56 protein-coding genes and 2 tRNA genes (2 of these 58 running past the window's edge) are annotated in these 56247 nt (G+C 64.0%); 39 read left to right on the top strand and 19 right to left on the bottom strand.

Going from position 1 to position 56247, the window contains the following annotated elements; translation table 11 throughout:
* Both clpX and lon read left to right on the top strand, forming a co-directional pair.
* Positions 1-450, top strand: partial view of an ATP-dependent Clp protease ATP-binding subunit ClpX gene (gene clpX / locus Q0030_RS17330; protein ID WP_024583449.1) — the end only. It extends 825 nt beyond the left edge of the window; only the last 450 of its 1275 coding nucleotides appear in the window; its start codon lies beyond the left edge, outside the window; its stop codon occupies positions 448-450.
* A gap of 321 nt (positions 451-771) precedes the next feature.
* Positions 772-3201, top strand: coding sequence for an endopeptidase La (lon, locus tag Q0030_RS17335; protein WP_038385055.1), 2430 nt, complete (start codon positions 772-774; stop codon positions 3199-3201).
* A gap of 81 nt (positions 3202-3282) precedes the next feature.
* Here lon and Q0030_RS17340 read toward each other — a convergent pair whose 3' ends face one another.
* Both Q0030_RS17340 and Q0030_RS17345 read right to left on the bottom strand, forming a co-directional pair.
* Entirely contained in the window at positions 3283-4494 is a 1212-nt protein-coding gene (locus Q0030_RS17340; RefSeq protein WP_298369320.1) for an MFS transporter, read from the bottom strand.
* A 1-nt stretch (position 4495) separates the two neighbouring features.
* Positions 4496-5164 (bottom strand): GntR family transcriptional regulator, encoded by a 669-nt coding sequence (locus tag Q0030_RS17345; RefSeq protein WP_097673524.1) that lies wholly within the window; start codon positions 5162-5164, stop codon positions 4496-4498.
* 201 nt (positions 5165-5365) lie between these two features.
* On the opposite strand from Q0030_RS17345, the gene Q0030_RS17350 reads away from it, so the two are divergent.
* Positions 5366-5770 (top strand): GFA family protein, encoded by a 405-nt coding sequence (locus Q0030_RS17350; RefSeq protein ID WP_298369324.1) that lies wholly within the window; start codon positions 5366-5368, stop codon positions 5768-5770.
* Positions 5771-5862: 92 nt separating this feature from the next.
* Positions 5863-5939: transfer RNA gene (locus Q0030_RS17355), tRNA-Val, on the top strand.
* Positions 5940-6102: 163 nt separating this feature from the next.
* Here Q0030_RS17355 and Q0030_RS17360 read toward each other — a convergent pair.
* A complete protein-coding gene (locus tag Q0030_RS17360) occupies positions 6103-6351 on the bottom strand; it encodes a PRC-barrel domain containing protein (protein ID WP_298369326.1) in 249 nt (82 codons plus the stop codon).
* Positions 6352-6598: 247 nt separating this feature from the next.
* Between Q0030_RS17360 and Q0030_RS17365 the strand changes: the two genes are divergently transcribed.
* Genes Q0030_RS17365 through Q0030_RS17375 form a run of 3 tightly spaced genes read left to right on the top strand, consistent with a single transcriptional unit; the run spans position 6599 to position 8110 of the window.
* Positions 6599-6895 (top strand): hypothetical protein, encoded by a 297-nt coding sequence (locus Q0030_RS17365; RefSeq protein ID WP_298369329.1) that lies wholly within the window; start codon positions 6599-6601, stop codon positions 6893-6895.
* Between the two features lie 22 nt (positions 6896-6917).
* Positions 6918-7223 (top strand): YciI family protein, encoded by a 306-nt coding sequence (locus Q0030_RS17370; protein ID WP_298369331.1) that lies wholly within the window; start codon positions 6918-6920, stop codon positions 7221-7223.
* A 35-nt stretch (positions 7224-7258) separates the two neighbouring features.
* Complete coding sequence (locus Q0030_RS17375) at positions 7259-8110, top strand: class I SAM-dependent methyltransferase (RefSeq protein ID WP_298369334.1); 852 nt, start codon at positions 7259-7261, stop codon at positions 8108-8110.
* On the opposite strand, the gene pepT is transcribed toward Q0030_RS17375, so the two are convergent.
* Both pepT and Q0030_RS17385 read right to left on the bottom strand, forming a co-directional pair.
* Positions 8111-9367, bottom strand: a complete 1257-nt coding sequence (gene pepT, locus Q0030_RS17380) for a peptidase T (protein ID WP_298369336.1) — start codon at positions 9365-9367, stop codon at positions 8111-8113.
* 159 nt (positions 9368-9526) lie between these two features.
* Positions 9527-9850 carry an HU family DNA-binding protein gene (locus Q0030_RS17385; RefSeq protein ID WP_224924859.1) on the bottom strand — a complete coding sequence of 108 codons (324 nt, stop codon included), beginning with the start codon at positions 9848-9850 and terminating at the stop codon, positions 9527-9529.
* Between the two features lie 306 nt (positions 9851-10156).
* Here Q0030_RS17385 and Q0030_RS17390 point away from each other — a divergent pair.
* A tRNA-Asp gene (locus tag Q0030_RS17390) sits at positions 10157-10233 on the top strand.
* A gap of 132 nt (positions 10234-10365) precedes the next feature.
* Here Q0030_RS17390 and Q0030_RS17395 read toward each other — a convergent pair.
* Positions 10366-10551: a hypothetical protein gene (locus Q0030_RS17395; protein ID WP_298369339.1), complete on the bottom strand. Its 186-nt coding sequence runs from the start codon at positions 10549-10551 to the stop codon at positions 10366-10368.
* 362 nt (positions 10552-10913) lie between these two features.
* On the opposite strand from Q0030_RS17395, the gene Q0030_RS17400 reads away from it, so the two are divergent.
* Positions 10914-11792 (top strand): class I SAM-dependent methyltransferase, encoded by an 879-nt coding sequence (locus tag Q0030_RS17400; RefSeq protein WP_298369341.1) that lies wholly within the window; start codon positions 10914-10916, stop codon positions 11790-11792.
* Between the two features lie 50 nt (positions 11793-11842).
* Here the strand turns inward: Q0030_RS17400 and Q0030_RS17405 are convergent, their stop codons facing one another.
* The 5 genes from Q0030_RS17405 to Q0030_RS17425 all read right to left on the bottom strand — a co-directional run bounded on the left by Q0030_RS17405 (position 11843) and on the right by Q0030_RS17425 (position 14296).
* A complete protein-coding gene (locus Q0030_RS17405; RefSeq protein ID WP_298369344.1) occupies positions 11843-13144 on the bottom strand; it encodes a hypothetical protein in 1302 nt (433 codons plus the stop codon).
* A 164-nt stretch (positions 13145-13308) separates the two neighbouring features.
* On the bottom strand, positions 13309-13476 hold the full coding sequence (locus tag Q0030_RS17410) for a hypothetical protein (RefSeq protein WP_298369346.1): 168 nt from the start codon (positions 13474-13476) through the stop codon (positions 13309-13311).
* A gap of 38 nt (positions 13477-13514) precedes the next feature.
* Positions 13515-13715, bottom strand: a complete 201-nt coding sequence (locus Q0030_RS17415) for a hypothetical protein (protein ID WP_298369349.1) — start codon at positions 13713-13715, stop codon at positions 13515-13517.
* Between the two features lie 97 nt (positions 13716-13812).
* Entirely contained in the window at positions 13813-14004 is a 192-nt protein-coding gene (locus Q0030_RS17420) for a hypothetical protein (RefSeq protein WP_298369351.1), read from the bottom strand.
* An 88-nt stretch (positions 14005-14092) separates the two neighbouring features.
* Complete coding sequence (locus tag Q0030_RS17425) at positions 14093-14296, bottom strand: hypothetical protein (protein ID WP_021079164.1); 204 nt, start codon at positions 14294-14296, stop codon at positions 14093-14095.
* A 190-nt stretch (positions 14297-14486) separates the two neighbouring features.
* Here Q0030_RS17425 and Q0030_RS17430 point away from each other — a divergent pair, with 190 nt between their 5' ends.
* Entirely contained in the window at positions 14487-15509 is a 1023-nt protein-coding gene (locus Q0030_RS17430; RefSeq protein WP_298369353.1) for a TRAP transporter substrate-binding protein, read from the top strand.
* Between the two features lie 132 nt (positions 15510-15641).
* On the opposite strand, the gene Q0030_RS17435 is transcribed toward Q0030_RS17430, so the two are convergent.
* Complete coding sequence (locus tag Q0030_RS17435; RefSeq protein ID WP_298369356.1) at positions 15642-16508, bottom strand: BBE domain-containing protein; 867 nt, start codon at positions 16506-16508, stop codon at positions 15642-15644.
* Complete coding sequence (locus Q0030_RS17440) at positions 16432-17472, bottom strand: FAD-dependent oxidoreductase (protein ID WP_298369359.1); 1041 nt, start codon at positions 17470-17472, stop codon at positions 16432-16434. Before Q0030_RS17440 ends, Q0030_RS17435 begins: the two co-directional genes overlap by 77 nt.
* A gap of 188 nt (positions 17473-17660) precedes the next feature.
* On the opposite strand from Q0030_RS17440, the gene Q0030_RS17445 reads away from it, so the two are divergent.
* From Q0030_RS17445 to Q0030_RS17455, 3 genes are all read left to right on the top strand, one after another.
* Positions 17661-18641 carry a LytTR family DNA-binding domain-containing protein gene (locus Q0030_RS17445; protein ID WP_298369362.1) on the top strand — a complete coding sequence of 327 codons (981 nt, stop codon included), beginning with the start codon at positions 17661-17663 and terminating at the stop codon, positions 18639-18641.
* A 296-nt stretch (positions 18642-18937) separates the two neighbouring features.
* Entirely contained in the window at positions 18938-22858 is a 3921-nt protein-coding gene (locus Q0030_RS17450) for an autotransporter domain-containing protein (RefSeq protein WP_298369365.1), read from the top strand.
* Between the two features lie 139 nt (positions 22859-22997).
* Positions 22998-23816, top strand: coding sequence for an alpha/beta hydrolase (locus tag Q0030_RS17455; protein ID WP_298369368.1), 819 nt, complete (start codon positions 22998-23000; stop codon positions 23814-23816).
* On the opposite strand, the gene Q0030_RS17460 is transcribed toward Q0030_RS17455, so the two are convergent.
* Together Q0030_RS17460 and Q0030_RS17465 are read right to left on the bottom strand one after the other, a co-directional pair.
* Entirely contained in the window at positions 23813-25105 is a 1293-nt protein-coding gene (locus tag Q0030_RS17460) for an MFS transporter (protein WP_298369371.1), read from the bottom strand. The genes Q0030_RS17455 and Q0030_RS17460 overlap by 4 nt on opposite strands.
* Before the next feature lie 53 nt (positions 25106-25158).
* On the bottom strand, positions 25159-26349 hold the full coding sequence (locus tag Q0030_RS17465) for an aromatic ring-hydroxylating dioxygenase subunit alpha (RefSeq protein ID WP_298369373.1): 1191 nt from the start codon (positions 26347-26349) through the stop codon (positions 25159-25161).
* Positions 26350-26482: 133 nt separating this feature from the next.
* Between Q0030_RS17465 and Q0030_RS17470 the strand changes: the two genes are divergently transcribed.
* From Q0030_RS17470 to Q0030_RS17580, 23 genes are all read left to right on the top strand, one after another.
* Entirely contained in the window at positions 26483-26998 is a 516-nt protein-coding gene (locus tag Q0030_RS17470; protein ID WP_298369376.1) for a MarR family transcriptional regulator, read from the top strand.
* A gap of 214 nt (positions 26999-27212) precedes the next feature.
* Positions 27213-27578, top strand: a complete 366-nt coding sequence (locus Q0030_RS17475; protein WP_018271860.1) for an NADH-quinone oxidoreductase subunit A — start codon at positions 27213-27215, stop codon at positions 27576-27578.
* Positions 27575-28159: an NADH-quinone oxidoreductase subunit B gene (locus tag Q0030_RS17480; RefSeq protein ID WP_171948160.1), complete on the top strand. Its 585-nt coding sequence runs from the start codon at positions 27575-27577 to the stop codon at positions 28157-28159. The genes Q0030_RS17475 and Q0030_RS17480 overlap by 4 nt, the downstream gene beginning before the upstream one ends.
* 10 nt (positions 28160-28169) lie before the next feature.
* The gene (locus Q0030_RS17485) at positions 28170-28787 is read left to right on the top strand and encodes an NADH-quinone oxidoreductase subunit C (RefSeq protein ID WP_298369379.1); all 618 of its coding nucleotides are present in this window, start codon (positions 28170-28172) and stop codon (positions 28785-28787) included.
* Positions 28788-28789: 2 nt separating this feature from the next.
* Positions 28790-29980: an NADH-quinone oxidoreductase subunit D gene (locus tag Q0030_RS17490; RefSeq protein WP_298369382.1), complete on the top strand. Its 1191-nt coding sequence runs from the start codon at positions 28790-28792 to the stop codon at positions 29978-29980.
* Between the two features lie 41 nt (positions 29981-30021).
* Positions 30022-30633, top strand: coding sequence for an NADH-quinone oxidoreductase subunit NuoE (nuoE, locus tag Q0030_RS17495; protein WP_163153441.1), 612 nt, complete (start codon positions 30022-30024; stop codon positions 30631-30633).
* Positions 30633-30857, top strand: a complete 225-nt coding sequence (locus tag Q0030_RS17500; RefSeq protein ID WP_298369387.1) for a hypothetical protein — start codon at positions 30633-30635, stop codon at positions 30855-30857. Before nuoE ends, Q0030_RS17500 begins: the two co-directional genes overlap by 1 nt.
* Positions 30858-30876: 19 nt before the next feature.
* Complete coding sequence (gene nuoF / locus Q0030_RS17505; RefSeq protein ID WP_298369389.1) at positions 30877-32202, top strand: NADH-quinone oxidoreductase subunit NuoF; 1326 nt, start codon at positions 30877-30879, stop codon at positions 32200-32202.
* A 9-nt stretch (positions 32203-32211) separates the two neighbouring features.
* Positions 32212-34287 carry an NADH-quinone oxidoreductase subunit NuoG gene (gene nuoG, locus Q0030_RS17510; RefSeq protein WP_298369392.1) on the top strand — a complete coding sequence of 692 codons (2076 nt, stop codon included), beginning with the start codon at positions 32212-32214 and terminating at the stop codon, positions 34285-34287.
* A gap of 10 nt (positions 34288-34297) precedes the next feature.
* Positions 34298-35368, top strand: coding sequence for an NADH-quinone oxidoreductase subunit NuoH (gene nuoH / locus Q0030_RS17515; RefSeq protein WP_298369394.1), 1071 nt, complete (start codon positions 34298-34300; stop codon positions 35366-35368).
* A 7-nt stretch (positions 35369-35375) separates the two neighbouring features.
* Entirely contained in the window at positions 35376-35870 is a 495-nt protein-coding gene (gene nuoI, locus Q0030_RS17520) for an NADH-quinone oxidoreductase subunit NuoI (protein WP_097673576.1), read from the top strand.
* A gap of 9 nt (positions 35871-35879) precedes the next feature.
* Positions 35880-36518: an NADH-quinone oxidoreductase subunit J gene (locus Q0030_RS17525; RefSeq protein WP_298369396.1), complete on the top strand. Its 639-nt coding sequence runs from the start codon at positions 35880-35882 to the stop codon at positions 36516-36518.
* Positions 36515-36823, top strand: a complete 309-nt coding sequence (gene nuoK / locus Q0030_RS17530; RefSeq protein ID WP_027537255.1) for an NADH-quinone oxidoreductase subunit NuoK — start codon at positions 36515-36517, stop codon at positions 36821-36823. Before Q0030_RS17525 ends, nuoK begins: the two co-directional genes overlap by 4 nt.
* A 7-nt stretch (positions 36824-36830) precedes the next feature.
* A complete protein-coding gene (gene nuoL, locus Q0030_RS17535; protein ID WP_298369404.1) occupies positions 36831-38918 on the top strand; it encodes an NADH-quinone oxidoreductase subunit L in 2088 nt (695 codons plus the stop codon).
* Positions 38919-40433 (top strand): NADH-quinone oxidoreductase subunit M, encoded by a 1515-nt coding sequence (locus Q0030_RS17540; protein ID WP_298369406.1) that lies wholly within the window; start codon positions 38919-38921, stop codon positions 40431-40433.
* A gap of 10 nt (positions 40434-40443) precedes the next feature.
* Positions 40444-41880, top strand: coding sequence for an NADH-quinone oxidoreductase subunit NuoN (gene nuoN / locus Q0030_RS17545; RefSeq protein ID WP_298369409.1), 1437 nt, complete (start codon positions 40444-40446; stop codon positions 41878-41880).
* A gap of 61 nt (positions 41881-41941) precedes the next feature.
* Positions 41942-42748 carry a biotin--[acetyl-CoA-carboxylase] ligase gene (locus tag Q0030_RS17550; protein WP_298369412.1) on the top strand — a complete coding sequence of 269 codons (807 nt, stop codon included), beginning with the start codon at positions 41942-41944 and terminating at the stop codon, positions 42746-42748.
* Positions 42748-44418, top strand: a complete 1671-nt coding sequence (locus Q0030_RS17555) for a ribonuclease J (RefSeq protein WP_298369414.1) — start codon at positions 42748-42750, stop codon at positions 44416-44418. Before Q0030_RS17550 ends, Q0030_RS17555 begins: the two co-directional genes overlap by 1 nt.
* A gap of 42 nt (positions 44419-44460) precedes the next feature.
* Entirely contained in the window at positions 44461-44865 is a 405-nt protein-coding gene (mce, locus tag Q0030_RS17560; RefSeq protein WP_298369418.1) for a methylmalonyl-CoA epimerase, read from the top strand.
* Positions 44866-44871: 6 nt separating this feature from the next.
* Positions 44872-45147, top strand: a complete 276-nt coding sequence (locus Q0030_RS17565) for a DUF1467 family protein (RefSeq protein WP_229168531.1) — start codon at positions 44872-44874, stop codon at positions 45145-45147.
* A gap of 72 nt (positions 45148-45219) precedes the next feature.
* Positions 45220-46524, top strand: coding sequence for an S-methyl-5-thioribose kinase (mtnK, locus tag Q0030_RS17570; protein WP_298369422.1), 1305 nt, complete (start codon positions 45220-45222; stop codon positions 46522-46524).
* A gap of 767 nt (positions 46525-47291) precedes the next feature.
* The gene (locus Q0030_RS17575; RefSeq protein WP_298369425.1) at positions 47292-48653 is read left to right on the top strand and encodes a peptidase M15; all 1362 of its coding nucleotides are present in this window, start codon (positions 47292-47294) and stop codon (positions 48651-48653) included.
* Positions 48654-48692: 39 nt separating this feature from the next.
* Positions 48693-49886: an aspartate kinase gene (locus Q0030_RS17580; RefSeq protein ID WP_298369428.1), complete on the top strand. Its 1194-nt coding sequence runs from the start codon at positions 48693-48695 to the stop codon at positions 49884-49886.
* A gap of 352 nt (positions 49887-50238) precedes the next feature.
* Here Q0030_RS17580 and Q0030_RS17585 read toward each other — a convergent pair whose 3' ends face one another.
* The 4 genes from Q0030_RS17585 to Q0030_RS17600 form a co-directional block, all read right to left on the bottom strand.
* Complete coding sequence (locus Q0030_RS17585; protein ID WP_298369431.1) at positions 50239-51273, bottom strand: ABC transporter permease; 1035 nt, start codon at positions 51271-51273, stop codon at positions 50239-50241.
* 12 nt (positions 51274-51285) lie between these two features.
* Entirely contained in the window at positions 51286-52788 is a 1503-nt protein-coding gene (locus Q0030_RS17590) for a sugar ABC transporter ATP-binding protein (protein WP_298369434.1), read from the bottom strand.
* A gap of 9 nt (positions 52789-52797) precedes the next feature.
* Entirely contained in the window at positions 52798-53832 is a 1035-nt protein-coding gene (locus Q0030_RS17595; RefSeq protein WP_298369437.1) for a sugar ABC transporter substrate-binding protein, read from the bottom strand.
* Positions 53833-53920: 88 nt separating this feature from the next.
* Positions 53921-54346 carry a globin gene (locus tag Q0030_RS17600; RefSeq protein ID WP_298369440.1) on the bottom strand — a complete coding sequence of 142 codons (426 nt, stop codon included), beginning with the start codon at positions 54344-54346 and terminating at the stop codon, positions 53921-53923.
* A gap of 209 nt (positions 54347-54555) precedes the next feature.
* Between Q0030_RS17600 and Q0030_RS17605 the strand changes: the two genes are divergently transcribed.
* From Q0030_RS17605 to Q0030_RS17615, 3 genes are all read left to right on the top strand, one after another.
* Positions 54556-55176: a DUF2946 domain-containing protein gene (locus Q0030_RS17605; protein ID WP_298369442.1), complete on the top strand. Its 621-nt coding sequence runs from the start codon at positions 54556-54558 to the stop codon at positions 55174-55176.
* Positions 55177-55530: 354 nt separating this feature from the next.
* Positions 55531-56058 carry a copper chaperone PCu(A)C gene (locus Q0030_RS17610; RefSeq protein WP_298369445.1) on the top strand — a complete coding sequence of 176 codons (528 nt, stop codon included), beginning with the start codon at positions 55531-55533 and terminating at the stop codon, positions 56056-56058.
* A gap of 7 nt (positions 56059-56065) precedes the next feature.
* Positions 56066-56247, top strand: partial view of a YcnI family protein gene (locus Q0030_RS17615; RefSeq protein WP_298369448.1) — the 5' end (the start) only. It continues 346 nt past the right edge of the window; 182 of the gene's 528 nt are visible here — the first part of the coding sequence; its start codon is at positions 56066-56068; the stop codon falls past the right edge of the window.

Raw genomic sequence — 56247 nt, forward strand, 5'->3', positions numbered from 1 at the left:
GAGGATCGCCGTACCGGCGAGATCTTCCGTCACGTCGAGCCGGAAGATCTGCTGAAGTATGGCCTGATCCCGGAATTCGTCGGCCGTCTGCCCGTCGTGGCGACGCTGGAGGACCTCGACGAGGCCTCGCTGAAGAAGATCCTGACCGATCCGAAGAACGCGCTGGTGAAGCAGTACCAGCGGCTGTTCGAGATGGAGAACATCGAGCTCACCTTCGCCGACGAGGCGCTTGGCGCGGTCGCCCGCAAGGCGATCGAGCGCAAGACCGGCGCACGCGGCCTGCGGTCGATCCTGGAGAGCATCCTGCTCGAGACCATGTTCGACCTCCCGGGCCTCGAAGGTGTCGAGGAAGTCGTGATCTCGCGCGAGGTCGTCGAGGGTACGGCGCGTCCGCTCTACATCTACGCGGATCGTTCCGATCGGGCCGTCGAGAGCAGCGCGAGCGCCTAAGGCGCAACTTTCTGTCGTCGCAAATCACGCGGCTGCCTGGCGATCCGGCGGCCGTTGTGGCGCAGCAGCAGCGGCCCTTTTCGCGTCGCAGTAAATGCCTGTTTAGCCTATATTTCCCGGCACTTCTCAGACTTGACACCCCCCCGCCTGATAGCCACCTAATGCTATCGGTGAGGGATCTCATGTGTTGAGATTCGTCGCTTTACGATGCGGAATATGTGGCTGCTGACGGCAATCTAATTCCGGATCACCAAGGCACCTTGTGGCGGTTGCGCAAGCAGGCGGACTGCGTGCAAGGGGGCAAAACAAAAGGATAAGGCCATGACGACCTCAAAACCCCGGCCAACGATCGTCCACGGCGAAAGCCACTCCTATCCGGTGCTGCCGCTCCGCGACATCGTCGTATTCCCGCACATGATCGTGCCTCTGTTCGTCGGCCGCGAGAAATCGATCCGCGCGCTCGAAGAGGTGATGAAGAACGACGCGCTGATCATGCTCGCGACGCAGAAGAACGCGTCCGATGACGATCCGGCGCCCGATTCAATTTACGAGACCGGTACGCTCGCCAGCGTGCTGCAGCTCCTGAAACTGCCCGACGGCACCGTGAAGGTGCTGGTCGAGGGCCTCGAGCGCGCGCGTGTCGAGAAGTATTCCGACCGCAGCGAGTATTACGAGGCGACCGCGGTCGCGCTCGCCGACACTGACGCCAACTCGGTCGAAGCCGAGGCCTTGGCGCGTTCGGTCGTGTCCGACTTCGAAAGCTATGTGAAGCTGAACAAGAAGATCTCCGCCGAAGTCGTCGGCGTGGTTCAGGCGATCACCGATTTCGCCAAGCTCGGCGACACCGTTGCTTCGCACCTCGCGGTCAAGATTGCCGATCGGCAAGCGATCCTGGAGACGTTGTCCGTCACGCAGCGCCTGGAGAAGGTGCTGGGGCTGATGGAGAGCGAGATCTCGGTGTTGCAGGTCGAGAAGCGCATCCGCTCGCGCGTCAAGCGCCAGATGGAGAAGACCCAGCGCGAGTATTACCTGAACGAGCAGATGAAGGCGATCCAGAAGGAGCTCGGCGACGACGAAGGTCGCGACGAGTTGGCCGATCTGGAGGAGAAGATCTCCAAGACCAAGCTGTCCAAGGAAGCGCGCGAGAAGGCCCAGCACGAGCTGAAGAAGCTGCGCCAGATGTCGCCGATGTCCGCGGAAGCGACCGTCGTGCGCAACTATCTGGATTGGCTGCTGTCGATCCCGTGGGGCAAGAAGTCCAAGGTCAAGAAGGACCTCGAGGCCGCGCAGGCGGTGCTGGACTCCGATCACTACGGGCTCGAGAAGGTCAAAGACCGCATCGTCGAGTATCTCGCGGTGCAGTCGCGCGCCAACAAGCTGACCGGACCGATCCTGTGCCTGGTCGGGCCTCCCGGCGTCGGCAAGACCTCGCTCGGCAAGTCGATCGCGAAGGCGACTGGCCGCGAGTTCGTGCGCGTGTCGCTCGGCGGCGTGCGTGACGAAGCCGAGATCCGCGGTCACCGCCGCACCTATATCGGCTCGATGCCTGGCAAGATCATCCAGTCGATGCGGAAGGCGAAGACCTCGAACCCGCTGTTCCTGCTGGACGAGATCGACAAGATGGGCGCCGATTTCCGCGGCGATCCGTCGTCGGCGCTGCTTGAGGTGCTGGACCCCGAGCAGAACTCGACCTTCAACGACCATTACCTGGAGGTCGACTACGACCTGTCCAACGTGATGTTCATCACGACCGCGAATACGCTGAATATTCCGGGGCCGTTGATGGACCGCATGGAGATCATCCGGATCGCCGGCTACACCGAGAACGAGAAGGTCGAGATCGCGCGCAAGCATCTGATCCCGAGCGCGCTCTCCAAGCACGGTCTGGACTCCAAGGAATGGTCGATCGACGACGCGGCCTTGCTCTTGATGATCCGCCGCTACACCCGCGAAGCGGGCGTGCGTAATCTGGAGCGTGAGCTCTCCACACTCGCCCGCAAGGCGGTGAAGGAGCTGATGATCTCCAAGAAGAAGTCGGTGAAGGTCACCGAGGCGAACATCGAGGAGTTCCTCGGCGTTCCGAAGTATCGCTTCGGCGAGATCGACGACGAGGATCAGGTCGGTATCGTCACCGGTCTGGCGTGGACCGATGTCGGCGGCGAGCTGTTGACCATTGAAGGCGTCATGATGCCCGGCAAGGGCAAGATGACCGTCACGGGCAATCTGCGCGACGTGATGAAGGAGTCGATCTCGGCGGCGGCGTCCTACGTCCGCTCGCGCGCGATCGTCTACGGCATCGAACCGCCGATGTTCGACCGCCGCGACATCCACGTTCACGTGCCGGAGGGCGCAACCCCGAAGGACGGTCCGTCCGCTGGCGTGGCGATGGCCACCGCGATCATCTCGGTCATGACCGGCATCCCGGTCCGCCACGATGTCGCGATGACCGGCGAGATCACGCTGCGTGGTCGCGTGCTGCCGATCGGCGGTCTGAAGGAGAAGCTGCTGGCTGCCGCGCGCGGTGGCATCAAGACGGTGCTGATCCCGGAGGACAACGCCAAGGATCTCACGGAGATTTCCGATGCGATCAAGGGCGGCATGGAGATCATTCCGGTCTCGCGGCTGGATGAGGTCGTTGCCAAGGCGCTGACCCGCGTGCCGGCGCCGATCGTCTGGGAAGAGGAGACCAGCAAGGTCGACGTCAAGCCCGACGCTTCGGATGAGGCGTCCGGTGGCCTGACGGCGCACTGAGCGAAACTCCGATCTGAAAAATCAAACGGCGCCTTCGGGCGCCGTTTTTGTTTTGGTCATCACGAGGAGCCGGGCAGGCGGCTACTCTTTCTTCTCGACGACGAAATTGCCGATCGCCCCGAGTGCCATCAGCACGCTGGTGCCGAGGAACACCGCGCGCATGCCGATATGGCCGCCGATGAATCCGCCGGCGAGCGGGCCGATCACCTGGCCGGCGTATTGCGCCGAGATCGAATAGCCCAGCATGCTGCCGGTGACCGCGTCGGGCACGTTGTGCCGGATCACGCTGGCGATGCAGGGCAACAGGCCGCCGAGCGCGAGCCCCATCAGGAAGCGGAGCAGGATCAGCTGCCAGCCGCTGACCACGAAGGCCTGCGGGATCAGCAGCAGCGCCGAGGCGGCCAGGCAGATGGTGATGATCCGCCAATGGCCGACGCGATCGGCGAGCTTCCCGAGATGCGACGACGATAGCAGGCTGCCGAACGCCGCTGCCGACATCACGAGGCCGGCGACGAACGTCACCTGCGGTGTCTCGACCAGTTGCGCGACATAGACCGTGATGATCGGCTCGATCGACATGTTGGCGATCATCAGCAGCAGGCCGGTGCCCCACATCGCGATGACGGGACGCTTGTCCGGAACCAGCGACCAGCTGCCGCGCGCCTTGGCGCCTTTCGCCGTCTTCGGGCGCGCCTCCTCGCGGATCAGGAAGGTGGTGCCGAGGAAGGTGATGAAGATGACGCCGCCAATCAGGAAGAAGGTCGCGCGGATGCTGATCAGGCCCGGCAGCACGCCGCCGATCAAGGGACCGACCAGGCTGCCGGCCATGATGCCAGCCGACAGCACGCCGATCGCCCAGCCGGAGCGCGCTTTTGGCGTCTGCGCCGCGACCAGCACGGTCGAACCCGAGGCGTAGCCGCCGAGCAGGCCGGTCAACAGTCGCAGGCCTACCAGCTCATAGACGTTGTGCGCCATGCCGATCAGCGACATGGCAACCGCCATGCCGAGGCTGGCGCGGATCAGCATCAGCTTGCGGCCATAGCGGTCCGCGAGCCGTCCCCACAGCGGCGCCGTCAACGCCGCGCTGAAGAAGGTCGCGCCGTAGGCCACGCCTGACCATTGCACGATCGCGGCATGGTCGGTCACGCCAAGCTGCTCGACATAAAGCGGCAGGAACGGCAGCAGCAGCGTCATCCCCACGATGGTGGTGAAGGATCCGAACAGGCAGACAATGAGGTTGCGCTTCCAAGGGCCGGCGTCGAGGGTCGCTTCGCGATCGATCTCCATGTTCATGTCAGCGCAGCCCGATCACGGCGAAGCCGCGCGCCCGCAGGCCGCGACGGTCTTCGTTGAGCGAACGGAGCAGGCGATCGCGGGTGTCCGTAATGTGGTCCGCGGCCTCGCGCGCAGCCGAATCCGGATCGTTGGCCTTGATGAAGCCGAGAATGCGCCGGTGCTCGCGCCAGGCCTGCTCGCGCGAGGGTTCGGTCCATACTTCGAGCCAGCGCGCCCGCGACAGCCGCGTCATGGCGCCCGCGATCGCCTTGACGATGAAGGGGTTGCCGGAGAGGCGTGCGATCTCGACATGGAAATCGGTGCCGACACGGTGCCATTCCTCACGCGGTGCGCCGGACTGGCAGGCGTCCAGCATCTCCTCGACGCCGGCGATGTCGGCCGCACTTGCCCGCGCGCAGGCAAGACGGACGGCCGTCGTCTCCAGTGGGATCCTGAACTCCGCCAACGCCTCCAGCTCTCCGAGGTCGATCGGTGCGACGATCCAGTTGCGGCCGTCGCGGCGGACCAGCTCTTCGCCTTCGAGCCGCACCAGCGCGGCGCGGATGGGCGTGCGTGATCCCTCGAACCTGCTTTCGAGCCAGCGCTCCGTCAGCCGCTCGCCGGGGCCGAGGTCGAGCGAGAGGATCATCTCCCGGAGCTGGTCGTGGATCTGGAGCATCTGTGACATGGCGGTCCGCCGGCGTGGGAGTAGAGTTTGGAGACCCGGTCGACGTATCCCGAATTGGTATCCCAAACAATCCCGTTTTGGGATACCAGTACTGTCCCAACGGGCCACCCGACCGTGTTCCAGATGCCTTGCGGGCCGCATCCCCGGGAACGACCTCTTGGCTACCGCCTTTGTTGCACGACGCCGAATTGGGAGAACGCAATGCAGATCGACGGGCAATGCCACTGCAGGGCCGTGACCTATCAGGCGGAGATCGATCCCGAACGGGTGTCGATCTGCCATTGCACGGACTGCCAGTCGCTGACCGGCTCGCCGTATCGCGTCACTGTGATCTGCGCCGCCGAGCAGGTCCGGCTGACCGGAGGCGCGCCGAAGATCTACGGCAGGCGGGGCGATAACGGCCGGATCCGCTTCCAGCACTTTTGTGGCGATTGCGGTTCCCCGTTGTTCACCAGCGGCGAGGATGGTGGTCCGGATGATTGGGGCATCCGCTGGGGCAGCATTCGACAGCGCGGCGAATTGACCCCGCGACGCCAGGTCTGGTGCCGCTCCGCCGCGCCCTGGATCAATGATCTCAAGGAATTGCCGGCGCGACCCAAGGATTGAAGCACAAGGATTGAAGCCTATCGATTGAGGCTTTGCGGCCATGGCGACCTTGCGCCCGAGGGGCGGGCGAGGCTAAAGAGGCGCGCAGGTAAGGGCGGCTAGCTCAGCTGGTTAGAGCATCTCGTTTACACCGAGAGGGTCGGGAGTTCGAATCTCTCGCCGCCTACCAGCCTTCGCTCCTCACGGGCTACGGCTGGGCAAGCCAGCCTTTGCGGATCAACTTATCCGCTTGTTCGGTCCGCAGGGCGAAGGCAGTCTTGCCGAAGTTCGAAGAGCGAAGGCGGACCGGCTGCCTGGACGCGCGGGCGTGCTTCCCCCGATGGGATCCGGCGCTATGGTTGCAGCATTCTGATTGTCGAGATCGGCCACTTCCCGATGTGCCCTCTGATCGAGATGCGCAACCCATGCGACTCGTCCAGAGATACGCCCTCGACGGTCCCTGCCGTCCCATCGGTGAGAACCGCAGCCCTTCCGACAAGTTCGGCCTCCACTTGCACATGCTCGCGCAGGATGACGGTGGCGCGGTGTTTCACGAGCTGTAAAGCGGCCGCTGGTTGGTGGGCCCGACGTAGTGAGGCCATGGCTCGGCCCTCCGTGAGCGCGCGGAGAGGGCGCGATCCCGGCCGTGGGGTAGTCTATGGGGTGGCCGGGACCGCGCTTGCTCCGCGCTGGTGTGCCAAATGTCGTTCGATAGCCGAGGGTGCGAAAGGTGCCGAAAGTCACGCTTTGTTGCGGGCCGGGATCTGATCTTGTTGGCGGGATGCCGCTCAGGTTTGGCGCTGACGCCGCTGCGATGCTATTCTCTGCGTCTAACCGGGAACTTGATGCATGCGCAAACTCGCCGCGATTTTTCTTCTCACCATGATTGCCGGACCGGCATGGGCGCAGCAGGACCATGTCCAGCGCTACCGCGAAGAGATCGAGAAGTCGCCGGCCGATGTGGCCAACGAGGCGCGGCAGCAGCGCGCCTACCAGCGCGCACTCAGCGGTGTGCCGGACCAGAAGCCGACCGACCCGTGGGGCATTGCGCGCAGCAATGACGGACAGGCCGCCCCGAAGGGGACTGCCGCGAAGACGCCTGCGCCGAAGAAGCAGGCCAAGCCCACCAGCGCTGCCGCCAAATAATCCCCGAGTGCGGACCAGGTCGATGAAGTATTACCTCTGCAAACTGACCGGGCCGCGTCCGACCTTTCCGCAGGACATGACGCCACAGGAAGCCGCAATCATGCAGGCGCATGTCGCCTATTGCGGCGAATTGCTGCAAGCCGGCAAGGCGCTCATCTTCGGGCCGGTGTCCGATCCCGCCGGCGTCTGGGGACTGGGCGTGCTGCAACTGGCTGACGATGCCGATCCGCAGGAGATCGTCGCCAACGATCCCGTCAGCAAGGCCAATGCCGGATTCACCTATCAGGTGATGCCGATGCTGCGCGCTGCAACGCGCGAGACTTGCTAGAATCTCTGGAATCTTCTCAACAAGGTTTGGATCGCATGAACGCAGGCCATCCGCAAAACGCCGATCAGATTGCATATTGGAACGGGCCGGGCGGTCAGCGCTGGGCCTCCAGGCAGGCTGCGCAGGATATCGTGCTGCAGCCGGTGCTCGACCTCTTGATCGATCGCGCCGCGCCGAGGGCCGGTGAGCGCATCGTCGATGTCGGCTGCGGCAGCGGCGCCTCGACCTTCGCGCTGGCGGCAAAGGTTGCGCCTGATGGCTGCGTGCTTGGCGTCGACGTCTCGGAGCCGATGCTGACGCGGGCGCGGCAGAGCGCGCCGCAGGGATTGCCGGTCGAATTCACGCTTGCCGATGCGACCGTCCATCCGTTCGCCGGCGAGAGCTTTGATCTCCTGGCCTCACGCTTCGGCGTGATGTTCTTTGCCGATCCGGTGGCCTCGTTCACCAATTTGCACAGAGCGTTGCGGAAGAGCGGACGGCTCGCCTTCGCGTGCTGGCAGGAGCCGCGCGAGAATCCGTTTTTCATGGCGCCGTTGCAGGCCGTCTACAAGCACGTGCCGAAGTTGCCGCAGCTTGGTCCCGAAGACCCCGGTCCGTTCTCATTCGCGTCCGAAGCGCGCGTGAACCGGATCCTCGGCGAAGCGGGGTTTACCAGTATCGCGATGGAGTCCTGCCGGCTTGAGTTCGACGTCGCGATCGGGCGCGGAATCGACGCCGCTGTCCAGAGCGCGCTCGAGATCGGGCCCGCCAGCCGCGCACTGGAAGGACAACCGGATGACCTACGGGCCGCCGCCGTCACCTCGATCCGCGAGGCGTTGACGCCGTTCGCGAAGGGCAATTCCGTGCCGCTGCCGGGCGCGATCTGGATCGTGACGGCGCGGGCCTGATCAGGCTTTCTCTTCCCAGATCATCGCCAGGTGCACGATGGTCTGCACGGCCTTCTCCATGTCCTGGCGGCTCACCCATTCGAGTCGCGAATGGAAGGCGTGCTCGCCGGCGAAGATGTTCGGGCAGGGCAGTCCCATGAACGACAGCCGCGAGCCATCCGTGCCGCCGCGGATCGAGGTCTTCACCGGCGTGAGCCCGGCGCGCTCGATCGCCTCGATCGCATAGGCGACGATCTGGGGGTGGCGATCGATCACCTCTTTCATGTTGCGGTATTGCTGCTTGACCTCCATGCGGTAGGTCGAGCGCGGATATCCCTTCATGACGTCCTGCACGATCTTCTCGAGCAGCGATTCCTTCTGTTTCAGGCCGGCTTCAGTGAAATCGCGCACGATGAAGTCGATCCGCGCATTCTCCAGCGCGCCAGAGATCGCGACCGGATGCAGAAAGCCTTCCTTGCCTTCGGTGGTCTCGGGCGAACAGGTGTCCTTGGGCAGGCGATCGACGATGGCGGCCGCGATCTTGATCGCGTGCTCCATCTTGCCCTTGGCGAAGCCCGGATGGGTCGCGACGCCCTCGATGATGATGCTGGCGCCGTCGGCGGAGAAGGTCTCGTCCTCGATATGGCCCGCGGTCTCGCCGTCCATGGTGTAGCCGAAATCGGCCCCGAGCTTCTTGATGTCGACCTTGTCGACGCCGCGGCCGATCTCCTCGTCCGGCGTGAACAGGATCTTGATGGTGCCGTGCTTCACCTGCGGGTTGGTGACCAGGAAATGCGCGGCGTCCATGATCTCGGCGAGGCCGGCCTTGTTGTCGGCGCCGAGCAGGGTGGTGCCATCGGTTGTGATGACGTCGTTGCCGATCTGGTCGGCCAGCGCTTCGTGCTCGGCGGCGCGGATCACCTGCGAGGCATCGGCCGGGAGCACGATGTCGCCGCCGCGATAATTCTCCACGACCTGCGGCTTGACGTTCTTGCCGGTGCAGTCGGGTGAGGTGTCCATGTGCGAGCAGAAGCAGATCACCGGCACCGTCTTGTCGGTGTTGGCCGGGATCGTCGCATAGACATATCCGTGTGGATCAAGATGCGCATCCGATATGCCCATCGCCTGTAGCTCGGCGACCAGCAAGCGGCCGAGATTCTTCTGCTTCTCGGTGGAGGGGCAGGTCGGCGAATCCGGGTCGGACTGGGTGTCGATCACGACATAGCGCAGGAAGCGCTCGGTGACGGTGTGTTTGAAGTCGAGAGCCGGTGCCAGCATGAAGACCGCGCAAGGGTATGAGAACAGGAATAAGGCGCTCAGGCGGAGTTGGTTCGCGCAAGCAAAGCGCATCGAGAGACAACTCTACAACAGAAAAGCGCCACTCCGGGGCCGCGTCGCGAGCCGGAATGGCGCTTGGTATCAAGCAGGTTAAGAACCCTAGACGGCTTCCTTCAGCTCCTTGGCGGCGCGGAAGGCGACCTTCTTGCTCGCCTTGATGTGGATCTGCTCGCCGGTTGCCGGGTTGCGGCCCATGCGGGCGGCGCGCTTGCGGACCTGGAGGATGCCGAGGCCGACGATGCGGATCCGCTCGCCCTTCTTGAGGTGCTTGGTGATCCGGGTGACCATGTCGGTCAGGATCGCCTCGGCCTGCTTCTTGGACAGCTCCTGCTCTTCGGCGATGGCCGCCGCCAGGTGCTTCAGCGTGATCGTCGCCGGGGTCGCTGCTTTCTTCGCCATGTGTGGCCCTCCTCGTTGCTGAATGGCTGGATTGCTGCTTTCACGCGAATGGCGCGCCGTTCGCGTCGGGAAAATGCGTCCGGAAAAGTCCTGAAACCGCCGGTTCTGGGAACGGGCAGCGCCGGGCCCGGCCACAGGAAGCCCAGACGTATCAGGCCTTATTTGATTCGGGGCTTTGCTGACTACGCCGTTTCCCCTGAAAACAGCCGACAACTCGCGTCCACAGCGCAAAAGCGGCGGCACCGTGCAGGATCCGCAACGTGCTTGACTATCGGGATGCGGGCCTTTATGCCCTCGGTCCTGCGCGGATCAATCCGATGATCGGCATCCGCGGGAGTAGCTCAGTTGGTTAGAGCGCCGCCCTGTCACGGCGGAGGCCGCGGGTTCGAGTCCCGTCTCTCGCGCCAGTCTTATCAAGCACTTAGCCCAAGTTCCAGATTTTAGACGTCTTGTGCGCGGGGCCGTCTTGGCGCGCTTGAACGCCCTTCGTCCGGACTTCCGGGACGCAAAAACAACCGCGCTCCGATGCGCGCGATCTTTCAAACGATCTCGATAGCTGGTTCGCTCCCAGCAATCGCGTGATCCTCATTCACGCGCGCAATCCGACATTCCGCGACGCCCGACACGATCAGCCAGGTTTCCGGCTTGGCTCCTTCGCCGATCACGACCGTTGCGTCCTGATCCGGGAGTGCCTGGAGCACCTGGACGAGCTCGCGGACTTTCATCGACATGCTTCCTGGAGGCCGACCAACTGGCGCGCCTTTCACGCCAGCATGACATCGGCTGATGCGGTAGTGACTATCGCCACCCAGACCAGCGAGAAACGGACGTACGTCAGGTCTCGGTTCGAGCGCGCAGCGTAACGCGCGAGCCTGACGTCAACCTTACTCTCATGACGTCGCCCTCGCCGATAGTGGTCGCAGCCGGTTTGAGCAGGAACGACGTTCGCGGTTCCATCGTCTTGCGGAACTCACACGCTCTCGATGCGTCTTAAAGTTGCCGGAGTAAACGCAGACAGTTCAGGAAATTCAAGTGACGCGAGCGTAGGCCAAGGCTGATGAAGCGAACCTGACACGGAGGCGTGCTGATGAATTGGAGTTCGTGGCTGAACGAGTACTACAACGACGAACTGGAAAGAGCGGACGCGGCCTGCCGAAGGGGAGAGTCCGTCTACGACGCACTCAAATGGATCGACGATCCGTATCTGTGGAACGTGCTGCTCTGGAAGGAATATGATGGCTTCAAGGCCATCAAGGCCGCCATTCCGGATCCGCCCGACGCCGGGACCCAGAAAAACTGGAGCGGTCGTTCCGGGATGGAGCTCGGCGCCGCCGTCATCGAAACCTATCGCCTGTTGCACGACAAATTCAGGCGTCATCTGGATAAGCCGCTCGCTGAATGCGCGGTGCTGGACTATGGCTGCGGCTGGGGCAGTGTGCTCCGGTACTTCATGAAGGATGTGCCACTCCGCAATCTGCATGGCTGCGATCCGCACAAGGGCATCATCCAGGTTGCCCAACGCTCCAACCCGCACGCCGATATCGTGCTGTCGGACAGCCTGCCGAGACGCTTGCCGTTCAACCAGAAATTCGATGTCGCTTACGCGCTATCGATCTGGACGCACCTCTCGCCTGCCGCAAGCGACACATGCCTGGCCGCGGTCCACGATTCTCTGGAGCATCGCGGTCTCTTTCTTCTGACCATTCGACCGCCGGCATATGCGTTCTATGAGCCGATCTCGAAACTGCCCGGCTGGGATCAGCAAAAAATCGCCGAGACTGTGGCGCGGGACGGATTCTACTTCTATCCGCAAAGCTATCCGGTCGATGGCGAAATGACCTATGGCGAGACGATCATCAGCAAGCGCTACATCGAGACGCACTGGACCGACCGGTTTGATCTCGTCGATGTCGGCATGAATGGGATCTCACCGTATCAGAGCATCATCGTTCTCCGAAAGAAGTGAGGCCGCCACAGGATCGTATTGGCGTTGCTTGGTCGGGGCAGGGCCAAAAATCAGGCCGCGACACCGACGGCATCGATGGGGCGCGTTGACTGTTGCTGATGCTGCGAAGCTTCCGCCCGCTGTTCGGGCGTCAGCCACCACAGCAGGAACAGCAGCGCGATCCCGTTCGAGGCCAAGCTTGTCGTCAGCGGCACGTTCATGATGGCCTGAACGGCGATGCTTGACGACACCGCGATGAAGCGCGGCGGCAGGTGCCGCGAGACCATCGACCCCACCGACAGGATCAGGCCGCACACGAGTGCCGAAACCGGCGCGAGCGCAAGACCGACCGACGCGATGCCCTCGGTGGCGAGGAAGGAGGCGTTGAAATTGCCGTCCCGATAGATCGCCCCGAGCGCCGGGCCGAGCTCGCCATACGGGCAGGCGGTCACCTGTCGCAGGATCGAGATCTGGCAGAAGCGGGTCAGGTCGCGGTGCGCGAAGAAGTCGGCGTATTGATCGAGGGCCAGCGACGGGATTGCGAGGAAGCGCAGATTGATGGCGCTGAACACGACGTAGTCCTTGTCGGCGCCGAGCACGGCGAACGCCGTCAGCCCGATGATCATCGGAATGAGAAATGCGAGCACCGTGGCCAGCCGCGGGGTGAACCGGCCGAACAGCCAGAACAGAAACGGCAGCCAGATCGGCAGCAGCAGAACGGTCTTGTTGTTGACCACCGGATAGAAGCAAAGCGCGAACAGCAACACGCAGGCGGCCTGCATCCATTGCCTGCGCGATGCGAAATGCGCGAACAGATAGGGCAGCACCGCGCCGATCATGATTCCGGTGAGATAATTCAACAGCGCCGGCCGCGTGACGGCGTTGCGGGCTGCGCCGTAAGGATTGCCGAGATTGGCGCCGTACGAGATGTCGGCGACCAGCACGGCGAAGGACGACGCCAGCAGCAGCAGCGCAATGCGTTTGATCGCCGTTTCGGACAGGCCGGGCCGCCACACCGGCATACTCTGGAACATCAGGGGGATGATCGCGGCGGCCAGCGCGGCGATCATGGCCCAGCGGGCGATGGCATGTGGATAGTCGAACGCGCTGAAGAAGCTGAGCCAGACGAAGCCGAACACCGCTGAGAGCAGCGAGAAGCTCACCAGATAACCGAAACTGAATCGGCCGGCGACGAACGCCGGGACGAAGACGGCCATGATGGCGGTGCCGAGGATGGCCTCGGCAGTGACGCCGGAGCGCCAGACATGCATCGCCGGGAACGCGTGCCCGCAGGCGATCATCGAGGCGGTGCTGAGGACGAAGAACCCAGGGATCGTGACCCCGACAACCAGGTCTTCGCGCGTCAATTGCATTGGCCCGTCCGAATCGAAAGCTGACGGCAGCTAGCCAGTGGGCCCCGGACGATGCAAGTTAAGCAAAGTTAAGCGATGTCTCGGTCTGTGTTGTTCTGTTTCTGCTGGGCGATTTATCACCGCGGCGTCGTATTGAATTCACAAACGGCAACTCGCCGCCTTGATCAGGCAAAGAATGCGGCGACCGCGTTCAGGTCGGATTGTCCCGGGGCATCGCCACGCAAATTCGCGTCGATGATGCGGCGGCAGGCGTCAACCGTGTGGGTATCGCCCAATTCGTTGGCGGCCTCGAGGATCGACCAGACCGTATCCAGGGGAATCTCGCTCTGCATGGTCGCGTTCGGGTCTGACAGCATCGGCGGCGCCGGGGTTAGAATTCGAACAGGTCGCGGCCGCGCCGCGCCAGCGTGTGCAGGTCCGCCACCGTGCCGCGCACGGCGTTGCAGTGGCGGCATTCGATGATGGTGTCGCCGGACGCGTGCGCGGGATCGGCGACCTTGATCGCCAGGCTACCGCAATCTGTGCAGATGATCTTGAAGCCGGTCGAAATCACTTGCTGCTGCAAATTCATGTGGGCCTGCGCCTCTGTTGACGGCCACCTTACGGAACAATTTTTAAAACTGGGGTCGCGGAGCGGATTGCAATCGAACGACCGCATTAGGAGGCGGTTAAGACTTCGCTGCGACCGCGCATGCAACAACGAGGAGCGGATTGCGGCGCAGGATCGAGAACAAGCTCAGATAGAGCAGGTCGTCCTTGATCAGGGTGTCGTCGAGGTCGAGCACCAGCGACAGCGATCTCGCGTGCCCCGTATCGGTGGTCCTGCAATCGCCGTAGCCGAACCTGATGGCGAAGCCCACACCGCCTGATCGGAGCTCGAGACGATCAGGACCAACAAAAAAGCCGCCCGAAGGCGGCCGCTTTGTCTGCCGAAGCGTGAATACCGTCTTAGCGGACCGTCGAGGTGCCCGAGGAGGTGATTGCGACAGGCTTGCCGGCCTTGATGACCTGGTTGGTCTGGGCGGTCTGGGTGAAATCCGCGTTGTTCCGGGCCGATATGCCGAAAGCCGCAACCCCGATGGCCGCAACGAGAGCAACCACTACAATCTTGAGGTGGGTCGCACGATCGGCTGAATGGATCGAGTGGTTCATGGTCGCCTCCGGGCGTCTATGCGCCGTCTATGGCAGCTACTGGTAAGCCCCATCTGTTTCCGGATCGTTTCGTGAGTTCCCGGAAATGGTTTCGTGCCACGGGCGGATTGGTTTCACCGTGTCTTGCGTCACAGAAAGAGAGGGCTGAAACTGGCCATGGGCGCGGACCGCGCTTGGGAGAAAAACAATAATGAAAACAAAGAACATGACCCGCCGACGGATGCTGGGAACCGGCTCCGTGGCACTTGCCGCGACGATGTTTGGTAAGCCGTCTCTTGCCGCGGCTGAGTTCGACTTCAAGCTCGGTGTCAACACTCCGGAAACCCATCCGCTAACAATCCGTCTGGCCGAGGCGGCCAAGCTGGTCGGCAGGCAATCGTCCGGCCGGGTCAGCATCACGGTGTTCGCCAACAGCCAGCTCGGCGGCGATCCGGAGATGCTCTCCCAGGTCCGCGCCGGCGGTATCGAGCTATTGGCTGCACCCAGCATGACCCTGTCGACGCTGGTGCCCCTGTCGGGGCTGCCCAGCATCGGCTTTGCGTTCCAATCCTACGACCAGGTCTGGGCGGCGATGGATGGCGGCGTCGGCGACATCGTCCGCGATGCGATTGCCAGAACCGGCGTCGTGCCGCTGAAGAAGGTCTGGGACAACGGCTTCCGCCAGATCACCTCGTCGTCGAGTCGGCAGCTCAACAGCGTCGACGATCTCAAGGGTTTTAAAATTCGCGTGCCGGTAACGGCATTGCTGACGTCGCTGTTCTCAGGACTCGGCGCGCTGCCGTCGAGCATCTCCTACAGCGAACTCTATTCGGCGCTGCAGACCCACATCGTCGAAGGGCAGGAGAATCCGCTGGCGCAGGTCTCGACCGGAAAACTGTACGAGGTGCAGAAATACTGCGCGCTGCCGAACCATTGCTGGAGCGGCTACTGGATCCTCGGCAACCGCCGCGCGATGGCTGCCCTGCCACCCGATCTGCTCGAACTGATCAATGCGGCGTTCGACGCGGCGGCGGCGAAGGAGCGCGCCGATCTGGTCGAGATGGATCGCTCGTTGCAGGCCGAGCTGACCGAGAAGGGCATGACCTTCAACAAGCCCGATCCCGTGCAGTTCAGGGCAGCCTTGGTGAAAGCCGGTTTCTACACGCAGTGGCAGAAGACCTATGGCGCGGACGCCTGGGCTGCGCTGGAGAAGTACACCGGCAAGCTGACGTGACGGTGTGAGCGCGGCGATCTCGGGCGTCGCGCTCCACTTACCTCTCGCGGACGCGCACTCCGTTCGGGACGTTCAAATGATCCGGCTCGAGGCTTCCGGTCGACCTGTAAATCGACGGGTCATTTCGAACCCTCACGGGTGCGCCGCCAGCCGCGCAAATCCGTCGTCGCTCCAGTCGTCGCTGCCGACGCCGTGGCGCACGAAGAACAGGCCGGCCGGATCGTACTTCTGCTTGATCTCCAGAAGCCGCTGGTAGTTCGGGCCCCAATAGGCCTGCTGCCATTTCGGTTCGAAGAAGCTGCTTTCCGCAAGATAGGCGCCGCCGTCCGGCGCCACCTTTCTGAGTTCGCCGACCGCCTTCGCGATCCCTGCGGCATTCTTGCGCGCATCGGCCAGATCCGGCTCGTGGCCGCTGAGGCCGGAATAGGCCGGCGGGCCCTCGCTCGCGATGATGGCGAGCACGAAGGCGTCGATCACAGCGGGGTTCGTGGCGGTTTCCCTTGCGGAGGCGATCGCGGCGTCCGATCCGCCGGCCAGCCCTTTCTGTAAGTGCAACTCGACCGTCGCATGCTGGGCGGCCGCCAGCAGGGCTTCGACAAGCCGCGGACGCTCCACGCCGCTCAGCAGCGATGCGCCAAGCCAGAGCGATTCAAAACCGTGGATGAAGTGTCCGGCTTCGCTCAGATTGGCGGCCCAGAATACGTTCTCCGCCGGTGCGCCCGGACGACCATCGGAGAGGATCGCCTGCGGAGCGCGCTGCTTGATGTAGGCGACATCCCAGCGGCGCGCTGCCGGACCGGTGCGGATCGATGGCGGACGGGTGAAGGTGAATTCCCCCTCGGCCTCCGTGACGAAGCGAATGAAGGGCTGCCACAGTTCGTCGGCTTGCTGCCTGTCAAGGCCCAGGAACGACAGCTGGATGTCAAGCGTATGGCCCGGCTTGATGTTGACGATCTCGCCCCAGTGACGGTTGTGCAGGCGGTCGGCGTAGAGATCCACGAATGCGCTCACGAGGCGGCGGAATGACGCCTGAGACGCCGCTTTGATGGTCATGGAGGCGAAGCCGAAGATGTTCGGGCAGTGCGTGGGTGCGCAACGTCATGCGGGTGACGACGCCAAAGGTGCCGCCGCCGCCGCCGCGCAAGGCCCAGAACAGGTCCGGGTTGCTGCGCGCATTTGCGATCCGGACGACGCCGTCCGCGGTGACGATCTCGGCTTCCAGCAGGCTCGCTGCGGCGGTGCCGTAGTTCTTCGAGTAGCTGCCGAAGCCGCCGCCCTGCACCAGTCCCGCGACGCCGACGGTTCCGCAGCCGCCACCCTGGACATAGCGGCCACCTCGGGTCATCACCTCATTGTAGACATGCATCCAGATCGCGCCGGCGCCGATGGTGACGGCCGGCTGCGGCGGATCCAGGCAGCCTTGCGGGATGAAGCTGTCGTGCAGCGTGATGTCGCGCATCGCGCGGGTCCAGATCATCAGCGAGTCGGGTGCACTCGATGTGCCGAGATAAGAGTGGCCGCCGCCCCTGACGACCAGCCGAAGATTGTTGTCACGGGCGAAATTGACGGCGGCAACGACGTCACCTGTCTTGCGCGCCGCGACAGCGTAGGCACTTGGCTGGGACGCCCATGCATCGAGATAGCCCGTAGTCTGGGTCAGCGCCGGGTCGTCGCCGATGTAGTAGGGGTTCTTCAGCCCCTTGAACACGTCGCGGCACGCCGGACCTGAGGGGCTGTCCTGACACGCCGCCAGCGGCGACTTCACCGCCATGAGGTGGCCGTCGGTTTGCTCGTTCAGCCGGTTCCAGCTGGCGGCTGACGGCCATTGCGGGTCCGAGGGACGCGTTCGCCGAAACATTTGCGCGGAGTTGCTCGCACTCTGCGCCGCGGCAACCGGCCCCGGACCGATCCAGCGCGCCATCGGCGTCAGGGCGGCGCCGATGAGGAGTTCGCGACGATTCATCGGCCGGTCACCTGTCCGTGAGTGGAGCGGATTTCACGCCGTCCGGATGGCGCGCCATGCTGTCCTTGCGGGACGCCGCTCGCCTGCCTGTGATAAAGACCCGATGGCGTGACGGATCGCAATTGGGTCCCGGACCTGGCCGCCGGGGCAGGTGACCTGACGAGTTGCAGCATTTACTCCATCCCGACATGTCCACGACGCAGCCAGAGAATTCCATTGAACGCGGCATCGATCGGCGCGTCGAGCCGGGTTGGGATGAGCAAGCGGAATTCGGGGACGAAAATCGCAGCGATGTGACGGCGATCCGACCGGGCGGGGCGAGGCGCGGCTCGATGCTCGCCTATGGTTGGGTGGCGCTGCTGATCGTGGCCAGCGGCGTGGTCAACGTCTTCTCCTCGGTGAGCGAATTCAAACTCTCCGCTGGGTTCGCGCCATTGCGCATGCCTGTGCTGCTCGAGGTGACGAGCGCCATTGCCTGGATCCTGTTTCTGCCGCTGCTGCGAAGCGGCATCACCCAATTGCGTGTTGGTCGCAGCCGAGTGATGGCTGTCACACTGGCGGTGGCGGCGACGCTGCTTTACGCGTTCGCGCATCTCGTCACCATGGTCGGGTTGCGCAAGCTGCTGCTGGGCGACGGCTATGCCTTTCACTGGGCAACGGCGTTTCCGCATGAGCTGCAGAAGGACGTCGTCTCGTCGCTGATGGTGGCCGTGGTGATCTGGCTGATGGACCGCAAGGTGTTGGCGATGCCGGTAACACCGATGCCCGCAACACCAGCGCCGCCGGCCTCGGCGCTTGCACTGCCGCCGGCCGGGCCGTCCGACGACGCCGCCAATCCCAGCCTGTGGCTGCGGGACGGCGCCACGAGCTTTCGGGTCGATCCTCGCGATATCGTGGCCGTGACGTCTGCGGGCAACTATGTCGAGTTTGGCCTCCCCAACGGACGTCGCCTGATCCGCGGCACGCTCGCGCGGGAGGAGGGGCGGCTCAGGCCGTTCGGCGTTGTCCGCGTGCATCGGGCGAGGCTGGTGAACCTGGCGCGGGTCGTGGCAGTCGAGCATCGTCCGGCAGGCGACTTCGTCCTGCGGATGGACAATGGCGAGACAATCGCGGGCAGCAAGCGCTATCGGGATGTCGTGGCGAGCTTCACGGAAAATACCAACAGGTAGGTCCTAGGGGACCCCGCGCCGACGGCCCATCGGTCTGCCGCCGATGTGGCGGGACGAAGTGGGCCTCGCCTTGTGGCAAAGAAGGCACATCGTCGCGCTTTCGGTTCCATTTCTGTATTTTGTCATGCGGCAGGATGTCTCAGGGGATACAACCTCCCGCTGAGATTTTCAGTGGTCGCGCGATACGCGGCCCGAGTTGGAATGCCATGCGCGTGTCCGTTGTTGAACGCTTTCGTTTCCCCTGTTTGCGACAGGTTGCCGTAACCCTCGCCTTGGTCGTTAGCCTCGGGACTGCGGTGCACGCGCAAACTGGCGGTCAGGGCGGCGGCAACTTCAATGGCCTTGGCGGTGGTTGTGGCGGCGCAGCCGGTGCGAGCAGCGCGACGACAACCGGCGGAGCCGGCGGAAACGGCAGCTGTGCTAACTCCGGTGGTGGCGGCGGGGGCGCGGGCACGACCGGCGGCAAGGGCGGCACGAGCCCTGATGGCGCGGCCGGCGGCGCCGGGGGGATCGCGGGTGTCGCCGGCCGCGCTGGCGGCGACGGTGTGGGTGCCCCGGGAGGGCCTCAAGGCGCCGGGCAGGGCGGCGGCGGCGGCGGTGGTGCGCATGGCCTCGTGGTTACGACCGGCTCCACCCTGACAACGAGCGTGACGGGCGGCAATGGCGGCAATGGCGGTGCCGGCATCGCCGACGCCGGCGGCGGTGGCGGCGCAGGCGGCTACGGCGTTGTCGTCGAGAACGGTGTCAACGTCGTAGTCAATGCCGCGGCGACCGGCGGTAAGGGCGGAGCCGGCGGCAGCTCACAAAATCCGTTCGGTGCCAATGGCGGTGACGGCGGCTTTGGGCTCTTTGTCACGGGCGCGTCGATCATCACCAACAACTCCGGCATCATTGGTGGCAACGGCGGCGCCGGCGGCGTCAACGTCGGCTGTTGTCCGTCGTTCGGTGGCAAAGGCGGCAACGGCGCGGCCGGAGTCTCGCTTGCGCCAGGCGGCACGCTGGTGAATTCGGCGACGATCATCGGCGGCACTGGCGGCGTCGGCGGCAACACCACCGACCCCAACAACAGCGCGGCTGCCGGAACCGGCGGCAGGGGTGGTGCCGGCGTGACCGGGTCCAACGCAACGATCAACAACAGCGGGACGATCACGGGCGGGACGGGCGGTACCGCAGGAACTGGCGTCACCCCCAGCGTAGCCGGGAGCTCCGGTGCCGGGATCAGCGGCGACAACCTCACGATCATCAACAGCGGATCGATTTCCGGTGCGTCCGGGGCTAACGCCATCACCTTCACCGGCGGCAGCAATTTCCTCCAGTTGCAAGGCGGATGGAGCCTCAATGGCAATCTGGCGGTCAATGGCAGCGGCAGCCTGACATTCACGCAAACCGCTCCGGTGGTGCTGTCGAATGTGATCACGGGTACGGGCAGCATCGTCCAGAGCGGTCACGGGACGCTGACCCTGACGGCGGCGGAAAGCTATTCCGGCGCGACGACCATCAATTCCGGCGCAACGCTGGCGCTGTCAGCTTTCGGCAGCATCTCGAATTCGAGCGTCGTGACGGTCAATGGCACATTCGATATTTCGGCATCATCGTTCTTCCTCAACAGGATCACGACGCTCGCGGGCGGTGGATCGGTTGCGCTCGGCAACAACGCGCTGGTGATTACCGCCGGTTCGACGGAGTTTTCCGGCGCGATCAACGGCTCGCGCACAGGGGGCCTCGAGATCGCCGGCGGAACGCTGACCCTGTCCGGCGCCAACGGCTATTTCGGCTTTACCCAGATCGATGCCGGCGCGACGCTCGCGCTCAAGGGAAACGGTTCGATCGCCAATTCGGTCAATGTCGTGTTCGCTTCGGGCGCAGGAATCGGCACATTCGATATTTCGCAGACCAATAGCGGTGCGAGCGTCGCCGGCCTGTATGACCCGACCGGCCTCAGCATCGTTTCTCTCGGCGCCAAGACGCTGACCATCACCAGCAGGGTAGGCCCCTACGACGGCGTCATCCAGGATGGCGGCATTGGTGGCGGCACCGGCGGCAATGTGACGATCGCTTCTGGCGGCCTGGCAAGATTCGGCGGCGCCAACACCTATACCGGGCTGACCACGATCAACGCCGGCGGCCAACTCGACCTGATCAGCGGCGGCAGCATTGCGTCCTCAAAGGCCGTGATCAACGACGGCATCTTCGATATATCGCGCGCGGGCGGCGGTGTCTCGATCAACAGTCTTTCCGGGACCAGCATCGCCGGCACCGTGAACCTCGGTGCCAATACACTGACCTTCACCAATGCCAACGGCACGTTCGCCGGCGTCATTGGGGACGGCGGCGCGGGCGGCGGTGTGGCGATCTCCGGCGGCAAGGAAATCCTGACCGGCATCAACACCTACACCGGCGCCACCACTGTCACCGGCGGCACCCTTGAAGTGGACGGCACGATCGCCAACTCGCTGAAAGTGACGGTCAATTCCGGCGGCACGTTGAGCGGCACCGGCATCGTCGGTGCTCCGACCGTCGTCTTTTTCCACAACGGCGCCACGTTGACATTGTTAGGCGCCAACCCCGGCGCCACCACCGCCGTTGATGGTACGATTGTGGTGAAGGAGCCGGTCACCGACGACACCTTGAGGGGCGGCTTCGCCATTCCGGCACCCACGACCATCATGAGCGGAGGCTCGCTTGCGCCTGGGAGTGCTGCAGATCCGACCGGCACACTGACGATCAACGGCGCACTCGCCTTCCAATCCGGCGCGATCTATCAGGTGCAGGTGACGCCGACCGCTGCGGCATCGACCAATGTCAACTCGAACGCGACACTTGGAGGCGCGACCGTCAATGCAGTGTTCGCCAACGGCAGCTACATCTCCAGGCAGTATACGATCCTGAACGCCGCTGGAGGCATATCCGGCACGTTTGCATCCAACATCGCCAATACCAACCTGCCGACGAATTTCACCGACACGCTGAGCTACGACGCCACCCACGCCTATCTCAATCTGGCGCTGAATTTTCCGTCCCCCAACTTTGGCGGCGGCCTTTCCACCAACCAGCAGAACGTCGCGAACACGCTGGTTAACTACTTCAATGCGACCGGCGGCATTGCGATGGCCTATGGCACGCTCACGCCGGCGGGGCTGACTCAGGCCTCCGGCGAACTGGCGACCGGCTCGCAGCAGACGACGTTCGATGCAATGAACCTGTTCATGGGGCTGCTCACCGATCCCTTCATGAACCGCACCGGCGCGGCGGGTTCGATGCCGGGAGCGTCTGGCTATGCGGAGGAGGGCAAAGCGAACGCCTATGCCGCGACCCGGAAGACCGATGCATTCGCGATGTTCACCAAGGCGCCGTCGGTGCCGTTCGTGCCGCGCTGGAACGTCTGGGCCGCCGGCTTCGGCGGTTCGCAATCGACCAGCGGCAACGCCGTCGTCGGATCGAACGACACCACCAGCAGCATCTATGGCACGGCGGTCGGCGCCGACTATCTGTTCTCGCCGAACACCATTGCGGGATTTGCAATTGCCGGCGGCGGCACCAGCTTCTCGGTCGCGGGCAGCGGCAGCGGCCGCTCCGATCTGTTCCAGGCCGGCGCCTATGTCCGCCACACCGAAGGTGCGGCCTATGTCTCCGCCGCGCTCGCCTATGGTTGGCAGGACATCACCACCAACCGCACTGTGACGGCCGCGGGCGTCGACCAGCTTCGCGCCGAGTTCAACGCCAACGCCTATTCGGGGCGGCTCGAGAGCGGCTATCGTTTCGTCGCGCCGTGGATCGGCGGCGTCGGCATCACGCCTTACGCCGCGGGCCAGTTCACGACCTTCGAGCTGCCTGGCTACGCCGAGCGGGTGATCTCGGGCCTGTCGACGTTTGCGCTGACCTATGGCGGCAAGAGCCTGACCGATACGCGCAGCGAGCTCGGCCTTCGCACCGACAAGTCCTTCCCGGTGCAGGACGGCATCCTGACGCTGCGCACACGTTTCGCCTGGGCCCACGACTACGACCCCAGCCGCTCGGCTGCCGCGACCTTCCAGGCGCTGCCGGGCGCCAGCTTTGTCGTCAACGGCGCGGCGCAGGCCAGCGACTCCGCGCTGACCACGGCCTCGGTCGAGATGAACTGGCGCAACGGCTGGTCGGCGGCCGCGACGTTCGAGGGCGAATTCTCCAACGTTACCTCGAGCTACGCCGGCAAGGGCCTGGTGCGCTATCAGTGGTGAGACGGGAGCGTTTCCGCTTCCGTGAGCCCGACGTCACGCGCGTGATTACCTGAGGCGTAATCGTGCGTGCGATCTCCCTTTGCGATGGTCGGTGCATCGGCGGCGATGTTGCCGATCGATCTGCAAAGGGAAATACATCATGGCCATCCAACCGCTTTATGCGACCGCGAGCGACGGCACAAAACTGTTCGTGCAGGATTGGGGCTCGGGCAAGCCGGTGCTGCTGCTTGCCGCATGGACGTTCAACTCTAGCGTCTGGGGCAGCCAGATCGTGGCACTGAACGCCAAGGGTTTTCGTTGCGTCGCACCCGACCGGCGCGGCCACGGCCGTTCCGAGATGCCGATGACGGGATATGATCTCGACACGCTGACCGACGACGTCGCCGCCGTGATCCAGAAGTACGATCTCCATGATGTCACGATCGTCGCGCATTCGATGGGATCGATCGAGGCGGTGAACTATCTGGCGCGTCACGGTGCGGAGCGCATCGCGCGGCTGGTCCTGGTGGCGCCGACCACGCCGTTCATCGTCCAGACCGAGGACAATCCGGTCGCGGTGCCGAGAGCGATGGTCGAGGCCCAGAATGCCGCGATCGCGCAGGACTTCCCGAAATGGATGGGCGAGAACGAGGCGCCGTTCTTCATGCCCGACACACCCGAAGTCACGCGGGCCTGGATCAGGGAGATGATGGTGAGCGTGCCGCTGCCGGTGGCGCTGGCCTGCCGCAGGACCATCTCGTCTGCCGATCTGCGCGCCGCGGCCAAAAGCATCGATTGTCCGACGCTGATCGTGCACGGCGACAAGGATGCCAGCGCACCGCTCGAATTGACCGGCGCGAAGACGGCAGCACTGATCAGGGGAAGCAAGCTCGCCATCTATGAAGGCGCGCCGCACGCTTTGCCGCTGACGCACAGCGCGCGCCTGATGGCCGACCTGCTGGCGTTCATCGACGCTTAGCTCGCCCGCGCGATATCGGCACGGATCCAGCGCGCCGCCCAGACGAACAGCAGCGCGCCGAGCGTCGTCGTCACCGCGGCCGACAGCAGCGAGTAGCGAACCGCATCCGTGCCGTATGCGCCTTTCAGGGCGTCATTGATCATGCCGACGGCGAGGGGGCCGACGCCCTGGCCGAAGCAGGTCGCGGTGAGCAGCACGATCGCCGAGGCCAGCGCCCGCATGCTGGGCTTTGCGACTGTCTGCGCGATCGCAAAGATCGGGCCGAGATGGAAGCCGACCATGAACGAGGTCAGCGCAAGGGTGGCGACCATCAGCGTGAAGCTTTGCGTCAGCATGCACAGCGCGAAGACGGGACCGGCGAGGCCGGACATGATCGCGGGCGCCCACAGCTTCCAGCGATCATCGCGGCGGCCGATCTGCGCCACCACGAGGCCGCCGATCAATGTGCCCGCCATGCCGGCGAGGCCCTTGAAGGTGCCGGCATAGGTGCCGATCTCGGCGCTGGTGAGATGATGGATGCGCGCCAGGAACGGCGGGATCCACACCGCGGTAGCGTAGTTGGTGTAGGTCGTGAGGCAAAAGCCGACCAGCACGATGACGAAGCTCGGCTGCGACATCAGGAAGCCCAGCGTCGGCCCGATCGGCTCGGCCTTGAAAGTCTCGGCCATCGCACCGCGCCTCGGCTCGGAGATCGTCAGCCACAGCACCGCGGCGAGCGCGATGCCGGGCAGGCCGGCGGTGAAGAAGGCCATCCGCCAGCCATAGTGCTGATCGACATAGCCGCCGATGAAATAGCCGAGGAAGACGCCGAGATAGGTGCCGATCGCGTAGATCCCGAGCGCGCGCGGACGCTCGTTCTTGTCGAACAGATCCGCGATCATCGATTGCGAGGCCGGCGTGCCCGCGGATTCCCCGATTCCGACGCCGACCCGCGCCAGCGCTAGCGTCGCGACGCTGGAGGCCAGGCCGCAGAGATAGGTCATCGCGCTCCAAAACGCGAAGGCGATTGCTACGATGTTGCGGCGGTTGAGGCGATCGGCCATCCGCGCGATGGGAATGCCGAGCAGCGAGTAGAACAGCACGAAGCCGAACCCGGCGAGCAGGCCCATCGTGGTGTCGCTGAGCGCGAACTCCTTCTTGATGGGCTCGATCAGGACATTGAAGATCGTACGGTCGAGGAAGTTGAGGGCGTAGATGATCGTGAGCAAAGCGAGGACGTAGTAGCGGCGGGCGGCAGGCCTGGCGCTGACTTGCGGTTGCGCAGCCGCCTGCGGTGCGACATCGACCATGACTTCCTCCCCCGGTGATCGCTGGTCTTTTCTTGTTTGCCTGTGCGCGGGCCTTACGCCTCGCGGATGTAATTCCCCGCCTCGAATTCGACCGGCCTGGCATCGGCGTCGAACGACACGCCGATCGGGTCGCGGCCGGCGGCCATCGCCTCGAGCTGGTCAGAGAGCATTCGGCGGATCATCAGGATGCCGCGGTCGCTCTGGCCGAAATGCTCTTCCGAATGAACAGTCACCGGCCCCTGGCCGACCTGCGCCTCATAGTCGCCGGGGAATTGCTGGTGCTCCTGCTCCGTCATGTCCCACCAGAACTTGCCGTTGAACTTCGAGCGCATGCGGCCGATATCGCCAGCGGTCTTGACCCGGCCGGCGACATAGATGCGGAACGAGGTGTCGTCGATCGGCAGGGTCCAGCCGATCGATTCGACGCGGGCGAATTGCGCGACCCGCGGATTGGGCACGACGCGGAGCGTGGGCAGGGCAGCCTCGGTGACGCGATAGAACACCTTGCCGTCGTCCTGCCGGCGGATCGAGCGCACCGCGACGCCGCGCGGCGACATCTCGAACTTCACCTCGGGCATCGAGGCCATCATGGTGGTGAATTGCGGCCCTGAGAACGAGCCGTGCAGCACCGGCACATGATAGGGGTCGGCGACGTTCTCGAAATGCTGCAACCAGTTGCAGGGGATCACGGCAGGGCCGCCGCCGCCGATCGAGGAATCGTCGGCCTCCACGAATTCGCCGTCGTCCATATTCTCCAGGCACTCGTAGCGCGGCAGCACCGGCTTCTTATCGGCTGGGCCCATATAGGCGAAGATCAGGCCGTAGCGTTCCTGCACCGGATACCAGGGCTGGCGGACCTTGTCCTTGAACAGGCCCCCTTCGGGCTCGCAGGGCTGTTCGAGGCAGCGGCCCTCGGTGTCGAATTTCCAGCCGTGATAGCAGCAGCGGATGCCGTCTTCCTCGACCTTGCCATAATAAAGCGTGGTGCCGCGATGGCAGCAGCGCGCATGCAGCAGGCCGACCCGGCCATGCCGGTCGCGGAACAGGATCAGGTCTTCGCCGAGCGCACGGACTTTTCTGGGGATATCGGTGGCGTCGCCTACGAGCCCGATCGGGTGCCAGTAGCGGCGCAGCAGCTCGCCCATCGGCGTGCCGCGGACGACCGAGGTGAGCTCGGTCCGGGTGGTGGACGGCTTCATCGCATAGGCCGTACCGAGGTCGCGGTCCCGCTGGGTGATGGTCATGCTGTGTCCTCCCCGCCGCCGGACTTTCTGCCCGCGGTCGCTGTGTCGTTGACCAAGTCAACGATAGGTCGATGACAGTGTCAACGATCTCGTTTAGCTTGGCAGCGACAGGCTTTGTTGGCAGAGGTTGGCGATGACCGAGAAGCTCAGGACTGCGAGGGCCCTGCCGCCGGAGGCGGTGGTCGATGCCGAGCTGGCGCCGATCACCGCGATGATGTCGTCGCGGCTGATGGTGCTGGCTAACCTGCTCAGGCGCGGTGCGCTGCTGCGCTACAAGCGCCTGACCGGCCTGTCCTCGGTCGAGTTCGGCCTGGTTGCCTCGCTCGGCCGGCGGCCGCCGATGAGCGTGGTGCGGCTTGCCGAAGCCGTCGGCATGGACAAGGGGCAGATCAGCCGTGCGCTCGCTGAGCTCGTCGCGCGCAAGCTGGTGTCCAAGGCGGCCAACCCGCGTGACAATCGGGAAACACTTGTCTCCCTGACCAAAGCCGGGCTCGCCGCCCATGACGCCATTGTGGCCGGTGCACAGGAGCGAAACCGGCGCCTGCTGGAACAGCTTGGTCCGCAGGATCTCGAGTTGCTGCTCGGGCATATCGATCGGCTGACGCAGACCGCGGCCGAGATGCTCGCTGCCGAGCGGGAGCTGGGCTGATATGGGGAACGCGCAGGGCAAAGGACGGCCGCCGCGGCGTCCCCCGTTGCGGCAAGCGCTTCCGCCTGATGCGGCAAAGAGCCCGCGGGAGGGACGGTAAAAGCGTCAAAATTGCTTGTCTTGCGCCCCCTGTTGCGCTGCGCTAAAGCCTCAAGAACAATTCCAATCAACGAATCTGCGGCACGTCCGAAACCGCAGCAAGAAGGCCTCGCCGATGACCGGCATCCTGCAGAATTATCTCCCACTTGTGGTCTTTATCGGAGTCGCGAGCCTGATCGGGCTGGCGCTCCTGATCGCGCCGTTCCTGGTCGCGTTCCAGTCGCCGGATCCGGAAAAGCTGTCCGCTTATGAATGCGGATTCAACGCTTTTGATGACGCCCGCATGAAGTTCGACGTCCGGTTCTATCTGGTGGCGATCCTCTTCATCATCTTCGATCTCGAAGTGGCGTTCCTGTTCCCCTGGGCCGTGGCGTTCGGAAAACTGGGCGCGACCGGCTTCTGGTCGATGATGGTATTCCTGGCCGTGCTGACGGTCGGGTTCGCGTATGAATGGAAGAAAGGCGCGCTCGAATGGGATTGAGCCCCACCGCCGCATCCTCGCAGCCGGCGATAGCGCAGGCGCCGAGAGGCATTCTCGATCCGTCGACCGGCAAGCCGGTCGGCGCCAACGATCCGTTTTTCCTCGAGGTCAATCACGAGCTGTCCGACAAGGGCTTCTTCGTCGCCGCGGCCGATGACCTGATCACGTGGGCGCGCACCGGCTCGTTGATGTGGATGACCTTCGGTCTCGCCTGCTGCGCGGTCGAGATGATGCAGGTCTCGATGCCGCGCTACGACGTCGAGCGCTTCGGCTTTGCACCGCGTGCCTCGCCGCGGCAGTCCGACGTGATGATCGTTGCAGGCACGCTGACCAACAAGATGGCGCCCGCGCTGCGCAAGGTCTACGACCAGATGCCGGAGCCGCGCTACGTCATCTCGATGGGCTCGTGCGCCAACGGCGGCGGCTACTACCACTATTCCTACTCGGTGGTGCGTGGCTGCGACCGGATCGTGCCGATCGACATCTACGTGCCGGGCTGTCCGCCCACGGCGGAGGCGCTACTCTACGGCGTGCTGCTGCTGCAGAAGAAGATCCGCCGTATCGGCACCATCGAACGCTAAGGTTTCAGGCATGGACGACGGCAAGCTCGACGCCCTTGGGCAGACGATCGTGAGCGCGCTTCCGGGCGCCGCCACGGCGCACTCGGTCGCGTTCAATCAACTCACTATCGACGTCGAGATTGGCAGAATCGTGGACGTCGTCAGTTTTCTGCGTGACGATCCGAACTGCCGCTTCGTCAACTTCACCGACGCGACCGCGGTCGACTATCCGAGCCGCGAAAAGCGCTTTGATGTCGTCTACCATCTGCTGTCGCCGACGCTGAACACGCGCATCCGCGTGCGCGGCCAGGCTGACGAGACCACGCAGGTGCCGTCGATCATTGGCGTCTTCCCCGGCGCCGACTGGTTCGAGCGCGAGACCTACGATCTCTATGGCGTGATCTTTATCGGGCATCCGGACATGCGTCGCCTGCTGACGGACTACGGCTTCGACGGCCATCCGCTGCGCAAGGATTTCCCGCTCACCGGCTTCGTCGAGGTTCGCTACGACGACCAGGAGAAGCGGGTGCTGTACGAGCCGGTCCGGCTCAACCAGGAGTTCCGCAAGTTCGATTTCCTGTCTCCGTGGGAGGGGGCCGACTACCCCTTGCCGGGTGACGAAAAGGCGAAGGCGGAACCGAAGGCCTGATCATGAACGAACAGAATCTTCGCAATTTCACCATCAACTTTGGACCGCAGCATCCGGCTGCGCACGGCGTGCTTCGCCTCGTGCTGGAGCTCGACGGCGAAGTCGTCGAGCGCGTTGATCCGCATATCGGCCTGCTTCACCGTGGCACCGAGAAGCTGATCGAGCACAAGACCTATCTGCAGGCGATTCCGTATTTCGACCGGCTCGACTACGTCGCGCCGATGAACCAGGAGCATGCGTTCTGCCTCGCGGCGGAGAAGCTGCTCGGCATCACGGTGCCGCGCCGCGGCCAGTTGATCCGCGTGCTGTATTGCGAGATCGGCCGCATCCTCTCGCATCTGCTCAACGTCACCACGCAGGCGATGGACGTCGGCGCGCTGACCCCGCCGCTGTGGGGCTTCGAAGAGCGCGAGAAGCTGATGGTGTTCTATGAGCGCGCCTCGGGCTCGCGCATGCACGCGGCGTACTTCCGCGTCGGCGGCGTGCACCAGGATCTGCCGCCGAAGCTGATCGACGATATCGAGGCGTGGTGCGATCCGTTCCTCAAGGTCGTCGACGACCTCGATACGCTGTTGACCGGCAACCGCATCTTCAAGCAGCGCAACGTCGATATCGGCGTTGTGCCGCTGAAGGAGGCCTGGGAGTGGGGCTTCTCCGGCGTGATGGTGCGCGGCTCGGGCGCGGCCTGGGACCTGCGCAAGTCGCAGCCCTATGAGTGCTACGCCGAGATGGATTTCGACATTCCGATCGGCAAGAACGGCGACTGCTACGACCGCTATCTGATCCGCATGGAAGAGATGCGCCAGTCAGTGCGCATCATGAAGCAGTGCATCCAGAAGCTGAAGGCTGCGGACGGCCAGGGCCCGGTCGTGGTCGAGGACAACAAGATCGCGCCGCCGCGCCGCGGTGACATGAAGCGCTCGATGGAAGCGCTGATCCATCACTTCAAGCTCTACACCGAAGGCGTGCACGTGCCGGCCGGCGAGGTCTATGCCGCGGTCGAGGCGCCGAAGGGCGAGTTCGGCGTCTATCTCGTCGCCGACGGCACCAACAAGCCCTACAAGTGCAAGATCCGCGCGCCGGGCTTCGCCCATCTGCAGGCGATGGATCACATCTGCAAGGGCCATCTGCTGGCCGACGTTTCCGCCATCCTTGGCTCGCTGGACATCGTGTTCGGCGAGGTCGACCGGTGATGATGTCCGCATCCGCACCGCGCGCAATGAGAGTTTGATCGATGTCCGTCCGCCGCCTTGCCCCGAAGGAATTGCAGCCCGCGAGCTTCACGTTCACGGACGAGAATCTCGCCTGGGCCAAGAAGCAGATCGAGAAATATCCGCCGGGCCGCCAGGCCTCGGCTGCGATCGCGATTCTGTGGCGTGTGCAGGAGCAGCATGACGGCTGGGTGTCGGAAGCCGCGATCCGCGCCGTCGCCGACCTGCTCGAGATGCCGCATATCCGCATGCTGGAGATCGCGACCTTCTACACGATGTTCCAGCTCTCGCCGGTCGGCAAGAAGGCGCATGTCCAGGTCTGCGGCACCACGCCGTGCCGGCTGCGCGGCGCTGCCGACCTGATCGAGGTGTGCCAGCATCGCATCCATCACGATCCCTTCCAGCTGTCGAAGGACGGCAACTTCTCCTGGGAAGAGGTCGAGTGCTTGGGGGCCTGCGTGAACGCGCCGATGGTGCTGATCTGGAAGGACACCTATGAGGACCTGACCAAGGAAAGCTTCGGCAAGGTGCTCGACGGCTTCGCCGCCGGCAATCCGCCGAAGCCGGGCCCGCAGACCGACCGTCAGTTCTCGGCGCCCGCGGGTGGGCCGACGACGCTGAAGGAAACCACCTGATGCGTGGCTTTCAGGTGCAGGCAAACGGGCAGGAAAAGAAGCCGGGAAGGGGCGCTGCGATGAGGGCCTGGCGCACGATCGCCCTGCACACAGCTGTTGCGGCCGGCTTCATGTTCCTGCTGCAGCGCTACGGATTGAGCGCCACGCTGGAATCCAGCCTGTTGTGGGCCATCGTGTTCGGCGGCTGCGCCGCCGGGCTCGCATATTCGCAAGCCAATCGGTGATGTTCGGAAAGTTTTGAGCATGCTCAGCGACAAGGACCGCATCTTCAAGAACCTCTACGGCCTCCATGATTGGGGCCTCGAGGGCGCGCGCCGCCGAGGCGCCTGGGATGGCACCAAGGGGATCATCGACAAGGGCCGCGACTGGATCATCAACGAGATGAAGGCCTCGGGCCTGCGTGGCCGCGGCGGTGCAGGTTTCCCGACCGGCATGAAGTGGTCCTTCATGCCGAAGGAATCCAAGGACGGCCGTCCGAGCTATCTCGTCGTCAACGCGGACGAGTCGGAGCCCGGCACCTGCAAGGACCGCGAGATCATGCGGCACGATCCGCATCTCCTGGTCGAAGGCTGCCTGCTCGCGAGCTTCGCGATGGGCGCGCACGCCTGCTACGTCTACATCCGCGGTGAGTTCATCCGTGAGCGCGAGCGCCTGCAGGCCGCGATCGACCAGGCCTATGAGGCCAAGCTGGTCGGCAAGGACAACATCAACGGCTGGCCGTTCGACATCTATGTCGCGCACGGCGCCGGCGCCTATATCTGCGGCGAGGAGACCGCGCTGCTCGAGAGCCTCGAAGGCAAGAAGGGCCAGCCGCGGCTGAAGCCGCCGTTCCCGGCCAATGTTGGCCTCTATGGCTGCCCGACCACCGTCAACAACGTTGAGTCGATTGCGGTCGCGCCCGACATCCTGCGCCGCGGCGCCGCCTGGTTCGCCGCCATCGGCCGTCCGAACAATGTCGGCACCAAGCTGTTCTGCATCTCCGGTCACGTCGAGCGGCCCTGCAACGTCGAAGAGGCGATGGGGATTCCTTTCCGCGAGCTGATCGAGAAACATTGCGGCGGCATTCGCGGCGGCTGGGACAATCTGAAGGCGGTCATCCCCGGCGGCTCGTCGGTGCGCATGGTGCCGGCCGACCAGATCATCGACACGCCGATGGATTTCGACAGCCTGAGCAAGCTGCGCTCGGGCCTCGGCACCGCGGCCGTGATCGTGATGGACAAGTCGACCGACCTGATCCGGGCGATCGCGCGCATCTCCTATTTCTACAAGCATGAGAGCTGCGGCCAGTGCACGCCGTGCCGCGAGGGCACCGGCTGGATGTGGCGCGTGCTGACCCGCATGGCCGACGGCCGCGCCCACAAGCGCGAGATCGACATGCTGCTGGAGGTCACAAAGCAGGTCGAGGGCCACACCATCTGCGCGCTCGGCGACGCCGCGGCGTGGCCGATCCAGGGTCTGATTGCGCACTTCCGTCACGAGATTGAAGAGCGCATCGATCAGTATTCGCACAAGGCCGATCTCGACGATCAGGGCGTTCGTGATCCCGTCCATATGGTCGCGGCGGAGTAGAGAAGAGACATGAGCAAGATCATCGTCGATGGCAAAGAGATCGATGTGCCGCCGGAGTACACGCTGTTGCAAGCGTGTGAGGCGGCCGGCGCCGAGATTCCGCGCTTCTGCTATCACGAGCGGCTGTCGATCGCGGGCAACTGCCGGATGTGCTTGGTCGAAGTGAAGGGCGGCCCGAAGCCGGTCGCGAGCTGCGCCTGGGCCGTGCGCGACTGCCGTCCCGGCCCGAAGGGCGAGCCGCCGGAGATCTCGACCCGTTCGCCGATGGTGAGGAAGGCACGCGAAGGCGTGATGGAATTCCTGCTGATCAACCATCCGCTGGACTGCCCGATCTGCGATCAGGGCGGCGAGTGCGACTTGCAGGACCAGGCGATGGGCTACGGCGTCGACACCAGCCGTTTCGCCGAGAACAAGCGGGCGGTCGAGGACAAGTATCTCGGCGCGCTGGTCAAGACCTCGATGAACCGCTGCATCCAGTGCACGCGCTGCGTCCGCTTCTCCGCCGAAGTCTGCGGCGCGCCGGAAATGGGCGCGACCGGCCGCGGCGAGGACATGGAGATCACCACCTATCTCGAGCAGGCGCTGAGCTCGGAGCTGCAGGGCAATCTCGTCGATATTTGCCCGGTCGGTGCGCTGACCTCGAAGCCCTATGCCTTTGCGGCGCGCCCGTGGGAGCTCGGCAAGACGCAATCGGTCGACGTCATGGACGGCGTCGGCTCGGCGATCCGGGTCGACACCCGCGGCCGCGAGGTGATGCGCATCCTGCCGCGCATCAACGAGGCGGTGAACGAGGAGTGGATCTCCGACAAGACCCGCCACGTCGTCGACGGCCTGCGCATGCAGCGCCTCGATCGGCCCTATGTGCGCGAGAACGGCCAGCTTAGGCCTGCGACCTGGCAGGAAGCCTTTGCTGCCATCGCCGCCAAGGCCGGCCGCACCGACGGCAAGCGGATCGGTGCGATCGCGGGCGATCTCGCCGCGGTCGATGAGATGTACGCGCTGAAGGAGCTGCTCGCGAAGTTCGGCTCGGTCAATCTGGCAGTGCAGGGCGGCGACGCGTTCGACGCCAAGGCCGGCCGTGGTTCCTACATCTTCAACCCGACCATTGCAGGCATTGACCAGGCCGATACGATCCTGATCATCGGCTCGCATCCGCGCAAGGAAGCCGCCGTGCTGAACGCGCGGATCCGCAAGCGCTGGCGCACCGGCGGGCTCAAGGTCGGCATCATCGGCGCCAAGGCCGATTTCACCTATGACCATGAGTATCTCGGCGCAGGCACTGACACGCTCGCCGATCTCGTGGCCGGCAAGCATTCCTTTGCCGACGTACTGAAGAACGCCAAGAACCCCATCATCCTGGTCGGCGCCGGCGCCTACACCAGGCATGACGGCGCGGCGGTGCTGGCGCAGGCGGCCAAGCTCGCCGTTGACGTCGGTGCGGTGAAGGACGGCTGGAACGGCTTTGCCGTGTTGCAGGACACCGCCTCACGCGCCGGTGCGCTCGATATCGGCTTCTCGCCAGCGGCCGGCGGCCTGACTACGGCGCAGATGACGACCTTCGGGACCCTCGACCTGCTGTTCCTGCTCGGCGCCGACGAGATCAAGGCGCCGGATGGCACCTTCGTGGTCTATATAGGCACCCATGGCGACAAGGGCGCGCATCGCGCCGACGTGATCCTGCCGGGCGCCGCCTATACCGAGAAGTCCGGCATCTACGTCAACACCGAGGGCCGGGCGCAGATCGCCAACCGTGCCGCATTCCCGCCGGGCGAAGCCCGTGAGGACTGGGCGATTATCCGCGCGCTGTCCGACGTGCTCGGCAAGAAGCTGCCGTTCGACTCGTTGCAGGCGCTGCGCCGGGCGATGTTCAAGACCTATCCGCACCTGATGCGGCTCGACCAGATCGAGGCCGGCAAGGCCGACGACGTCAAGGCGCTGGCGGGCAAGGGCGGCAGCGTCGACAAGGTGGCATTCAAGCCGACCGTCGAGGATTTCTATCTGACCAACCCGATCGCGCGGGCTTCTGCCGTGATGGCGGAATGCTCGCGGCTGGCGTCGGGCCGAATGCTGACGGCAGCGGAGTGAGCGTGACCTGATGGCTGAATTCTTCGCAAGCGCGTTCTGGACCGGCTTCCTCTGGCCGCTGATCATCATGGTCGCGGAAAGCCTGTTGCTGCTCGTCGTGCTGCTGATCGCGATCGCCTACATCCTGCTCGCCGACCGCAAGATCTGGGCGGCGGTGCAGATCCGCCGCGGCCCCAACGTGGTCGGCCCTTTCGGATTGCTGCAATCCTTCGCCGACCTCCTGAAATTCGTGCTGAAGGAGCCGGTGATTCCGTCCGGCTCCAACAAGGGCGTGTTCCTGCTGGCGCCGCTGGTCTCGTGCATCCTGGCGCTGGCCGCCTGGGCCGTGATCCCGTTCAATCTCGGCTGGGTGATTTCCGACATCAATGTCGGCATTCTCTACATCTTCGCGATCTCGTCGCTGTCGATCTACGGCATCATCATGGCCGGTTGGTCGTCGAACTCGAAATACCCGTTCCTGGCCGCGCTGCGCTCGGCGGCGCAGATGGTGTCCTACGAGGTCTCGATCGGCTTCGTTATCATCACCGTGCTGCTCTGCGTCGGCTCGCTGAACCTGTCGGCGGTGGTTGAGGCCCAGAACACCCGCGGGCTCGCGCACCTGATCGGCCTGCCGCAGCTCACCATCCTGAACTGGTATGTGTGGCCGCTGTTCCCGATGTTCGTGGTATTCTACGTCTCGGCGCTGGCGGAAACCAACCGTCCGCCGTTCGACCTGGTCGAAGCGGAGTCCGAACTCGTCGCCGGCTTCATGACCGAATACGGCTCGACGCCGTATCTCTTGTTCATGCTCGGCGAGTATGTCGCGATCACCACGATGTGCGCGCTGGCGTCGATCCTGTTCTTGGGCGGCTGGCTGCCGCCGGTCAACCTGCCGCCGTTCACCTGGATTCCGGGCATCGTCTGGTTCGCCCTGAAGGTGTTCTTCATGTTCTTCATGTTCGCGATGGCGAAGGCGATCGTGCCGCGCTACCGCTACGATCAACTGATGCGGCTCGGCTGGAAGGTGTTCCTGCCGCTGTCGCTGGCGATGGTGGTGATCGTAGCCGGTGTGCTGCAGTTCGCCGGCATCGCGCCGAAGTGAGGCCGTCATGAGTGTCAACGTCAACGCAACAGCCCGCTCGCTTCTGCTCTCGGAATTCGTCTCGGCGTTCGTTCTCGCCATGCGCTATTTCTTCAAGCCGAAGCCGACGCTGAACTATCCCTTCGAGAAGGGGCCGATCTCGCCGCGCTTCCGTGGCGAGCACGCGCTGCGCCGCTATCCGAACGGTGAGGAGCGCTGCATTGCCTGCAAGCTGTGCGAGGCGATCTGCCCGGCGCAGGCGATCACCATCGAGGCCGGCCCGCGCCGCAACGACGGCACCCGCCGCACGGTGCGGTACGACATCGACATGGTGAAGTGCATCTATTGCGGGCTGTGCCAGGAGGCATGCCCGGTCGACGCCATCGTCGAGGGACCGAATTTCGAATTCGCGACCGAGACCCGCGAGGAACTCTACTATGACAAGGCGAAGCTGCTCGCCAATGGCGACCGCTGGGAGCGCGAGATTGCGAAGTCGATCGCGCTCGACGCGCCGTACCGGTGAGGTGAGGGCATGATCCTTCCGGCGCTGTTCTTCTATCTGTTTGCCGCGGCCTGCGTGGCCTCGGCCGTCATGGTGATTGTCTCGCGCAATCCCGTGCACTCCGTGCTGTACCTGATCCTGGCCTTCGTCAACGCCTCGGGCCTGTTCATTCTGATGGGCGCCGAGTTCCTCGGGATGATGCTGATCGTGGTCTATGTCGGCGCCGTCGCGGTGCTGTTCCTGTTTGTGATCATGATGCTCGACGTCGACTTCGTCGAACTGCGCGAGGGCTTCATGCAGTACCTGCCGATCGGCATCGTGATCGGCGGCATCTTCCTGTTCGAGCTCCTGCTGGTGGTCGGCGCCTGGGTGATCAACCCGTCCGTGACCAAGACGATCACGGCGGCGATCCCGACCAATATCAGCAACACCGAGGCGCTCGGCCTCGTGCTCTACACGAAGTACATCCATTACTTCCAGCTCGCCGGCATGGTGCTGCTGGTCGCGATGATCGGTGCCATCGTGCTGACGCTGCGCCACAAGGCCAACGTCAAGCGGCAGAACATCAACATGCAGAACGCGCGCACGCCCGAGATTGCGATGGCGGTGCGCAAGGTGGCGTCGGGGCAGGGCCTGCAGGATGCCGATGCGGCGGAGTGGGTGAAATGACGATCGGGCTAGGGCACTATCTGGCGGTCGGCGCGATCCTGTTCACGCTCGGGATCCTCGGCATCTTCCTCAACCGCAAGAACATCATCGTCATCCTGATGTCGATCGAGCTGATCCTGCTCTCGGTCAACATCAACCTGGTGGCGTTTTCGACCTTCCTCGGCGACATCGTCGGCCAGGTGTTCGCGCTGCTGGTACTGACGGTGGCGGCGGCCGAGGCCGCGATCGGCCTTGCCGTGCTGGTGGTGTATTTCCGCAACCGCGGTTCGATCGCGGTTGAAGACGTCAATCTGATGAAGGGCTAATCCGGCGATGATACAGGCAATCGTATTTCTGCCTCTGCTGGGAGCCATTCTCGCGGGGATCATCTCGCTGGTCGGCGCGCATGCGCGCTGCCCGAGCGGCGACACCGTCGACCATCACGACGATGCGCATGGCGACGCCCATGCCTCGACGGCGCACGATGATCACGGCCACGACGACCATGGCCATGACGACCATGGCCATGACGACCACCACGTCTCCGAGCCGCCGGCGGCCGGATCGCGGCTGGCTGAACTGATCACCACGGGCCTCTTGTTCGTGTCGGCGGCGCTGTCCTGGTTCACGCTGGTCGATGTCGGCTTCATGCACCATGACGCGCGTGTCGTGCTGCTGCCCTGGATCACCTCGGGCGACCTGCAGGTGGCCTGGACGCTACGGGTCGACACCCTGACGGCGGTGATGCTGGTCGTGGTCAACACCGTGTCCGCGCTCGTCCACCTCTATTCCATCGGCTACATGGACGAGGACCCGTACCGGCCGCGCTTCTTCGGCTATCTCTCGCTGTTCACCTTCGCCATGCTGATGCTGGTGACCTCGGACAACCTCGTGCAGCTGTTCTTCGGCTGGGAGGGCGTCGGTCTGGCGAGCTACCTGCTGATCGGCTTCTGGTACCAGAAGCCGTCGGCGAATGCGGCGGCGATCAAGGCCTTCGTGGTCAACCGCGTCGGCGACTTCGGCTTCGCACTCGGCATCTTCGCGATCTTCGCGCTGGTCGGGTCGACCGATTTCGAGACCATCTTCCATGCCGCGCCCGGGCTGACCGGCAAGACCATCGACTTCTTCGGCTGGCACCCCGACGCGCTGACGTTGACCTGTCTCTTCCTGTTCATGGGCGCGATGGGCAAGTCGGCCCAATTCCTGCTGCACACCTGGTTGCCGGACGCGATGGAGGGCCCGACCCCGGTGTCGGCGCTGATCCACGCCGCGACCATGGTCACCGCCGGCGTCTTCATGGTGGCGCGGCTGTCGCCGCTGTTCGAGCTGTCACCGACCGCGCAGGCGGTGGTGATGTTCTTCGGTGCGACCACGGCGTTCTTTGCCGCTACGATCGGCCTCGTGCAGAACGATATCAAGCGCATCGTCGCGTACTCGACCTGTTCGCAGCTCGGCTACATGTTCGTGGCGATGGGAGCGGGGGCCTATTCAGTCGGCATGTTCCATCTGTTCACGCACGCCTTCTTCAAGGCGCTGCTGTTCTTGGGCTCCGGCTCGGTGATCTACGCGATGCACCACGAGCAGGACATCCGCAACATGGGCGGCCTGTGGCGCAAGATTCCGTACACCTTCGCGGTGATGTGCATCGGCACCTTGGCGTTGACCGGCTTCCCGCTGTTCGCCGGCTACTTCTCCAAGGACGCGATCATCGAGGCGGCCTACGCCGCGCACAACCCGTTCGCGACCTACGCCTATCTCTTGACCATCATGGCCGCCGGCCTGACCTCGTTCTACTCTTGGCGTCTGATCTTCAAGACGTTCTTCGGCGAGCCGCATGACCAGAAGCACTACGAGGCGGCACATGAGAGCCCGGTCTGGATGCTGGTGCCGATCGGCGTGCTCGCCGCCGGCTCGATCCTGGCGGGTCTGCCGTTCAAGGAAGTGTTCGCCAGCCCGCACGGCGTCGAGGAATTCTTCCGCGAATCCGTGAAGATGAACCCGCACATCCTCGAGAACATGGAGCATATGCCGAGCTGGCTCGCGCCGCTGCCCACCGTCATGATGGCGCTCGGCCTGTTCATCTCGTACCTGTTCTACATCCGCAGGCCGTACCTGCCGGTCGAGCTCGCGAACCAGCAGCCGATGCTGTACCAGTTCCTGCTCAACAAATGGTACTTCGACGAGCTGTACGACTGGATCTTCGTGCGCCCGGCCAAGTGGCTCGGCTACACGTTGTGGAAGAAGGGCGACGGCTTCATCATCGACGGCTTCGGTCCCGACGGCGTCTCGGCCCGCGTGCTCGACGTTACCCGCAACGTCGTGAAATTGCAGACCGGCTACCTCTATCACTACGCCTTCGCGATGCTGATCGGGGCCGCTGGATTGATCACCTGGTTCATGTTCGGCTTGGGAGGCCAGTAAATGACAACCTGGCCCATCCTTTCCGTCACGACCTTCCTGCCGGCGGTCGGTGCGATCCTGGTCTACCTGTTGGCGCGGGGCGGCGACGAGACCGCGAGCCGCACGGCGCGCTGGATCGCGCTATGGACCACGCTGATCACCTTCGCGGTGTCCCTGATCCTGGTCGCGCGCTTTGATCCCACCTCGACCGACTTCCAGTTCGTCGAGAAGACGTCCTGGCTCGCCACCGGCATCACCTATCACATGGGCATCGACGGCATTTCGCTGCCGCTGATCATCCTGACCACCGCGATCATGCCGCTCTGCATCATCGCGAGCTGGAAGTCGGTGACGCAGCGCGTCGGCGAATACATGATGGCGTTCCTGATCCTGGAAACGCTGATGGTCGGCACCTTCTCGGCGCTCGATCTCGTCCTGTTCTATCTGTTCTTCGAGGGCGGCCTGATCCCGATGTTCCTGATCATCGGCGTCTGGGGCGGTCCGCGCCGGGTCTACGCGTCGTTCAAGTTCTTCCTCTACACGTTCCTCGGCTCGGTGCTGATGCTGCTTGCCATCATGGCGCTGTACTGGAACGCCGGCACCACCGACATCCCGACCCTGATGCACACCGCGGTGCCGCGGTCGATGCAGACCTGGGCGTGGCTCGCCTTCTTCGCCTCGTTCGCGGTGAAGATGCCGATGTGGCCGGTGCACACCTGGCTGCCTGACGCGCATGTCGAGGCGCCGACGGCGGGCTCGGTGATCCTGGCCGCGATCCTGCTGAAGATGGGCGGCTACGGCTTCCTGCGCTTCTCGCTGCCGATGTTCCCGCTGGCCTCGCACGACTTCGCGCCGTTCGTGTTCACGCTGTCGGTCATCGCCATCATCTACACCTCGCTGGTGGCGATGATGCAGGAGGACATGAAGAAGCTGATCGCGTACTCCTCGGTCGCGCACATGGGCTTCGTCACCATGGGCATCTTCGCGGTGACCACGCAGGGCGTCGCCGGCGGCATGTTCCAGATGATCTCGCACGGCATCGTCTCCGGCGCGCTGTTCCTCTGCGTCGGCATCGTCTACGACCGCATGCACACCCGCGAGATCGCGGCCTATGGCGGCCTCGTCAACCGGATGCCGCTCTATGCGATGACCTTCATGGTCTTCACCATGGCCAATGTCGGTCTGCCGGGCACGAGCGGCTTCGTCGGCGAATTCATGACGCTGCTCGGCACCTTCAAGATCTCGCTGCCGACCGCGTTCTTCGCCACCACGGGCGTGATCCTGTCGGCCTGCTACGCGCTCTGGCTCTACCGCAAGGTGGTGTTCGGCGCGCTGGTCAAGCCGTCGCTGATGTCGATCAAGGATCTCACCTTCCGCGAATGCGTGACGCTGTTCCCGCTGATCGCGCTGACCATCCTGTTCGGCGTCTATCCGAAGCCGGTGCTCGATATGTCGGCCGCCTCGGTCCAGCAGCTCGTCAACAATTACAACACCGCCGTGACTGCCGTGAAGGCAGCCGCGCTGGTTACGCAGTAAGGCCGCCGTCATGAGCTTTTCCAGTGCAGGTTATCAGTTGCAGCCGGTGCTGCCGGAGCTGGTGCTCGCGGTCGGCGCCATGGTGCTGTTGATGATCGGAGCGTATCGTGGGCAGGGGACGACCCGGCTGATCACGGCGCTCGCGGTGTGTCTCCTGGTCCTGACCGGCGTGCTGGAGCTCTGGCTGCCGGCCGGCAAGCTCGTCACCTTCGGCGGCAGCTTCATCGTCGACGACTTCGCCCGCTTCCTGAAGATCCTCACTCTGATCGCCTCGGCGGCAACGCTGATCCTGTCGACCGAGTATCTGTCCCAGCCGTCGAGCCGCAACTTCGAGTTCTCGATCCTGGTGCTGCTGTCGACGCTCGGCATGATGGTGCTGATCTCAGCCGGCGACCTGATTTCGCTCTATCTCGGCCTCGAGCTGATGAGCCTTGCGCTCTACGTCGTCGCCGCCAGCCAGCGCGACAACGCCAAGTCGAGCGAGGCCGGCCTGAAGTATTTCGTGCTCGGCGCGCTGTCGTCGGGCATGCTGCTCTACGGCGCCTCGCTGATTTACGGCTTCACCGGCACGGTCAGCTTCGCCGGCATCGCGGCGGCCGCGACCACCGGCAGCATCGGCATCGTGTTCGGCCTGGTGTTCCTGCTCGCCGGCCTCTGCTTCAAGGTTTCGGCGGTGCCGTTCCACATGTGGACGCCCGACGTCTACGAGGGCGCACCGACCCCGGTGACAGCTTTCTTCGCCTCGGCCCCGAAGGTCGCGGCGCTCGCCGTGTTTACCCGAGCGACGCTGACCGCGTTCCCGGGCATCGTCACCCAGTGGCAGCAGATCCTGGTGTTCGTGGCGATCGCCTCGATGGCGCTGGGCTCGTTCGCCGCGATCGGCCAGACCAACATTAAGCGGCTGATGGCCTATTCTTCGATCGGCCATATGGGCTTTGCCCTTGTCGGCCTTGCCTCCGGCACGGTCGAAGGCGCGCAGGGCGTCTTGATCTACATCACGATCTATGTCGCGATGACGCTCGGCACCTTCTCGATCATCCTTGCTATGAAGCGAAACGGCCAGGCGCTGGAGCAGATCAGCGATTTCGCCGGACTGTCCCGAACCAACCCGCTGATCGCCTTCATCTTCGCGATGCTGCTGTTCTCGCTCGCCGGCGTGCCGCCGCTCGCCGGCTTCTTCGGCAAATGGTACGTGTTCGTCGCCGCGATCAAGGCCAATCTGTTCACGCTCGCGGTGATCGGCGTGCTGACCAGCGTGGTGGGCGCGTTCTACTATCTGTCGATCGTCAAGGTGATGTATTTCGACCAGCCGCTCGGCAAGCTCGACCCGGTCCGCGTTGAGCTGCGCACCGTGCTGGCGGTCGCTGGCATCTTCAACATCTTCTACTTTGCCTATCCGGGTCCGCTGGTGAGTGTGGCCACGGCGGCGGCGAAGTCGCTATTCTGATGCACATGATCCCGAAAACAGGGCGCTGGCTTTCGGATCGGATCATGCGCATAACCTCACTATGACCTTCACGCTCGGACCTCGGGCCATTGCGGCGGGCTATAAGCTCGCTGCCTTCGATCAGATCGGCTCGACCAATGCCGAGGCGATGCTGCGCGCCCGTGACGGCGAGCGGGGACTGATGTGGTTTGTGACGCCAGAGCAGACCGCAGGACGCGGGCGGCGGCAGCGGGTCTGGGTCGCGCCGCGCGGCAACCTTGCCAGCAGCATCCTCGAGGTGACGGACGTTCAGCCGGCGGTCGCTGCAACGCTCGGCTTTGCCGCAGGGCTGTCGCTCGAGGCCGCGCTGCAGAAGGTCGGCATCGAGGCGGCGCTGCGGCTCGGGCCGGACAGCCCGAAGTTCACCCTGAAATGGCCGAACGATGTGCTCGCCAACGGCAAGAAGCTCTCAGGCATCCTGCTGGAGGCTGAGGCCATTGGAGGCCGGCTGGCGGTTGTCGTCGGCATCGGGACCAACGTCATCGCTGCGCCCGAGGGAACGCCGACGCCGGCGGTATCGCTCGCTGCGCTCGGCATCCAGATCGGCGCGGAGGAGCTGTTTGCTGCGTTGTCGGACGCCTGGGTCGAGTTTCGCGGCATCTGGGACGATGGCCACGGCTTTCCGGAAATCCGCAGGCTGTGGCTGGAGCGTGCTGCTGGTCTCGGTGACAGGGTCGCCGTCCAGACCGGCACCGCGACCCTCGAAGGCATCTTTGACACCATCGACGACGCCGGCTGCCTGATCGTCCGCACCGCTGATGGACAGCGCATGCCCGTGACGGCCGGCGAGGTCTATTTCGGTACCGCGGCGTCAGTGAGGGCGAATTGATGGCACGACCTGACGAGCTTACCTTTGCACCGCTCGGCGGCGTCGGCGAGATCGGCATGAATTTGTCGATCTATGGGCTCGGCAACCGCCACCAGCGCTCGTTCCTCGCGGTCGATCTCGGCGTTTCCTTTGGCGACGAGGAGCATCTGCCGGGCATCGACCTGATCATGCCGGACGTGCGCTTCCTCGAGAAGGAGCGCAACAATCTGATGGGCCTCGTGCTGACGCACGCCCATGAGGACCATTTCGGCGCGATCATCGATCTCTGGCCGAAGCTCGGCTGCAAGATCTACGCGACCCAGTTCAGCGCGGCGCTGTTCGAGGCCAAATGCGCCGCCGAGCGCAATCCGCCCAAAATCCCGATCACGGTGATCCCGTCCGGCGGGCGGGTCGATATCGGCCCGTTCAATGTCGAGTTCATCCCGGTCGCGCATTCGATTCCGGAATCGCACGCGCTGGCGATCAAGACCGATGTCGGCACCGTGCTGCATACCGGCGACTGGAAGATCGACCCGACCCCGATCATCGGACTGCCGACCGACGAGCGGCGGCTGCGCGAGCTCGGTGACGAAGGCGTGCTGGCGCTGGTCGGCGATTCCACCAACGCGGTGCGCGACGGGCGCTCGCCCTCGGAGACCGAGGTCGCCGCCACCATCAAGAAGCTGGTCAAGGCGGCCAAGGGCCGGGTCGCGGTCACGACCTTCGCCTCCAATGTCGCCCGCGTGAGGGCGGTGGCGGACGCCGCCAACGCCGCCGATCGGGAGGTGGTCGTGGTCGGCCGCGCCATGGAGCGCGTGGTACAGGTTGCGCGCGAATGCGGCTATCTCGACGGCTCGCACAAATTCCGCAGCGCCGACTATTACGGCCATTTCCCGCCCGACAAGGTGCTGGCGCTGTGCACTGGCAGCCAGGGCGAACCCCGCGCCGCGCTGGCGCGGATCGCCAACAACGATCACCCGCAGGTGACCCTGAACAGGGGCGACACCGTGATCTTCTCCTCCCGCACCATCCCCGGCAACGAGAAGGCGGTCGGCGGGATCATCAACGGGTTGGTGACGCAGGGCGTCGAAATCATCACCGACCGTGAGCATCTGGTGCACGTCTCCGGCCATCCGCGCCGCGACGAGCTGCGCGACATGATCTCCTGGGTGCGGCCGCAGCTCCTGATCCCCGTGCATGGCGAGGCGCTGCATCTCGCCGAGCACGCCAAGCTGGCGCGTGCCGCGGGCGTCCCGAAAGTCCTGACCTGCCGCAACGGCGACCTCGTCAAGCTTGGGCCCGGCGATCCCGGTATCGTGGGCGAAGTGCCGTCGGGGCGGCTCTACAAGGACGGAACCATTCTGGAGGACTCCAAGTCGCGCGCCGTGGTCGAGCGGCGCCGGATGGGTTTTGCCGGCTGCGCCTTCGTCGCCATCGCCATGACCGCGCAGGGCGAGATGATGGACGATCCCGAGGTTGATCTGGTCGGCATGCCGGAGAACAATGCGGCGGGCGAATTGCTCGACGACATCGTGTTCGATGTCGTGGTATCGACGATCGAGGGCTTGCCCAAGCCGCGGCGCCGCGATCCGGATGCACTGGGGGAATCGGTGCGCCGCGCGGTGCGGGCCGCGCTGAACGAGCAGTGGGGCAAGAAGCCGATCTGCGTCGTGCACGTTCTGACGGTCTAACACACGCCTTTAAGGCGTGCGCAACGACAAAGGGAGAGAGATATGCTGGGCCGCCTCAATCACGTCGCCATTGCGGTCAAGGACGCCAGGCAGGCCGCCAAGATCTACGGCTCGGCCTTCAATGCCGAGATTTCCGACGCGGTGCCGCTGCCGGAGCATGGCGTCATCACCGTGTTCGTGACGCTGCCGAACACCAAGATCGAGTTCATCGAGCCGCTCGGCGAAGCCTCGCCGATCGCAAAGTTCGTCGAGCGCAACGCCGACGGCGGCATCCACCATGTCTGCTACGACGTGCCCGACATCATCGCCGCCCGCGACCGTATGATCGCCGAGGGCGCTCGGGTGCTGGGCGACGGCCAGCCGAAGATCGGCGCGCATGGCAAGCCGGTGCTGTTCTTCCACCCCAAGGACTTTTCCGGCGCCTTGGTCGAGATCGAACAGGCCTGAGGCCACATGGCGTACCAGATCTCCACCGGGCTTGCGATCTACTTCGTCCTTTGGTGGCTCGTGCTGTTCCTGACGCTGCCGTTCGGCATACGCAGCCAGCATGAGGACGGCGTTGGCGCGCCCGGCACCGACCCCGGCGCGCCGATCATGGCGCGCATGGGCCGCAAGCTGTTGTGGACCACGCTGATCTCGGCCGTGATCTTCGCGATCGGCATGTGGGCCTATTATGCCGGCTATCTCTCGATCGAGCGGCTGTCCAAGCTGATGGGGATGCCGTTCTAAAACCGACCAGGATCTGGTGCCGAATGGAGTGAGGATCAACCTCACCCCGGCGATGCGGAGGAGGCGACCACGATGAACCTGCAGGCCCAGCCAGGCTCCGGGCAGAACGCCTATCGAATCCTGCGGGAAGCCGATCTGCGCGACTATCTCGCGAGCCTTCCCACCATCGTTAACCAGCTTGGCGGGGCGCCGGCCGACTGGTCGATCAGCGAGGTCGGTGACGGCAATCTCAACCTCGTCTTCATCGTCAAGGGCAGCAGCGGCGGCATTGCCGTCAAGCAGGCGCTGCCCTATGTGCGGCTGGTCGGCGAGAGCTGGCCGCTGCCGTTGTCGCGAGCCCATTACGAGCATCTGGCGCTGGTGCATCAGGCACGGCTGGCGCCGAACCTCGTGCCGGCAGTGCTGCATCATGATGCGCCGCTCGCGCTCACCGCGATGGAGCTGCTCGAGTCACACATCATCATGCGCAAGGGCCTGATCGGCGCCACGCGCTATCCGCACTTTGTCGAGGATATCTCGACCTTCCTGGCGCAGACGCTGTTCTTCACGTCCGACCTGGCGCTGTCGGCCGCGGAGAAGAAGCAGGGCATCGCCGATTTCGCCGGCAACCACGCGCTCTGCAAGATCACCGAGGATCTGATCTTCACCGACCCCTATCGCATCGCCGAGCAGAACCGCTGGACCGCGCCGTATCTCGACGCAACGGCGGCAGCGTTCCGCGAGGATCTCGACCTGCATGTCGCGATCTCCAGGCTCAAGTTGAAGTTCATGGCGAGCCCGGAGGCGCTGCTGCACGGCGACCTGCACACCGGCTCGATCATGGTCACCGACAGCGAGACCAGGGTGATCGACCCCGAATTCGCCTTCTATGGCCCGATGGGTTTCGACATCGGCGCCGTCATCGGCAATCTCCTGATGGCCTATCTGGCCTCCGCCGGTCATGAGCGCACGCCGGGCGAGCGCGCCTCATTCGAGGCCTGGCTATTGGAATCCATCGAGGGCGTCTGGAGCGAATTTTCGCGTAAGTTTCTCGAGCTGTGGCGCAGCGAGGCGAAGGGCGATGGCTATCCGGTGTCGCTGTTCGCAGGCGAGGCGGGCGCCGCGCGGCTGGAGGCGGAACGGCAGGCCTACATGGCGCGGCTGTTCCAGGACACGGTCGGCTTTGCCGCGGCCAAGACCATCCGGCGCATCCTCGGCCTCGCCCACAACATCGATTTCGAGTGGATCGCGGACGAGAAGCAGCGCGCGATCTGCGAGGCGCGGGCCCTCAAGCTCGCGCGCAACATGATGCTGGAAGCGACGTCCTACACGACGATCGGCACCGTCACCTACGCTGCGCGCGAGCTGCGTCACTGGCAGCCGGATTTTGCGAGGTGATCTGGTCAGCATCGATCGTCGTGTACGGCAAGGATCGGCAGGGATTGTTTGGCAGGCCGTCTGCGGATCATGAGGTGCTGTCCCTGACGGTCGCGGTGTCGTTGGTACCTTGTCATCCCTCGAGTGCCTACAGCTCAGGAACGACGATCCAGCCGCCGCGGCATGAACTAGCTTTCGGCCGGACGCACGAAACAGAGAATGCCGGCCTCAGGCGTGAAACAGACCACGGCGCGGTTCGTCGGGTTGTCGGTTCTGTCGATGATCCTGTTCGGTGGGACCCGCAGCCAGAATGGCGCCGACAACTTCCAGCGACCATCGATTAGGACTTCGTAGCCGTCTCGGTCCTGTCGGAACTCTACCGTCCGGCAATCCGCAATCGAGCAGCACGACGCACCGGTGCCTGGTTGCTTGAGGCTCTCAAACCATGGGGCAAGCGCAGGATTTGGGTTATCGGGCGGTGCTGCTACCGCGGCCTGACTTAGGGCAAGCCCGGCCGCGACCGCCATTTTCCAGCCGATCCTCTCACGGTGTGCCCTCGACGCTGACAAAGGCGAGCCCTCCGCTGCCCACCAGAGGTTAGCGAATATTTGGGCCATTGCCACGGCGCGTGAGTACGGAATTAACCATGAGCGAGCGGATGCGAGCGATGAGGGGCACAACTTCGGCTCCTGACCTGGAGCGAACATCAGAGCTCCCATCGCTGGTGAAAATCACCGAAGGTGGCGGCACGCTGCTAGCGATCGCGCGTTGCGCTCGAGCAACACCCTTTGGAAAAGCGTAGGGCCAACGGCTTCCGCCCATTGCGCGTTTCCATTTTGATCCAAATGATCGACCCCGTCGCGTGCTTGGCTGTGCAACAGGGCTCGGATCGGGCCTTTGGAGGCTACGGGATGATGAACCCGCGGCGAATTGCGACGGTGACGCCTGAGCTGTGCGGGGCGGTCGTTCTCGCAGGTTGGCTCGCTGCTGTCTGGCTTGCTGGCTTTGCCGGCACGGGGAACATTGGAGCAGTGCCCATCGAGGGCCTCGCACCATCTCTCGCCGCCAATGCCGAACTGGCCGATACGCCACAGACACCTGCCGTCAGCAACGTCGCCAACGTGAACGCTGAGGTGACGATGGCTGCCGAACCCGTGACGGAGCCGGCCTTTACGACGGCCACCCTGCAGGCAGACGTCACGGGCAACGCTGTCGCTAACGTCGACGCGGCGATGGCGGTTGAATCGATGCCGGCGACGGCCCCTGATGCGACGGCGACCTCGAGCGAGCCGAAATCGATTGTCGTGGCGGCGTTGCCGGAACCGTCGCAGACCTTGCCGGTCGAAACATCGCCGGTGCAAACGGCGACAGCGAGCACGCCTCCAGTGTCGAGCGACACCAAGGAGGCCGCGAGACCCCTGGATATTTTCGAAGAGTGCCTCGTCGTTGATGTGTGCATCGACCGGTACCTGTGGGCCCTCTACGAGCGGACGCCCAAGGAAGACACCATCAGCGTACAAGAGCAGCGGAAAGTAACGGTCAAAAGGAAGCGCAAGACGGTGACCGTCACCAGGACGTTCAGCAGGCGCGTCGATAACGATTTCACGTGGAAGGATCCGAAGGCGGCGGAAAGAATGGGCATGCCGATGATCGACTACGTGATTGGAGGGGTGGATCGGGGCTTCAAGCTCAAGCTCTTTCATGCGCTCTACGCGGCGGAGCAGGCCGGGTTGTCGCCCGGGATAACCAGCGCGTTCCGCGATGACTACCGTCAATCGATCGCGAGCGGCCTGAAGGCGGCGTCCGACAAGTCATACCATGGAGGGAGCTTCCGCGGTGGCTACGGCCACGGGCTTGCCGCTGATATCGTGAGCGTCAAAGGCGCGACGCGCGCGGAGCGTTGGGTTTCCACTGAGGCCCTTTGGAAATGGATCGATGCACGCGGATCGGATTTTGGAATCGGACGACCGTATCTCGATCGAGATCCACCGCATGTCGCGCCGATAGACGGCAAGGAATACGCCGCTCACCGCGGCGGGACGAAAGCGCAACACGCGGAAGCGGATATCAAGAAGCGCAACCGGGGCGCTCTGCAGGTCGCGGCGAAACGATCAAAAACCGCGAAAGCGTCGAAGGGGAGAACGATCTGATCCGGTTCAGCTGCGCCTTTCAACACGACGCGGGCAAGAATGCCTAGCAATCCCATCATCGTACAAAAATATGGCGGCGCCTGCCTCGAAACACCGGCAAGAATCCGCGCAGTGGCGAGCAGTGTCGCTGATTTGCATGGCCGTGGTCATCGTGTCGTGGCGATCGTTTCAGCGATGGGCAAGACCACCGACGAACTCGTCAGGATGGCCTATCAGATCAGCCCGCATCCCAATCGCCGCGAACTCGATATGTTATTGACCACCGGCGAGCGCATCAGCATGTCCTTGATGAGCATGGCGCTGTCTGATCTAGGCGTGCCGGCGATCAGCTTTACCGGCAGTCAGGCCGGTGTGATGACCGACGGATCCCATTCATCCGCACGCATTTTGGATGTGCGGCCCATTCGTGTGCGCGAAGAGCTTGATCGCGGACGCATCGTGGTCCTGGCGGGCTTCCAGGGCGTGGATCCGCTGACCAAGGAAATCACGACGCTTGGCCGGGGTGGCAGCGATACCACTGCGGTCGCCATGGCTGCGGCGCTGAAGGCGGAGTGCTGCGAGATTATCAAGGAAGTCGACGGAGTGTGCTCGGCTGATCCTCGCATCGTCGCGGATGCAAAACCCTTGCGTCAGCTGGATTTCGCATGCCTATCCGAAATGTGTTTCTGGGGCGCAAAAGTCCTGCATTTCCGCAGCGTGGAGCTGGCCCACAGCCAAAACGTGCCTCTGGTCTTGAGAAAGTGGGGCGGCGCTCGACACAGCACGCAAGTGATGAAGGAGGTCGCGGATATGGAGAACGGAAAAGTCCTGGCCGTCAACTCAATGGCTCGCATTGAGCACGTGGAGATCGATTCGGCGAACCTCAATCAAGGCTTTGAGAAGTTCGCGCAGCATCTCATGCAAAATGGCTTGCCTTGGCCGCAAGTCCTAGCCTCGGCTTTCACCGCCGACAAAACCCGCATCATGATGACTTGCGATTCGGAGACACTCGACGCGTTGCTGCGTACACTGGAAGGGAGCAAAGACCTGCGCAAGCAGCGCGAGACTCTGAGTTCGGTGAGCGTCACTTGCCTCGGCGGCATTTCTCCAAACCTGCCATACAAGGCGGTTCAGACTCTGCAACATCACGGGGTCATCGCCGACAAGTATGTCTTGTCATCGCATTCGGTAAGTTTCTTTGTTCCGGTGGAAAGCCGTGAGGCTGCGGTCAGGGCTTTGCATTCGCTGATCTAGCACTGCGAATTCGCGATGGCACGGATGAATGATCGTGCACACGGTGTCGGCGCGATTTGCGATCGCCGCCCATGCCACTGAGTTGCCCGACGGCGCAAGCTCGGGCGAAACGTGCCGCGAGAACGCGAAGCAGCGTCCCCATACTCATCGTCGTCCTGGCGAAAGCCAGGACCCATTACCCCAAATGATCGTTGTTGTGCGACGCTGGAACGACGAATCCCATTCACAATTCCTGCTGCGGAGTATGGGTCCTGGCTTTCGCCAGGACGACAGCTGAGGAGATGCCGCGATTTCGACAGCTGGAGAGGACGGGCGCTTCCATCACCATCATTCTGAGCTGGCCTCAGCACGCTCACTCCGCCGCCTGCTCCCGCAGCCGCTGGGCGTAGACGTTGATGATCAGCGCGGCGAGCAGGATCAGGCCGCGGATCAGGATCTTCAGGAAGCTGTCGATATTGACGTGGTCGAGGCCGTTGTTGAGCACGCCGAGCACGAACAGGCCGACGATGGTGTTGCCGATGCCGCCGCGGCCGCCGAACAGGCTGGTGCCGCCGACCACCACGGCCGCGATCGAGTCCAGCAGATAGGTGTCGAACTCGTTCTGCTGCGCGCTGCCGAAATGCGCGACGCCGAGCATGCCGCCGATCCCCGAGCAGACCGCCGAGATCACCATGACGCTGCCGAGGATGAGCTTGACGTTGAGGCCGGCGAATTCCGCCGCCTCGCGGTTGCCGCCGACCATGTAGACGTAGCGCCCGAACCGCGTGTAGGTCAGCACCAGATGGCCGCCGAGCAGCATCACCGCGGCGACGATCACGATCCACGGGATGCCGCCGATCGAGCCCGAGCCGAGCGTCGTGATCAGGGGCGGCACCTTGTAGGCGATCTGGCCGCGCACCAGGAGTGCCGAGACGCCCGCCGCGATCTGCATCATGGCCAGTGTCATGATGAAGGAGGGGATGCCGATCATGGTCAGCCCCAGTGCGTTGACGAGGCCAAGCAGCGCGCACAGCGCCAGCGCCAGCAGGATCGCAGCAAAACCCGGCATCGGGACATTGGCGATGTTGACGTAGGACTCCTGCAGCGTAAAGTACGCCACCGCAATGCCGGTGACGTTGGCGATGCTGGCGATCGAGAGGTCGATCTCCGCGCACAGGATCACGAAGGTGAGGCCGACGGCGATGATGCCGGTGACCGACACTTGGGTCAGGATGTTGCCGAGATTGTCGATGGTCGCAAACGACGGGCTTGCTATCGCGAAGAAGCCGCTGAGGAAGATCAGCGTCAGGAACGGAGCGATGTTGCGCATCTGCGAGCGCAGGAACGGCGCCAGCCCGCGCGGCCGCTTGTGATCGGCTGGGCTCGTCGCGCTGTCACTGCTCGCCATCATCTCACTCCATTAGGCCGCCTTGAGCAGCCGATCCTTGCTGACTGCTTCGCCCGCGAATTCGCGCACCACTGCACCGCGCTTCAGCACCAGGATCCGGTCGGCCAGCGACAGCACGGTTTCCGGCTCGGTCGACAGCACGATGATCGCCAGTCCCTTGGCGCGGAGGTCGCGCACGATGTTGATCACGTCGTTCTTGGCGCCGACATCCATGCCGCGGGTCGGCTCGCACAGCACCAGCAGGCGCGGCGGAAAGGTGAGCCATTTCGCCAGCGCCACCTTCTGCTGGTTGCCGCCCGAGAGCATGCCGAGATCGAGGCCGACCACCGGCGGCCTGATCTGCAGCTGCTCGACCTGGCGCTGGGCGATGGCGCGCTCGCGCACCGGCTTGAGCAGCAGCGCTGAGATCCGCTCGAGGATGCTGATCGAGATGTTCTTGTAGACTGGCTCCTGGTGGAACAGCATGGCGCGACGGCTCTCCGGCACCAGCGCGACGCCGGCCCGCCGCGCCGCAGCGGTGCTGCGGAAGGTTTTCGCGGAGCCGTCGACGACAAGCGTTCCGCCGTCGGGCCTGAGCTTGCCGAACAGGATCCGCGACAACTCCAATTGGCCACATCCCATGAAACCGTAGATGCCGAGCACCTCACCGGCGCGGGCCTCGAACGAGACGTCCTGCAGGCTGCGGCGGAGCGAGAGCTGATCGACCTTCAGGACCGTCGAACCGCCACCTGGTTGCGGGAGCATGAGGTCATCGGTGTAGCTGTGCTCCAGCGCCTCGCCGCCGCGGCCGATCATGGCCTCGATCAGCGCGCCCTTGGTGGTATCCGCGGACGCGGTCTCGGCGATCTTCCGTCCGTTGCGGAACACGGTGACCACGTCGGACACCCGCAGGATGTCCTCGATGAAATGCGAGATGAAGACGATGCTGGTGCCGTCGTCACGGAGCTTGTGCAGCGTCGTGAACAGGCGTTCGACCTCGGGCGGGGAGAGGGCGGAGGTCGGCTCGTCGAGGATGATGATGCGCGCTCCGGAGAACAGCACGCGGGCGATCTCGATCAGTTGCTGCAGGCCGATCGGCAGGTCGCCGAGCCGCGTCATCGGATCGACGTCGATGCCGAACCGGGACAGCTGCTCGCCAGCCTCGCGCGCCATCCGCCGCCATTCCACGAAGCCGAGGCGGTTGGTCGGCTGGTTGCCGAGGAAGACATTCTCGGCGACGGTAAGATCAGGCGCGACACTGAGCTCCTGATGCACCATGCCGATGCCGGCGGCATGCGCGTCGCGGGTGGAGCGGAATCGGGTCTCCTTGCCGTCGAGCACGAAGCGGCCGGAGAACTCTGGATGCACGCCGGCGATGATCTTCATCAGCGTGCTTTTTCCGGCGCCGTTCTCGCCGACGAGACCATGGATCTCGCCGGCGTGCAGCGCGAAGTCGACCCCACGAAGGGCTTCGACACCGCCGAAGGCCTTCGTGATCTGGTTCAACTCGAGGATCGGGGAGCGTCCCTGCGACATGAGGACCGCTCAGATCAGGAAGTGATCCTCCATCCATTGCATGCCGGCGGCGTTGGCCTTGGTCACGACGGGACCATCGGTCACGACGTTCTTCGGAATGCCCTGGCCGCTCTTCTCGCCGCCGACCACGGCGGCAACGCCCGCGACGATCGCGCCGCCATGGATGCGGCAGGACGGATTGCGAACGGTTGCGAACATGCGGCCTTCGCTGACCGCCTGGATCGCCGGCGGCATGGCGTCGACGCCGCCGATCAGGATGTTGGTGCGGTTGTGCGCCTTCATGATGTTGGCGGCGGCGAGCGCCATGTCGTCATTGTGGAAGAACGCCGCGTCGATCTGCGGATATTTCGTCAGATAGGTTTCCCAGAGCCGGGCGGTCTTGGAGACGTCCCAGTCGGCGGGCTGGGTATCCAGCACTTCGATGTTCGGGAACTGTTTGACGACGGAGTTGAAGCCCTTGGCGCGGCCCTGCGCGCCGGTGTGGCCGAGCGCGCCCTGGGTCATGATGACCTTGCCCTTGCCGCCGATTGCGTTGCACAGCGCCTGCGTCACCGATGCGCCCATGAACTCGTTGTCGGGCGCCAAGAACGAATGGACGTTGATCTGATCGAGCGGCGCGATCAGCGTGTCCATGTCGATCACGGGGGTGCCGGCGTCGATCATCTTCTGCACCGGCTGGGTCAGCGTGCCGATGCCGAACGCCTGGATCGCGACGAAGTCCCATTTCTGCGAGGCCATGTTGTCGATCGCGGCGCGCTGCTTGACGGCGTCGAGCTGGCCGTCGAACCAGGTCACCTCGACGTTGAACAGCCTACCCCAGAACTCGGCGGCCTGCTTGCCCTGTGCGCACCACGTCGCCTGCAGTCCGGCGTTGGAGAACGCGGCCTTCAGTGGCTTTTCCGAACGTCCCGTTTCGGCTGCGAGCGCAGACGTCACGCCCATTCCGCCGAACAGGCCGGCCGCAGCTCCGCCTGCCGCCGCCAATTGCAGAAGGCCGCGCCGCGTCGTCGACGCCTTGTCCATCCCCTTGTCCGTGTCTGGCATTGTTTGCTCCCTCTTCGTTTTTCTGACCGTCGGCGTCAGTTGCACGCGCCGCGGATAAAGGGAGTGTGTCACAATCGGAACGGTGGCGCTACGCCCTCGCGTCCACGAGATGTTTCTGTTGCAGCACGATGGCCTCGATGTCGCGAAGCAGCTTGTGCCACGCAGCATCGATTTCGTCAGACCATTGCCCGCCGAGAATGTCGCGCAGGCAGTCCGCGATCACGGCGAAGAATGCGACGAACAATTCGCGCGGCGTCCCGTAGGCATCATGCGAGAACACTTCCGATTCGATCAGGCGAAAATGTCCGCGGCGCTCGCCCGCGAAATCGAGGATGGCTTCGATCGTCAACGCCAGCATCGAGCCTTTCACCGGCTCGCTGCCTTCGGTGCGAAACATCGCCTGCGCCTCGGGATGTTCGCGAAACAAGCGCTGGTACACGTGCGGCGTCAGATCATCGCAAGCCGCTGCGGCGAGTTCAAAACTGCGTTCGATTGGATTCGATGATGGAGTCATAGCGCTTTGCGATCATCACATAAAAAAAGAGCAGGGCTCCAAGCCCTGCTCCAAAAATTGTGTCGACCCTATTTGCCCCAAAAATTCGATTTGATCTTGATTCATGGGGTGACGCTGCTTGTGCGCGTCGGGCTCCTCCCGAGACTTGGACCACCAGGACACACCTCGCGGCTGGCCTGAGCCCGAATTGGTAGACTATCTTTCCAGCCTTGTCATCATTTTCGGCAACGATTGTTCAAATTTCGAGCAATTTGCGAAATGATTGGGATGGTGCCACTGCCGGTTGCGAAAGTGAGCTGAAAACACGTGACAGAGTAAGGGGATACAAAGGCCGGTGGAGGGCCCGCGATGCAAGTGTCACACCCGGCAATTTCCGTCAGCCGGAAGAAACGCGCGGTGTCGATGATCTCGACTTCCGACGCCTGTGGTGGTTAGTTCCGTTCCGGATGGGTTTTGCAATGCGCCGGCGGCTGAAGATTTTTCTGCCCATAGTCCTGGTTGCCCTGCTGGTGCAGATTTTCGCACCGATCGGGGCCTGCTGGGCGGCAAGCCTTGCCGCGTCTGATCCGCTCGCGGCCGCCACCATCTGCCACGGCGATGCCGGCTCCGGAGCCGGGCAGGGTGACCAGACCGGTCATGATGCCCATGACGGCTGTTGCTCCGCATGCAGCGTGCTGCAGACCGGAGCGCCGGTTGATAACCCGGAGAGCACGGCTCACGCCATTGAGCGGCCTGCAACGCGCATCGCTTGGCTTGATTTCACCAGCGAATTCGATAGCTCGCAGGCGCGCCTCTCCGCGCAAGCCCGCGCGCCGCCGCTTTTTTCCTGACGACGTTCTCGCTGCCGGTGCGCCTCGCGCGCCGGCGAGTGCCTTAGAGCAAGCCGGCCGAAGAGCCGGTGTCAGGATTCATCCATGTTTAGGCTTCATCTGCGGGCCGGGGCCAGCGCACTCACGCTGGGCTTTGCGCTTTCCACGCCTACAAGTTGGGCAGAGGGCCAGACGACGCTGCCGTCCGTCTCCGTCGATGCGCCGCAGGCCGCGCGCGCGAAACCGGCAAGGTCCAAGCCGAAGACACAACGATCGAGGGATCGGCCGAAATCGCCGATCTGAACAAATGGTCTGACGCCCAGGCCGCAACAATCCGATAACAACGCAACTTCAACCTGAAAGGAAATTCGTCCAATGAAGATGCTCTCTCGCATCCTCGCTCTCGCAGCGCTGACTGCCGCACTCGCGTCTGCTTCCGCACGCGCCGAGGACGTCAAGGCCGGCGACCTCGTGATCACGCAGGCGTGGACACGCGCCACGCCGAACGGTGCCAAGATCGGCGGCGGCTATTTGACGATCGAGAACAAGGGGACGACGCCCGACCGGCTCGTTTCAGGCTCGGGTGACGTCGCCGGCAAGATCGAAGTGCACGAGATGTCGATGGACAACGGCGTCATGAAGATGCGTGCGCTCGACAAGGGACTGACCATCGAGCCGGGCAAGACCGTGAAGCTTGCGCCGGGCGGCTATCATTTGATGATGTTCGATCTGAAGAACCCGCTGAAGCAGGGCGACAAGGTGCCGGTCACGCTGGAATTCGAGAAGGCCGGCAAGGTCTCGGTCTCGCTGGACGTGCAGGCCGTCGGCGCGCAGGCGCCGGGTGGTAGCGATCATTCCGGCCATGGCGACCATTCCGGTCACATGGATATGAAGAAGATGTGAGGGAGCCATGCGGTCACACACGCTGCTCATTGCCACGGCGGCGCTGCTCGCAGCGTCGCCGGCAGTCGCCCATATCACGCTTGAGGGAAAGCAGGCGCCGGTCGGTTCGTACTACAAGGCTGTCTTCGCCGTGCCGCATGGCTGCGCCGGATCGGCGACGATCAAGATCCGCGTGCAGATTCCGGAAGG

It is taken from the genome of uncultured Bradyrhizobium sp. (genome assembly GCF_947648125.1).
Taxonomy (GTDB): Bacteria; Pseudomonadota; Alphaproteobacteria; order Rhizobiales; family Xanthobacteraceae; genus Bradyrhizobium.

Coding starts and splice junctions, on each gene's coding strand:
- nuoF (WP_298369389.1), top strand. CDS start 30,877: ATGCTCAGCGACAAGGACCGCATCTTCAAGAACCTCTACGGCCTCCAT.
- lon (WP_038385055.1), top strand. CDS start 772: ATGACGACCTCAAAACCCCGGCCAACGATCGTCCACGGCGAAAGCCAC.
- Q0030_RS17405 (WP_298369344.1), bottom strand. CDS start 13,144: ATGCAATTGACGCGCGAAGACCTGGTTGTCGGGGTCACGATCCCTGGG.
- nuoK (WP_027537255.1), top strand. CDS start 36,515: ATGACGATCGGGCTAGGGCACTATCTGGCGGTCGGCGCGATCCTGTTC.
- pepT (WP_298369336.1), bottom strand. CDS start 9,367: ATGCTGGCACCGGCTCTCGACTTCAAACACACCGTCACCGAGCGCTTC.
- Q0030_RS17465 (WP_298369373.1), bottom strand. CDS start 26,349: ATGACCATCACCCAGCGGGACCGCGACCTCGGTACGGCCTATGCGATG.
- Q0030_RS17525 (WP_298369396.1), top strand. CDS start 35,880: ATGATCCTTCCGGCGCTGTTCTTCTATCTGTTTGCCGCGGCCTGCGTG.
- Q0030_RS17540 (WP_298369406.1), top strand. CDS start 38,919: ATGACAACCTGGCCCATCCTTTCCGTCACGACCTTCCTGCCGGCGGTC.
- nuoI (WP_097673576.1), top strand. CDS start 35,376: ATGAGTGTCAACGTCAACGCAACAGCCCGCTCGCTTCTGCTCTCGGAA.
- Q0030_RS17395 (WP_298369339.1), bottom strand. CDS start 10,551: ATGAAAGTCCGCGAGCTCGTCCAGGTGCTCCAGGCACTCCCGGATCAG.
- Q0030_RS17410 (WP_298369346.1), bottom strand. CDS start 13,476: ATGCAGAGCGAGATTCCCCTGGATACGGTCTGGTCGATCCTCGAGGCC.
- Q0030_RS17425 (WP_021079164.1), bottom strand. CDS start 14,296: ATGAACCACTCGATCCATTCAGCCGATCGTGCGACCCACCTCAAGATT.
- Q0030_RS17415 (WP_298369349.1), bottom strand. CDS start 13,715: ATGAATTTGCAGCAGCAAGTGATTTCGACCGGCTTCAAGATCATCTGC.
- mce (WP_298369418.1), top strand. CDS start 44,461: ATGCTGGGCCGCCTCAATCACGTCGCCATTGCGGTCAAGGACGCCAGG.
- Q0030_RS17445 (WP_298369362.1), top strand. CDS start 17,661: ATGTCCACGACGCAGCCAGAGAATTCCATTGAACGCGGCATCGATCGG.
- Q0030_RS17460 (WP_298369371.1), bottom strand. CDS start 25,105: ATGGTCGATGTCGCACCGCAGGCGGCTGCGCAACCGCAAGTCAGCGCC.
- Q0030_RS17475 (WP_018271860.1), top strand. CDS start 27,213: ATGACCGGCATCCTGCAGAATTATCTCCCACTTGTGGTCTTTATCGGA.
- Q0030_RS17400 (WP_298369341.1), top strand. CDS start 10,914: ATGAATTGGAGTTCGTGGCTGAACGAGTACTACAACGACGAACTGGAA.
- mtnK (WP_298369422.1), top strand. CDS start 45,220: ATGAACCTGCAGGCCCAGCCAGGCTCCGGGCAGAACGCCTATCGAATC.
- Q0030_RS17610 (WP_298369445.1), top strand. CDS start 55,531: ATGAAGATGCTCTCTCGCATCCTCGCTCTCGCAGCGCTGACTGCCGCA.
- nuoG (WP_298369392.1), top strand. CDS start 32,212: ATGAGCAAGATCATCGTCGATGGCAAAGAGATCGATGTGCCGCCGGAG.
- Q0030_RS17455 (WP_298369368.1), top strand. CDS start 22,998: ATGGCCATCCAACCGCTTTATGCGACCGCGAGCGACGGCACAAAACTG.
- Q0030_RS17555 (WP_298369414.1), top strand. CDS start 42,748: ATGGCACGACCTGACGAGCTTACCTTTGCACCGCTCGGCGGCGTCGGC.
- Q0030_RS17440 (WP_298369359.1), bottom strand. CDS start 17,472: ATGAATCGTCGCGAACTCCTCATCGGCGCCGCCCTGACGCCGATGGCG.
- Q0030_RS17430 (WP_298369353.1), top strand. CDS start 14,487: ATGAAAACAAAGAACATGACCCGCCGACGGATGCTGGGAACCGGCTCC.
- Q0030_RS17360 (WP_298369326.1), bottom strand. CDS start 6,351: ATGGCCTCACTACGTCGGGCCCACCAACCAGCGGCCGCTTTACAGCTC.
- Q0030_RS17470 (WP_298369376.1), top strand. CDS start 26,483: ATGACCGAGAAGCTCAGGACTGCGAGGGCCCTGCCGCCGGAGGCGGTG.
- Q0030_RS17490 (WP_298369382.1), top strand. CDS start 28,790: ATGAACGAACAGAATCTTCGCAATTTCACCATCAACTTTGGACCGCAG.
- Q0030_RS17375 (WP_298369334.1), top strand. CDS start 7,259: ATGAACGCAGGCCATCCGCAAAACGCCGATCAGATTGCATATTGGAAC.
- nuoN (WP_298369409.1), top strand. CDS start 40,444: ATGAGCTTTTCCAGTGCAGGTTATCAGTTGCAGCCGGTGCTGCCGGAG.
- nuoH (WP_298369394.1), top strand. CDS start 34,298: ATGGCTGAATTCTTCGCAAGCGCGTTCTGGACCGGCTTCCTCTGGCCG.
- Q0030_RS17565 (WP_229168531.1), top strand. CDS start 44,872: ATGGCGTACCAGATCTCCACCGGGCTTGCGATCTACTTCGTCCTTTGG.
- Q0030_RS17585 (WP_298369431.1), bottom strand. CDS start 51,273: ATGGCGAGCAGTGACAGCGCGACGAGCCCAGCCGATCACAAGCGGCCG.
- Q0030_RS17345 (WP_097673524.1), bottom strand. CDS start 5,164: ATGTCACAGATGCTCCAGATCCACGACCAGCTCCGGGAGATGATCCTC.
- Q0030_RS17370 (WP_298369331.1), top strand. CDS start 6,918: ATGAAGTATTACCTCTGCAAACTGACCGGGCCGCGTCCGACCTTTCCG.
- Q0030_RS17590 (WP_298369434.1), bottom strand. CDS start 52,788: ATGTCGCAGGGACGCTCCCCGATCCTCGAGTTGAACCAGATCACGAAG.
- Q0030_RS17500 (WP_298369387.1), top strand. CDS start 30,633: ATGCGTGGCTTTCAGGTGCAGGCAAACGGGCAGGAAAAGAAGCCGGGA.
- Q0030_RS17365 (WP_298369329.1), top strand. CDS start 6,599: ATGCGCAAACTCGCCGCGATTTTTCTTCTCACCATGATTGCCGGACCG.
- Q0030_RS17340 (WP_298369320.1), bottom strand. CDS start 4,494: ATGAACATGGAGATCGATCGCGAAGCGACCCTCGACGCCGGCCCTTGG.
- Q0030_RS17350 (WP_298369324.1), top strand. CDS start 5,366: ATGCAGATCGACGGGCAATGCCACTGCAGGGCCGTGACCTATCAGGCG.
- Q0030_RS17595 (WP_298369437.1), bottom strand. CDS start 53,832: ATGCCAGACACGGACAAGGGGATGGACAAGGCGTCGACGACGCGGCGC.
- Q0030_RS17485 (WP_298369379.1), top strand. CDS start 28,170: ATGGACGACGGCAAGCTCGACGCCCTTGGGCAGACGATCGTGAGCGCG.
- Q0030_RS17550 (WP_298369412.1), top strand. CDS start 41,942: ATGACCTTCACGCTCGGACCTCGGGCCATTGCGGCGGGCTATAAGCTC.
- Q0030_RS17600 (WP_298369440.1), bottom strand. CDS start 54,346: ATGACTCCATCATCGAATCCAATCGAACGCAGTTTTGAACTCGCCGCA.
- Q0030_RS17580 (WP_298369428.1), top strand. CDS start 48,693: ATGCCTAGCAATCCCATCATCGTACAAAAATATGGCGGCGCCTGCCTC.
- nuoE (WP_163153441.1), top strand. CDS start 30,022: ATGTCCGTCCGCCGCCTTGCCCCGAAGGAATTGCAGCCCGCGAGCTTC.
- nuoL (WP_298369404.1), top strand. CDS start 36,831: ATGATACAGGCAATCGTATTTCTGCCTCTGCTGGGAGCCATTCTCGCG.